Source organism: Butyricicoccus faecihominis, assembly GCF_024462775.1.
GTDB lineage: Bacteria > Bacillota > Clostridia > Oscillospirales > Butyricicoccaceae > Agathobaculum > Agathobaculum faecihominis_A.
In genome coordinates this window covers 114,673-172,343 of sequence record NZ_JANGCE010000001.1, presented here as the reverse complement: position 1 = coordinate 172,343, position 57,671 = coordinate 114,673, and the positions used below count along the sequence as shown (strand labels likewise).

At 47.6% G+C, this 57,671-nt stretch carries 62 protein-coding genes and 1 pseudogene (2 of these 63 only partly in view); 15 read left to right on the top strand and 48 right to left on the bottom strand.

Annotated elements, in window-relative coordinates; all coding sequences use genetic code 11:
* Window positions 1-21: the beginning of a cache domain-containing sensor histidine kinase gene (locus tag NE562_RS00895; RefSeq protein WP_280960501.1), read on the bottom strand. The gene continues 1,767 nt to the left of window position 1, outside the view; 21 of the gene's 1,788 nt are visible here — the first part of the coding sequence; it begins with the start codon at window positions 19-21; its stop codon lies off the left edge, out of view.
* A gap of 252 nt (window positions 22-273) precedes the next feature.
* Between NE562_RS00895 and NE562_RS00890 the strand changes: the two genes are divergently transcribed.
* Window positions 274-489: an alpha/beta-type small acid-soluble spore protein gene (locus NE562_RS00890; RefSeq protein WP_280960500.1), complete on the top strand. Its 216-nt coding sequence runs from the start codon at window positions 274-276 to the stop codon at window positions 487-489.
* Between the two features lie 80 nt (window positions 490-569).
* Here the strand turns inward: NE562_RS00890 and ptsP are convergent, their stop codons facing one another.
* Window positions 570-2,282 (bottom strand): phosphoenolpyruvate--protein phosphotransferase, encoded by a 1,713-nt coding sequence (ptsP, locus tag NE562_RS00885; protein ID WP_280960499.1) that lies wholly within the window; start codon window positions 2,280-2,282, stop codon window positions 570-572.
* 267 nt (window positions 2,283-2,549) lie between these two features.
* On the opposite strand from ptsP, the gene NE562_RS00880 reads away from it, so the two are divergent.
* Window positions 2,550-3,866 carry a DUF1015 domain-containing protein gene (locus NE562_RS00880; RefSeq protein WP_280960498.1) on the top strand — a complete coding sequence of 439 codons (1,317 nt, stop codon included), beginning with the start codon at window positions 2,550-2,552 and terminating at the stop codon, window positions 3,864-3,866.
* A gap of 21 nt (window positions 3,867-3,887) precedes the next feature.
* Here the strand turns inward: NE562_RS00880 and NE562_RS00875 are convergent, their stop codons facing one another.
* From NE562_RS00875 to NE562_RS00850, 6 genes are all read right to left on the bottom strand, one after another.
* Window positions 3,888-4,460, bottom strand: a complete 573-nt coding sequence (locus NE562_RS00875; RefSeq protein WP_280960497.1) for a hypothetical protein — start codon at window positions 4,458-4,460, stop codon at window positions 3,888-3,890.
* Window positions 4,461-4,542: 82 nt separating this feature from the next.
* A complete protein-coding gene (locus tag NE562_RS00870; protein ID WP_280960496.1) occupies window positions 4,543-6,582 on the bottom strand; it encodes a hybrid sensor histidine kinase/response regulator in 2,040 nt (679 codons plus the stop codon).
* A 250-nt stretch (window positions 6,583-6,832) separates the two neighbouring features.
* Window positions 6,833-7,195 (bottom strand): type II toxin-antitoxin system PemK/MazF family toxin, encoded by a 363-nt coding sequence (locus NE562_RS00865; RefSeq protein ID WP_280960495.1) that lies wholly within the window; start codon window positions 7,193-7,195, stop codon window positions 6,833-6,835.
* 187 nt (window positions 7,196-7,382) lie between these two features.
* A complete protein-coding gene (gene alr / locus NE562_RS00860) occupies window positions 7,383-8,501 on the bottom strand; it encodes an alanine racemase (protein ID WP_280960494.1) in 1,119 nt (372 codons plus the stop codon).
* A gap of 17 nt (window positions 8,502-8,518) precedes the next feature.
* Window positions 8,519-9,085, bottom strand: a complete 567-nt coding sequence (locus NE562_RS00855; RefSeq protein ID WP_280960493.1) for a hypothetical protein — start codon at window positions 9,083-9,085, stop codon at window positions 8,519-8,521.
* Between the two features lie 16 nt (window positions 9,086-9,101).
* Entirely contained in the window at window positions 9,102-9,971 is an 870-nt protein-coding gene (locus NE562_RS00850; protein ID WP_280960492.1) for an NAD(P)H-hydrate dehydratase, read from the bottom strand.
* Between the two features lie 188 nt (window positions 9,972-10,159).
* Between NE562_RS00850 and NE562_RS00845 the strand changes: the two genes are divergently transcribed.
* The 3 genes from NE562_RS00845 (at window position 10,160) to NE562_RS00835 (ending at window position 11,295) form a co-directional block, all read left to right on the top strand.
* Window positions 10,160-10,333, top strand: a complete 174-nt coding sequence (locus tag NE562_RS00845) for a DUF6514 family protein (RefSeq protein ID WP_280960491.1) — start codon at window positions 10,160-10,162, stop codon at window positions 10,331-10,333.
* 228 nt (window positions 10,334-10,561) lie between these two features.
* Entirely contained in the window at window positions 10,562-10,735 is a 174-nt protein-coding gene (locus NE562_RS00840; RefSeq protein ID WP_280960490.1) for a DUF6514 family protein, read from the top strand.
* Window positions 10,736-10,881: 146 nt separating this feature from the next.
* On the top strand, window positions 10,882-11,295 hold the full coding sequence (locus NE562_RS00835) for a dipicolinate synthase subunit A N-terminal domain-containing protein (RefSeq protein WP_280960489.1): 414 nt from the start codon (window positions 10,882-10,884) through the stop codon (window positions 11,293-11,295).
* Between the two features lie 104 nt (window positions 11,296-11,399).
* On the opposite strand, the gene NE562_RS00830 is transcribed toward NE562_RS00835, so the two are convergent.
* Window positions 11,400-11,972 carry a recombinase family protein gene (locus NE562_RS00830; protein WP_280960488.1) on the bottom strand — a complete coding sequence of 191 codons (573 nt, stop codon included), beginning with the start codon at window positions 11,970-11,972 and terminating at the stop codon, window positions 11,400-11,402.
* A 76-nt stretch (window positions 11,973-12,048) separates the two neighbouring features.
* Between NE562_RS00830 and NE562_RS00825 the strand changes: the two genes are divergently transcribed.
* Both NE562_RS00825 and NE562_RS00820 read left to right on the top strand, forming a co-directional pair.
* Window positions 12,049-12,348, top strand: coding sequence for a nucleotidyltransferase family protein (locus NE562_RS00825; RefSeq protein WP_280960487.1), 300 nt, complete (start codon window positions 12,049-12,051; stop codon window positions 12,346-12,348).
* Window positions 12,335-12,682: a DUF86 domain-containing protein gene (locus tag NE562_RS00820; protein ID WP_280960486.1), complete on the top strand. Its 348-nt coding sequence runs from the start codon at window positions 12,335-12,337 to the stop codon at window positions 12,680-12,682. Before NE562_RS00825 ends, NE562_RS00820 begins: the two co-directional genes overlap by 14 nt.
* A gap of 98 nt (window positions 12,683-12,780) precedes the next feature.
* On the opposite strand, the gene NE562_RS00815 is transcribed toward NE562_RS00820, so the two are convergent.
* The 5 genes from NE562_RS00815 to NE562_RS00795 form a co-directional block, all read right to left on the bottom strand.
* Window positions 12,781-13,182 (bottom strand): nucleotidyltransferase substrate binding protein, encoded by a 402-nt coding sequence (locus tag NE562_RS00815; RefSeq protein ID WP_280960485.1) that lies wholly within the window; start codon window positions 13,180-13,182, stop codon window positions 12,781-12,783.
* A complete protein-coding gene (locus NE562_RS00810) occupies window positions 13,169-13,465 on the bottom strand; it encodes a nucleotidyltransferase family protein (protein WP_280960484.1) in 297 nt (98 codons plus the stop codon). The genes NE562_RS00815 and NE562_RS00810 overlap by 14 nt, the downstream gene beginning before the upstream one ends.
* A gap of 285 nt (window positions 13,466-13,750) precedes the next feature.
* Window positions 13,751-14,689 carry a class II glutamine amidotransferase gene (locus tag NE562_RS00805; protein WP_280960483.1) on the bottom strand — a complete coding sequence of 313 codons (939 nt, stop codon included), beginning with the start codon at window positions 14,687-14,689 and terminating at the stop codon, window positions 13,751-13,753.
* Window positions 14,690-15,790, bottom strand: coding sequence for an amidoligase family protein (locus tag NE562_RS00800; protein WP_280960482.1), 1,101 nt, complete (start codon window positions 15,788-15,790; stop codon window positions 14,690-14,692).
* Window positions 15,791-15,883: 93 nt separating this feature from the next.
* Window positions 15,884-16,135: an XRE family transcriptional regulator gene (locus NE562_RS00795; RefSeq protein WP_280960346.1), complete on the bottom strand. Its 252-nt coding sequence runs from the start codon at window positions 16,133-16,135 to the stop codon at window positions 15,884-15,886.
* Between the two features lie 140 nt (window positions 16,136-16,275).
* Between NE562_RS00795 and NE562_RS00790 the strand changes: the two genes are divergently transcribed.
* From NE562_RS00790 to NE562_RS00780, 3 genes are all read left to right on the top strand, one after another.
* Complete coding sequence (locus NE562_RS00790; RefSeq protein WP_280960481.1) at window positions 16,276-16,587, top strand: hypothetical protein; 312 nt, start codon at window positions 16,276-16,278, stop codon at window positions 16,585-16,587.
* A gap of 30 nt (window positions 16,588-16,617) precedes the next feature.
* A complete protein-coding gene (locus NE562_RS00785; protein WP_280960480.1) occupies window positions 16,618-17,175 on the top strand; it encodes a hypothetical protein in 558 nt (185 codons plus the stop codon).
* A 192-nt stretch (window positions 17,176-17,367) separates the two neighbouring features.
* Window positions 17,368-18,054 (top strand): S-layer homology domain-containing protein, encoded by a 687-nt coding sequence (locus NE562_RS00780; RefSeq protein WP_280960479.1) that lies wholly within the window; start codon window positions 17,368-17,370, stop codon window positions 18,052-18,054.
* A 173-nt stretch (window positions 18,055-18,227) separates the two neighbouring features.
* Here the strand turns inward: NE562_RS00780 and NE562_RS00775 are convergent, their stop codons facing one another.
* The 28 genes from NE562_RS00775 to NE562_RS00640 form a co-directional block, all read right to left on the bottom strand.
* Window positions 18,228-18,569, bottom strand: coding sequence for a hypothetical protein (locus tag NE562_RS00775; RefSeq protein WP_280960478.1), 342 nt, complete (start codon window positions 18,567-18,569; stop codon window positions 18,228-18,230).
* 28 nt (window positions 18,570-18,597) lie between these two features.
* Complete coding sequence (locus tag NE562_RS00770; RefSeq protein ID WP_280960477.1) at window positions 18,598-18,765, bottom strand: helix-turn-helix domain-containing protein; 168 nt, start codon at window positions 18,763-18,765, stop codon at window positions 18,598-18,600.
* Entirely contained in the window at window positions 18,762-19,022 is a 261-nt protein-coding gene (locus NE562_RS00765) for a hypothetical protein (protein ID WP_280960476.1), read from the bottom strand. The genes NE562_RS00770 and NE562_RS00765 overlap by 4 nt, the downstream gene beginning before the upstream one ends.
* Before the next feature lie 163 nt (window positions 19,023-19,185).
* Window positions 19,186-20,334 carry a hypothetical protein gene (locus NE562_RS00760; protein ID WP_280960475.1) on the bottom strand — a complete coding sequence of 383 codons (1,149 nt, stop codon included), beginning with the start codon at window positions 20,332-20,334 and terminating at the stop codon, window positions 19,186-19,188.
* Between the two features lie 214 nt (window positions 20,335-20,548).
* Window positions 20,549-21,358: a zinc ribbon domain-containing protein gene (locus NE562_RS00755; RefSeq protein ID WP_280960474.1), complete on the bottom strand. Its 810-nt coding sequence runs from the start codon at window positions 21,356-21,358 to the stop codon at window positions 20,549-20,551.
* 15 nt (window positions 21,359-21,373) lie between these two features.
* Entirely contained in the window at window positions 21,374-22,090 is a 717-nt protein-coding gene (locus tag NE562_RS00750) for a recombinase family protein (RefSeq protein WP_280960473.1), read from the bottom strand.
* 23 nt (window positions 22,091-22,113) lie between these two features.
* Window positions 22,114-22,245, bottom strand: a complete 132-nt coding sequence (locus tag NE562_RS00745; RefSeq protein ID WP_280960472.1) for a hypothetical protein — start codon at window positions 22,243-22,245, stop codon at window positions 22,114-22,116.
* 357 nt (window positions 22,246-22,602) lie between these two features.
* A complete protein-coding gene (locus NE562_RS00740; protein ID WP_280960471.1) occupies window positions 22,603-24,210 on the bottom strand; it encodes a hypothetical protein in 1,608 nt (535 codons plus the stop codon).
* Window positions 24,211-24,492: 282 nt separating this feature from the next.
* Window positions 24,493-25,104, bottom strand: a complete 612-nt coding sequence (locus NE562_RS00735; RefSeq protein WP_280960470.1) for an aryl-sulfate sulfotransferase N-terminal domain-containing protein — start codon at window positions 25,102-25,104, stop codon at window positions 24,493-24,495.
* 236 nt (window positions 25,105-25,340) lie between these two features.
* The gene (locus NE562_RS00730) at window positions 25,341-25,928 is read right to left on the bottom strand and encodes a D-sedoheptulose-7-phosphate isomerase (RefSeq protein WP_280960469.1); all 588 of its coding nucleotides are present in this window, start codon (window positions 25,926-25,928) and stop codon (window positions 25,341-25,343) included.
* A 2-nt stretch (window positions 25,929-25,930) separates the two neighbouring features.
* On the bottom strand, window positions 25,931-27,232 hold the full coding sequence (locus tag NE562_RS00725) for an HAD-IIIA family hydrolase (protein WP_280960468.1): 1,302 nt from the start codon (window positions 27,230-27,232) through the stop codon (window positions 25,931-25,933).
* Window positions 27,233-27,234: 2 nt separating this feature from the next.
* Window positions 27,235-28,167, bottom strand: coding sequence for an NAD-dependent epimerase/dehydratase family protein (locus NE562_RS00720; protein ID WP_280960467.1), 933 nt, complete (start codon window positions 28,165-28,167; stop codon window positions 27,235-27,237).
* A gap of 16 nt (window positions 28,168-28,183) precedes the next feature.
* Complete coding sequence (locus tag NE562_RS00715) at window positions 28,184-29,170, bottom strand: GHMP kinase (RefSeq protein WP_280960466.1); 987 nt, start codon at window positions 29,168-29,170, stop codon at window positions 28,184-28,186.
* Between the two features lie 31 nt (window positions 29,171-29,201).
* Complete coding sequence (gene glf / locus NE562_RS00710) at window positions 29,202-30,353, bottom strand: UDP-galactopyranose mutase (protein WP_280960465.1); 1,152 nt, start codon at window positions 30,351-30,353, stop codon at window positions 29,202-29,204.
* Between the two features lie 13 nt (window positions 30,354-30,366).
* Window positions 30,367-31,284, bottom strand: coding sequence for an NAD-dependent epimerase/dehydratase family protein (locus NE562_RS00705; protein ID WP_280960464.1), 918 nt, complete (start codon window positions 31,282-31,284; stop codon window positions 30,367-30,369).
* A 1-nt stretch (window position 31,285) separates the two neighbouring features.
* On the bottom strand, window positions 31,286-32,341 hold the full coding sequence (rfbG, locus tag NE562_RS00700) for a CDP-glucose 4,6-dehydratase (protein ID WP_419195979.1): 1,056 nt from the start codon (window positions 32,339-32,341) through the stop codon (window positions 31,286-31,288).
* Window positions 32,341-33,123 carry a glucose-1-phosphate cytidylyltransferase gene (rfbF, locus tag NE562_RS00695; protein ID WP_280960462.1) on the bottom strand — a complete coding sequence of 261 codons (783 nt, stop codon included), beginning with the start codon at window positions 33,121-33,123 and terminating at the stop codon, window positions 32,341-32,343. Before rfbF ends, rfbG begins: the two co-directional genes overlap by 1 nt.
* Complete coding sequence (locus NE562_RS00690; protein ID WP_280960461.1) at window positions 33,123-36,596, bottom strand: FkbM family methyltransferase; 3,474 nt, start codon at window positions 36,594-36,596, stop codon at window positions 33,123-33,125. The genes rfbF and NE562_RS00690 overlap by 1 nt, the downstream gene beginning before the upstream one ends.
* Complete coding sequence (locus NE562_RS00685) at window positions 36,583-37,734, bottom strand: acyltransferase family protein (RefSeq protein WP_280960460.1); 1,152 nt, start codon at window positions 37,732-37,734, stop codon at window positions 36,583-36,585. Before NE562_RS00685 ends, NE562_RS00690 begins: the two co-directional genes overlap by 14 nt.
* Window positions 37,712-38,752 carry a glycosyltransferase family 2 protein gene (locus NE562_RS00680; protein WP_280960459.1) on the bottom strand — a complete coding sequence of 347 codons (1,041 nt, stop codon included), beginning with the start codon at window positions 38,750-38,752 and terminating at the stop codon, window positions 37,712-37,714. Before NE562_RS00680 ends, NE562_RS00685 begins: the two co-directional genes overlap by 23 nt.
* Window positions 38,752-39,591: a glycosyltransferase gene (locus NE562_RS00675; RefSeq protein ID WP_280960458.1), complete on the bottom strand. Its 840-nt coding sequence runs from the start codon at window positions 39,589-39,591 to the stop codon at window positions 38,752-38,754. Before NE562_RS00675 ends, NE562_RS00680 begins: the two co-directional genes overlap by 1 nt.
* Window positions 39,578-40,261, bottom strand: coding sequence for an ABC transporter ATP-binding protein (locus NE562_RS00670; protein ID WP_419195977.1), 684 nt, complete (start codon window positions 40,259-40,261; stop codon window positions 39,578-39,580). Before NE562_RS00670 ends, NE562_RS00675 begins: the two co-directional genes overlap by 14 nt.
* Before the next feature lie 58 nt (window positions 40,262-40,319).
* Complete coding sequence (locus tag NE562_RS00665) at window positions 40,320-41,789, bottom strand: ABC transporter permease (protein WP_280960456.1); 1,470 nt, start codon at window positions 41,787-41,789, stop codon at window positions 40,320-40,322.
* 209 nt (window positions 41,790-41,998) lie between these two features.
* Window positions 41,999-42,598 (bottom strand): recombinase family protein, encoded by a 600-nt coding sequence (locus NE562_RS00660; protein WP_280960455.1) that lies wholly within the window; start codon window positions 42,596-42,598, stop codon window positions 41,999-42,001.
* A 461-nt stretch (window positions 42,599-43,059) separates the two neighbouring features.
* Complete coding sequence (locus NE562_RS00655) at window positions 43,060-44,571, bottom strand: recombinase family protein (protein WP_280960454.1); 1,512 nt, start codon at window positions 44,569-44,571, stop codon at window positions 43,060-43,062.
* A gap of 93 nt (window positions 44,572-44,664) precedes the next feature.
* Window positions 44,665-44,877, bottom strand: a complete 213-nt coding sequence (locus tag NE562_RS00650) for a hypothetical protein (protein ID WP_280960453.1) — start codon at window positions 44,875-44,877, stop codon at window positions 44,665-44,667.
* Complete coding sequence (mobV, locus tag NE562_RS00645; protein ID WP_280960452.1) at window positions 44,861-45,802, bottom strand: MobV family relaxase; 942 nt, start codon at window positions 45,800-45,802, stop codon at window positions 44,861-44,863. The genes NE562_RS00650 and mobV overlap by 17 nt, the downstream gene beginning before the upstream one ends.
* A 120-nt stretch (window positions 45,803-45,922) precedes the next feature.
* Complete coding sequence (locus NE562_RS00640) at window positions 45,923-46,336, bottom strand: cysteine-rich VLP domain-containing protein (protein ID WP_419195976.1); 414 nt, start codon at window positions 46,334-46,336, stop codon at window positions 45,923-45,925.
* A 343-nt stretch (window positions 46,337-46,679) separates the two neighbouring features.
* Here NE562_RS00640 and NE562_RS00635 point away from each other — a divergent pair, with 343 nt between their 5' ends.
* From NE562_RS00635 to tnpA, 3 genes and pseudogenes are all read left to right on the top strand, one after another.
* On the top strand, window positions 46,680-47,483 hold the full coding sequence (locus tag NE562_RS00635; RefSeq protein ID WP_280960450.1) for a helix-turn-helix domain-containing protein: 804 nt from the start codon (window positions 46,680-46,682) through the stop codon (window positions 47,481-47,483).
* A gap of 64 nt (window positions 47,484-47,547) precedes the next feature.
* Complete coding sequence (locus tag NE562_RS00630) at window positions 47,548-48,510, top strand: hypothetical protein (protein WP_280960449.1); 963 nt, start codon at window positions 47,548-47,550, stop codon at window positions 48,508-48,510.
* 727 nt (window positions 48,511-49,237) lie between these two features.
* Window positions 49,238-49,666 (top strand): annotated as a pseudogene (gene tnpA, locus NE562_RS00625) (IS200/IS605 family transposase); the annotation flags it as partial.
* 154 nt (window positions 49,667-49,820) lie between these two features.
* On the opposite strand, the gene NE562_RS00620 reads toward tnpA, so the two are convergent.
* The 6 genes from NE562_RS00620 to NE562_RS00595 form a co-directional block, all read right to left on the bottom strand.
* On the bottom strand, window positions 49,821-50,900 hold the full coding sequence (locus NE562_RS00620) for a hypothetical protein (RefSeq protein WP_280960448.1): 1,080 nt from the start codon (window positions 50,898-50,900) through the stop codon (window positions 49,821-49,823).
* Window positions 50,897-52,126: a RecQ family ATP-dependent DNA helicase gene (locus NE562_RS00615; RefSeq protein WP_280960447.1), complete on the bottom strand. Its 1,230-nt coding sequence runs from the start codon at window positions 52,124-52,126 to the stop codon at window positions 50,897-50,899. Before NE562_RS00615 ends, NE562_RS00620 begins: the two co-directional genes overlap by 4 nt.
* Window positions 52,127-52,353: 227 nt before the next feature.
* Window positions 52,354-52,713: a DUF4186 domain-containing protein gene (locus NE562_RS00610; RefSeq protein ID WP_280960446.1), complete on the bottom strand. Its 360-nt coding sequence runs from the start codon at window positions 52,711-52,713 to the stop codon at window positions 52,354-52,356.
* Window positions 52,714-52,746: 33 nt separating this feature from the next.
* A complete protein-coding gene (locus NE562_RS00605; protein WP_280960445.1) occupies window positions 52,747-54,579 on the bottom strand; it encodes a hypothetical protein in 1,833 nt (610 codons plus the stop codon).
* 62 nt (window positions 54,580-54,641) lie between these two features.
* Window positions 54,642-56,264, bottom strand: coding sequence for a recombinase family protein (locus tag NE562_RS00600; RefSeq protein ID WP_280960444.1), 1,623 nt, complete (start codon window positions 56,262-56,264; stop codon window positions 54,642-54,644).
* A gap of 17 nt (window positions 56,265-56,281) precedes the next feature.
* Entirely contained in the window at window positions 56,282-56,413 is a 132-nt protein-coding gene (locus NE562_RS00595) for a hypothetical protein (RefSeq protein ID WP_280960443.1), read from the bottom strand.
* A gap of 321 nt (window positions 56,414-56,734) precedes the next feature.
* Between NE562_RS00595 and NE562_RS00590 the strand changes: the two genes are divergently transcribed.
* Window positions 56,735-57,187: an NAD(P)-dependent oxidoreductase gene (locus NE562_RS00590; protein ID WP_280960442.1), complete on the top strand. Its 453-nt coding sequence runs from the start codon at window positions 56,735-56,737 to the stop codon at window positions 57,185-57,187.
* Window positions 57,184-57,671, top strand: the 5' portion of a protein-coding gene (locus NE562_RS00585) for a dipicolinate synthase subunit B (protein ID WP_280960441.1). Its footprint extends 103 nt past the window's final position; only the first 488 of its 591 coding nucleotides appear in the window; its start codon is at window positions 57,184-57,186; its stop codon lies beyond the right edge, outside the window. The genes NE562_RS00590 and NE562_RS00585 overlap by 4 nt, the downstream gene beginning before the upstream one ends.

The window sequence follows — 57,671 nt, the reverse complement described above, 5'->3', positions numbered from 1 at the left end:
CAATTTTGAACGAAAGCTCATCTTCCCCATTTATTCGCCCCGATTTTTAAAAGAATCATCCTATAGTTTAACCACTTTGCAGCCGGCTGTCAATCGCCGTCGGCAGCCGCGCGGCCGTTTTTCATTCATTTTCAAACCAATGTGTTATAAAAACGTATTTGCAGTATGTTTTTGCCACTGGACGCACTAATTTCTTGTCATATCGCAAATTTTCTCGCACACAATACTATCAGCGAAACCCAAACACACAAAAACAAAAGGAGAGAAAAAATTATGGCTAACACGAACAACGGTTCTAATCAGGGTATGGTTCCGGAAGCACGCGCGGCTATGGATCGCTTCAAGATGGAGGCTGCTGCTGAGGTAGGCGTAAACCTGAAGCAGGGTTACAACGGCGACCTGACCTCCCGTCAGGCTGGTTCCGTCGGCGGCCAGATGGTTAAGAAAATGATCGAAGCTTACGAGCAGAAGCTGGCCGGTCAGGGCTGAAACTGATCCCAAATAAGAAAGACGCTGTTTCCGGTCTAAGCTCCGGAAACAGCGTCTTCCCTTTTGTTACAATAAATTTTTTACTTACGCCAGCCCGCAAACAGTTCTTCCGCCGCGGTAGCGCTGGGCGCTGCCAGCAGCTGCTCGGCAAACGCCTGGCACTCGGCAAAGGTGTGATCCGCCAGATCCGCCTTGGCCGCGAGCATCGCGGAGGCGGACATGGACAGGTTTGTGACACCCAGACCGCAAAGGATAGGCGCCATGCCGGGCGTGCCCGCCATTTCGCCGCACACGCCGACCTCGATTCCGTTCTCGTTCGCCGCCTTCGCCGTCATGCGGATCAGACGCAGCACGCCGGGATGCAGCGGGCGGTACAGGTACGAGATCTTTTCATTGATGCGGTCGACCGCGCAGGAATACTGAATCAAATCGTTCGTGCCGATCGAGAAGAAATCCACTTCCTTCGCCAGCGCGTCGGCGCAAATCGCCGCCACCGGGATTTCGATCATGATACCGACCTTGACATTCGCATTAAACGCAACGCCTTCCGCCGTTAGAAGATCCTTGGCCTGTTGCAGCACCTGTTTGGCCGAACGGATTTCTTCCGCGGAGGAGATCATGGGGAACATGATGCGCAGATCGCCGTACTGCGCCGCGCGCAGCAACGCGCGCAGCTGGGTCAAGAACAGATCGGTCTGGTTCAGGCAAATGCGGATCGCTCGGTAGCCAAGGAAGGGATTCTGCTCTTTTTCAAGCGCAAGCGCGGGCACTTCCTTGTCGCCGCCGATATCCAGCGTGCGAATGATCACCGGCTTGCCGGCCATGGCCTCGCAAGCCTTTTTGTATGCTCCAAACTGCTCCTCCTCGCTGGGCAGATCGTCGCGGTCCATAAACAAAAATTCACTGCGGAACAGGCCCACGCCCTCGCCGCCAAGCTCGGCCACGCGCACCGCGTCGTCCGGCTTGCCGATGTTGCCCTCGATCACGACGCGGCGGCCGTCTGCGGTCGCGCCCTCGCGGTCACGGTAGGTGGCAAGAAATTCACGGCGCTTTTCTTCCTCGGCTTTTTTGGTTTTAAAATCTGCGAGTGTTTCCGCGTCCGGCGCGATGACGACCTCGCCGGTCGAACCGTCAAGCAGCAGATCGTCGCCGTCCGCGATATCGTCCGCGCGGTCGCCCGCGCCCGCGATCGCCGGAATGCCCATCGAACGCGCCATGATAGCCGAGTGGCTGGTACGGCCGCCGATGCGCGTGATGAAGCCCATGACCGGCTTGCCGCCGATGCGCGCCGTATCGGACGGCGTCAGGTCGTTCGCGATCAGGATGCACGGCTCGGTCACGGCGTCGATCGCGTTATCGGCAATCCCCTTCAGGTTTTTCAGCACCCGCTTTGAGATATCGCCGATATCGGCCGCGCGGGCCTGCATGTATTCATCGTCCATCGCGCGGAACATCTGCTGGAAATTTTCACAGTTGACAAAGCAGGCGTATTCCGCGCAGACCTTTTCATCCGCGATGATGCCGGTCATGCCCTCGACAAAATCGGGGTCGTCCAGCATTAAAAGATGCGCGTCGAATATTTCCGCTTCGGCGGCGCCGATATTTTTTTCGGCCTCGTCCCGCAGCTGTGCGATCTGTACCTGAGCCTTTTCCACGGCATCGGTCACGCGCTGCTGTTCGGCGGCGACGTCGGTAATCGTGTCCTTTACAACGGTCAGATCCTCTTCTTTAATAATCAGCGCTTTCGCGTGGGCCAAGCCCTCGGATACGCCGATCGCTTTCCATTTAAGCATTCACTATTCCCTCCTGCTCCTTGTTCTTTCTCACCAAAAATACTATTACTATTGTAAGGTATCTTGTTGTTTTCGTCAAGTGCGCACAGACACTTTCAAAAAACATTAAAAAAATTGCCGAATGCACGTGCCGCCCCTTAAAATATCTGGTATAATATTGTCTATCGCTGAAAGCCGCCATGCAAAACAGCGGCTTTCCCCCTTATGCATAACATAGTTTCGCTTACTACAATCATTTTTAAACCTGTTTGAGGAGGAACGACTTTTATGGACAAGCGTTGCACCCGTGTGCCACACATCATCATGCCCAAGAAAGGGACCGATTTATCCAAATGGGCTGTCATAGCCTGTGACCAATACACTTCCGAGCCGGAGTATTGGCAGGAAACCGAACGCGTCGTCGGCACGGCGCCTTCCACCCTTCGCCTGACCCTTCCCGAAGTCTATCTGGAGGAGGCGGACGTATCCGCCCGCATTTCCACCATTCACCAGACCATGCAGCAGTATGTTGCGGACGGCACGCTGTACACCCTGCCCGCCGGTTTTGTTTTGACCGAGCGCCAATCCGGCGGCGCGCACCCGCGCCGCGGCCTTGTGCTGGCCATGGATCTTGAGGATTACGAGTACAAAGCAGGCTCCCAGTCCCTGATCCGTCCGACGGAAAAGACGGTGGAAGAGCGCATTCCGCCCCGTCTGGCCGTGCGCCGTGGCGCAAGTTTGGAACTGCCGCATATCATGATCCTGATCGACGATCCGGAGCGCACCGTGATCGAGCCGCTGTTCGACAAGAAGGATTCCTTCGAGACGCTGTATGACACCGACCTGATGCAGAACGGCGGCCACATCACCGGCTGGTTCATCCCGGAGGGCGACGAGACCGAGGCAATCCAGCAGCATCTGGAAGCGCTGTGCGACCGCGACGCCTTCAACAAGAAGTACGGCTGCACCGACGCGCACGCGCTGCTGCCCTACGCCGTGGGCGACGGCAACCACTCCGTGGCGACCGCCAAGGCCTATTGGGACGAGGTGAAGCAGGAGCTTTCCGAAGCTGAACGCGCCGATCATCCCGCCCGCTTTGTGCTGGTCGAGGTCGTCAATATCCATGACGAAAGCCTGATCATCGAACCGATCCACCGCTTACTGTTCAATGTCGACGTGGACGATCTGCTGGACGCGTCCGTTGCGTATTTTGCAAAGCACGGCTGCTCCGCGGAGCTTGCCGCCGCCGGCACCGGCAAGGCGGACGAGCACACACAGGTGTTCCCCTTTATTTCCGATAAGCGTTGCGGCGATCTGATCGTCAAGAACGCGCCTTACTCGCTGCCGCTGGCTTCGCTGCAAGCGTTTCTGGACGATTATTATGCTTCCCACGCGGACGCTAAGATTGACTATATCCACGGCACCGATGTAATTGAAGCCCGCGGCACACAGCCGGGCAACATGGGCTTTTTCCTGCCCGATATCGCCAAGAACGATTTGTTCCGCGGCGTGATCTTCGACGGCGTGCTGCCCCGCAAGACCTTCTCGATGGGTGAAGCGCATGAAAAGCGCTATTATCTGGAGGCCAAAGCGATCGTCAAGTAATATTGATCCCGCCCTGCGACACTATTCGCCGGGCGGGATCTTTTTTGTCCGGCTCCACCGCAGCGCGGCCCGGCCGGCTTCGACGGAACACAGCACAAAGGCCGGGGCCAGTGCAAACGGCTGATCATGCGCAAACGGACAGCTCACCACCGCGTCCCCCTCCTGCATTTCGCATTGCACCTCGCCTTGCCGGATCAGCGCGTCCAGAAGCGGTTCGCCCGTCGTTAAGAGGGCTCTCTCCGGCTGCTGTGCTGCTTGCAGCGGCTCCGGCGGATCTTCCTGTTTCTGCGGGGGCGCGGGCGCTCTGTCCTCCGGCTGCAAGGCAAGATAAAAATCCTGCGGCATCGTATGCTCGCACCCCGCCGCCTTGAGCGTTTCCCTGCTCAGACGGCGCTCCAAACGCAGGCGGCCCTGCCGCGGCTCGGGCAGGCCGATCAGAAGGGCGCCTCCGTCTGCTGTTTGTCCATAGCAGCGCAGCAGCGCCAGCGGATCCCCGGTCAGTGCACAGTCCAGTGCGACGAGCGCGCCGTATGCGTCGTTCGTCCAATCGAGCGAGCCCACCGGCTCGCCCAAATATCGTACCTCGGCTTTCATACAACGCCGCCCCCCTTCCGCTCGATAAAAGCGCGTACCCTTTTAACAGGATACGCGCTTTTGACACCTTGTATGACTTGTTTTAGAGCCAAGCTTGCAGCACTTCCTGCAAGCGGCTCACTTCGATCGGCTTTGCGATATGATCGTTCATGCCGATATTGCGTGCCTTCGCCACGTCGACCGTAAAGGCATCCGCTGTGAGCGCGATGATCGGGATCGTTTTCGCATCCGGCCGGTCTAAGGCGCGGATCGCGGCCGTTGCATCGTAGCCGTTCATCACCGGCATTTGAATATCCATTAGGATCGCGCCGTATTTCCCCGGCCCGGCGGCCTGAAACGCTTCCAGCGCCTGCTTGCCGTCTTCCACCGCGTCGACACCAATCTGCTGCATATGCAGAAGTTCCACCGCGATCTCGCGGTTCAGCTCGTTATCTTCCGCCAGAAGCACGCGGCGCGCGGCGTAAGCCGCTGCTTTTTGCGCCTCCCGAACCGGTGGACCCGTTGTTTCTCCGCTCGGGAGCTGCGCGTCGCTGCACACCTCCAGCGGTACGGATACGGTGAAGGTAGTGCCCGCCCCCAGCGTGCTTTCCACCTCGATGGTGCCGTTCATCATCCGCACAAGGTTTTCCGTAATGGTCATACCAAGGCCTGTGCCTTGGTTCTTACTGATACGCGGATCCTCAGCCCGCCAAAACGGTTCAAATACCGAGGCAATGGATTCCGCCGGAATACCGATGCCGTTGTCACTGCAAACAAACTCATATTGCCGCTTTCCGGGCGCCGCGGAATACAATTCGCTGATGCGCAGGGTGATCGTTCCGTGTTCCGGCGTGTATTTGATCGCATTGGACAGCAGGTTCATTAGGATTTGCTGCAAGCGGTCTCCGTCCGCGATCACATGTTCATGACAGAGCTTTTCCGCTACGATGCGCAGTTGCTGCCGGTTCTCCCCCGCAAGCGGCTGACACATGTCCTCGATCCCTTGCAGCAGAACGTGCAAACAGACCGGTTCCAACAAAAGATCGATCTTTCCGCTTTCTATTTTGGATACATCCAAAACCTCGTTGATCAGACCCAGTAGGTGCCGGCTGGAGGTATCGATTTTGTCCAGACAGTCAAACACTTTTTCCGGCGAATCACGGTTGGCCCGCGCGATGGTGATCATGCCCATGATCGCGTTCATGGGCGTGCGGATATTATGGGACATGGCGGAAAGAAAATTGGTCTTGGCCGCGTTGGCCACCTTGGCCGCATGATAAGCGTCCTCCAGCACCTCGCGCTGCCGTTGCTGTTCATCCCGGTCCTTTGTGATATCGATGCCGACGCTGTAAAACGACTCGATTCCATCCCAGCTTTCTTCGCTGCTGACATAGCTATATGTCATGGTAAGAATTTTGATCGCGCCGTCTCGGGTGATGATCCGCCCTTCCGCGATCGTGTCCTCGCCGGTCTCCTTGGCGCTTTGCATGACTTTTGCCGCGCGTTCGATATCGTCCGGGTGCACATAGGTGCACTGATCGTGCAGTTCGTTATGGAACTGTTCTTCGGTGTAGCCGATCATCTGCAAGAATCCGCCGCCATACCAGAGGACCGTCCGCATATCTCGGGCGTCCACACGCGCAAAGCCGCCCGGAATGGTGCGGATAATCGCTTCACGCTCCCGTTCCTTCTTTTCCAGCGTATATTCCAAACTGAGGTCGTCGTGCGAAAGCTCCAGACGGGCCCGGTGGCCCTCCCAGTCGATGATGCGGTCCTTCAGGATGTAAGCATGACCCAAATGGGGATTATAATAATCCCATTCGTAAAATGAATCCTCGGAAAGCAAATGGTTGGTGCAGAACGGACAGGGCGAAGACCGGCCTTGGATCACTTCATAGCATTTTCGCCCCAACGTTTCTTCCAGCGACAGGCCTACTGTTTGGCAGGAGGCCTTGTTGAGATACAAAAGCTCATAAGTATCCATATCCGCCACGTAAGCGTTATCGGCATATTCATCCAGCATCCATTTGAAATATTGCGCCCGCTTCTTCCACAGGCGGCACGCTAGGAGCCGGCTGTCCGCGTCGGGTTGCGCCGAAGCTCCGGCGTTCTCCGGATTATGTTCCGTCTTTTGGTTTTCCATCGCTGTTTCTCCTTCATCCGATAGCCCGAGAGCAAGCATGTACTTTAATTTTCATTATATCGGATGAAGTCTGCAAATGCAATTGCTTATACAGGTATGTGAACACATTTTGATGAAGTTGATCGTTTGGATGAGCCGGATCACCTATCACAAAGAAAAACGGATCTGCATCAGCAGACCCGTTTTTCTTTGCGATTCTTATCAGCTTATATCATAGCGGACCGTTTGCATTTCATGCAAAACAGCCCAATCAACCTTGCACGGAACCCAGCCCGAAACTGACGGCGAGCGCCTCGTCGACGTGTCGCATAGCATTCTCGTCAAGCGAACCCATTTTTTCTCGCAGGCGTTTTTTATCCAACGTTCGGACCTGTTCGGCTAAAATAATCGAGTCTTTGGTCAGTCCGAAATTGGGCGCGCCGAGCGTGATATGCGTCGGCATTTTGGCTTTATTGACTTGCGAGGTAATAGCGGCGGCAATGACCGTCGGGCTATACCGATTGCCCACATTATTTTGGACAATAAGTACGGGACGGATACCACCTTGTTCGCTACCGACCACAGGGCTGAGGTCGGCATAGTAAATGTCTCCTCGTTTGATGCTGCTATCCACTTGGTTCACACTCCGATGAAATAGATTTGCACCGCATCTGCGGCTGCAAATCTATTTTCCCCGCGCGGCGGAAAGTTATACTAATCTCACATAAAAAGCACTATTTTTATGAGCCGCGCGAAAAACTGCGTCGGGAGAAATATTGTTCTCCCGTTTCATCTTATGGAAAGGCAGCGCCTTTTGTCAATCAAAAATATATCCGGGGCACGCGGCGGCTGATCGCGCACATCACTTCGTACGAAATAGTGCCCGCGGCTTCAGCGACGTCGTCCGCCGTCAGGCCCGATGGGCCAAAGATCACAGCCTCGTCCCCGCGGCTGACCGGCGCGCCATCCGGTACGCGCGCCATGCACATATCCATACAGATGCGGCCAAGCACCGGTGTAAGCTGGCCTGCGAGCAACACGTGCGCTTTACCCGAACCTGTGCGCAAATATCCGTCCGCATAGCCCATGGCGACGACCGCCATGCGGATTGCCTCCTCCGTTTCAAACGCGCGGCCGTAGCTGACCGACGTGTGCGCGGGGATGTCGCGCACCTGCACGACGCGGGCCTTGACCGTCATGGCGGGCCGCAGCTTGATCGGACGCGGCAGCGCCGGATCGGGCGAGTAGCCATATAGGATAATGCCCGCGCGCGTCATGGTACAGTGTGTTTCCGCGTACTGCTGAATCGCGCCGCTGTTGGCGCAGTGGCGCAGCGGCAGCTCCAAACCGTTTGCGGCAAGGGCCGCGCAAATTTCGTCAAAGCGTTCGTACTGCATGGCGGTATATGCCTGTCCATCCAGCGTATCGGCAACCGCAAAGTGCGTGAATATCCCCTCTGAACGAAGGCCGGGCAGCCGGCTTGCAGCCAGAACGGCCTTCACCGTCTCCTCTTTTTCCCACGCAGGAAACCCCAGACGCGTCATGCCTGTGTCCAGCTTATAATGTACGGTAGCTTCTTCCCCGGCGCTTACCGCGGCGCCGGAAAGCAATTCGGCGGTCTCGCGGTCGTACACGGAAGCGGTGATATGCTGCCGTACCACGGTATCCATATCGTTTTCGTCAATATAGCCCAAATTCAGGATTGGCGTTTCTATGCCGTTCTCCCGCAATTCGACCGCTTCCTGCACGGTCGCCACGGCAAAGTAAGGCGCGCCGCACGACGCAAGAAGCTGTGCGACGCGCACCGCGCCGTGGCCATAAGCATTCGCCTTTACCACGCACAGGACCGGCGATTTCGCCGCCGCGCAGATGGCTTTATAGTTTTCTTCAATGGCGCGCAGGTCGATCTCGGCCCACACGCGGTGTCGGTTTTTCTCCATTCCTCTTCATCCTCGATCTACGTCTTTTCCTGATACTCCATCACTTGAATTGTCAGCACACAGGTGTCGTCCGCATAAAGTTCGGCGCACACGGGCTGGCGGCCGTCCTCGGTCAGCCATACCTGCTTTACGATCTTGCCGTCCGCGCTGTCGCTTTCATATCGCAGCACCAGCAGGGTCTGTCCGGCCACCTCTTCGCTCCACTGCTCGGCGGGTACGTCGCTGCGCAAATCGGAAAGCAGGCAGAACAGACCGTCCGCCGGCGTCAGTCCGGTGCGCTGCGGCATGGCGTCGTCCAGAGCCGCGCCATCGTACTGAAGGGAAAATTGCGCGCTGTCCGTACCGGCAATGGTGCCCGAAATGCCGGAAAGAGATGCGGGCGCGGTCACGGTGAAGGAGTCGCTATCTTCTTTATTATAAACGTAGTCCAGCTCATATTCCAGTACTGATTGCCCTAAATTGGATAAAATTTTTATATGGGCGGTAAAGCCCGGTACTTCGCTAAAATGTGTACGCACGCTTTCATCGTTCGCAACCGCGCCGCCGCAGGCGGTTAGCAATAGAAAAAGTGCGAGCAACGGCAAAAGTTTCCTTTTCAGATCACCACTCCCTTGTATTATAGCGTTTCAGCAGGCGAGGCAGATAGTGCAGCATATCGCTTGGCGTCATACCGTATTCGCTCAGCTCATTGGCGGCCAGATCGCCCGCCTTGCCATGCAGAAAAGCGCCGGTGCAGGCTGCGTCTGCCGCACACAGCCCCTGCCCGCAGAGCGATACGATCATGCCGGCCAAAACATCACCGCTTCCCCCCTTAGCCATGCCCGGATTGCCCGAGGTGTTCTCAAACAGTTGTCCCTCCGGCGTGGCGACCCGTGTGCGATGCCCTTTATAAAGAAGGATACAGCGGTTGTCCACCGCAAAATGAGCGAGCGACGCCTCGTCCGGGTGTCTAATCCCACTGATGCGGGCAAACTCTCCCGCATGCGGCGTCAGTACCACCGGCCGCGCAGCCTGCCGTACTATATCCATATGTCCGTCAAGCGCATTTATGCCATCCGCATCCAATACGATTTGGCATAAAGTTTCGCGCAGCAGCGTACCGACGATTTTTGTCACGTTATCCGACCGGCCCAAACCGCAACCGATCAGCACCGCGTCCGCTTTACCGGCCAGTGATAATAGCTGCGGCAGCGCGTCTTGATGCAGACGGCCCTCGTCGTCCTCCGGCATCGGACATATGACCGGCTCGTGCAGCTTTGCCGCCAGCGCCTGCCAAGCAGCGCGCGGAGACGCCAGCGTCACCACCCCGCTTCCCATGCGGACCGCGCCCATAGCGGCAAAATAAGCGGCGCCGGAATACATAGCGCTGCCGCATATACAAAGAACGCGGCCATAATTGTTTTTATTGGAATCCGCCGCGCGGAGCGGCAGGACGGAATCTGCAAAATCCCAGTCAATAATCTGTTTCATAATTCTTTCCTCCTCGTCAAAGTATATCATAAGTCTCTGCCGTTTTGCATAATCGGTTTTCATTTCCGGACAAATAAACTGTTGAAAATACTATATTTATCAGCCCTCAAAATTTCGACACTATATTCAGCTTGACCGTTGTATGATAGACGAGTCCAAAAAACAACATATTGGGGGAATTACAAATCATGTACACAGTATCTATTTGCAACGATTGGTATGGCATTGCCGGAAACAACGTCTCGGCAGCGGATATCACGACCTCGCGCGAGGAGATCAGTGAGCTTTTGGAGCTGCTCAACCGCAACGAGGTATCCGAGATCCATTTCTTCGATGCGCTTGAAGATTGGTTTGGCCGGTGACCCACGTATGAAAAAAATATTCCCGGGCAAGCACAGAGACCTTGTCGGTCAGATTACCGATTCAAGGTCTCTGTGTTTTTTATGCCTTTTATCCGGTTACTCATGGCGCCCGGTATGAACTATCTTAAATGAGATTGTTTCCATATTATATTTCGACAGGATATTCGCCTTCGCTGTTGTATGATAGACGAGATCGAAAAAAACAACATATAGGGGGATTCACAAAACATGTACACAGTATCTATTTGCAACGATTGGTATGGCATTGCCGGAAACAACGTCTCGGCAGCGGATATCACGACCTCGCGAGAGGAGATCAGCGAACTTTTAGATCTGCTTAACCGCAATGAGGTATCCGAGATTCATTTCTTCGATGCAATCGAAGATTGGTTCGGCCGGTGACCCGCGCATGAAAAAACATACCCAAGCAAGCACAGCGACCTTGATCGGACAAGCAACCGGTTCAAGGTCTCTGTGTTTTTTTATGTCCTTTTGCACTGTCACCCGGCGGCGCGGGAGCATAGACTGGCGCAAAGGAGGTTTTCTCTATGGATCAATCGGCTTCGCTCGCGGTCATCGGCGGGGATGTGAGGCAGGCCTATCTGGCCGAGCTACTCCGCGCAGAAGGACACGAGGTTCGTGTATTCGCACTCGAACGCCATCCGATAAAGGACTGTACATTGATGACTGATCTGCACGCCGAGCTGCCGGGCGTACAGGCGGTAATCCTACCCATGCCCGTGCAGCACGGCGACGCACTGCTCAACGCGCCGCTCGCCAACGCGCCGCATCCCCTTGGCGACGTGCTGGACGCCATACCCGCAGGCACGCTGACGCTTGGCGGCGCGGTGCCTTTTTGGGTGCACGCCCGCGCCGTGCAGAACGAACTGCATTTGCTGGATTACTTATCCCGCGATGAGCTCGCGCTTTTAAACGCGGTCCCTACCGTGTTAGCGGTGTAGCCACTTCCCAAATCCGTCCGCAAAGCGTCAATTTCTTTTGTTTTTCTTATTATATCACACTTTTAGGCGTGTGTAAAATTTACATAAAATTGCATCCCCTGTTCTCAAACCACGTTTCTCTCCCCTTCCCATTCCCGCACCCTTCGGTAAAATGTGTTCGGCTTCATCCCGGTGCGCTTCATCGCTTCCGTTGCCGTGATGGCGCCGCGCCGCCAAAGCGCAACCGCCGCACTAAAATGCTCCGGCAGCGGCAGCGGCTTGCGGCCCGCATATTTGCCCTTTGTTTTCGCTATTGCGATTCCTTCCCGCTGCCGCTGCAAAATGTGCTCACGCTCCAGTTCGGCTACGGCGGCAAACACGGTCAGCATGAACTTCCCGGTCGGTGTGGTTGTGTCAATGGCTTCCTTCTTGGAAACGAACTCGACCCCCTTTCCGGTCAACTGCTCGACGAGGGACAGCAAATCCTTCGTATTGCGCGCAAAGCGGCTGATCGACTCGACGATCACCGTGTCACCCCGGCGGACGTAGACCATCATACGGCGCAGCTCAGGCCGCTCTACGCTCTTTCCGCTGGCCTTGTCGAGAAATACCTCGTCCACATTCAGCTCGCGCAGCAGCGCCTCCTGACGCGCCGTGTTCTGCTCCTCCGTGCTCACGCGGATGTATCCAATTCTCACAATATCCCTTCTTCCTCTGTCTTTTTTTCTGGGGCTATGGTATACTGATTGTAAGAAATACAAGGTGGTGAACCACATGTCATGCCGCTATACGATTGATGAAATACGGCAAATCGTTGCCCAACTCGCCAAACAATACGGAGCGCAGCGCGTCTATTTGTTTGGCTCCTATGCCCGCGGAGATTCGGATGAGAAAAGCGATATCGATCTGCGCATTGACAAAGGCGCTATCCGCGGCTTGGCGTTGGCCGGGCTTTTGGTCGATCTGGAAGATGCGCTTGGCGTTTCGGTTGATCTGATCCCAACGGACAGCCTCGACAGCCGCTTTCTCCACATGATTCACGACGATGAGGTGCTGTTATATGAAGCCTCTTGAACGCGACATCAACATACTAATGCACATTATCTGCTATTGCACGCAAATCGAGCAGACTGTTGAACGCTTCGGCAATGACTATGCTATCTTCAAAGCCGACCCAATCTACCGCAATGCTGTAGCGCTTTGCATTTTGCAGATTGGCGAGTTGGTTGGTAAGTTGAGCGAGGATTTCCGCTTACTGTATGCCGATGTGCCGTGGCGCCAAATCAAAGCGATGCGAAATATCGTTGCGCATAGCTATGGTACGGTGGATGCCGAAACCACGTGGGAAGTAATTCAAGAGGATATTCCAAAACTAAAAGCTTTTTGCCTTTCCGTTACTGCTTTATAAAAGTCTAGATATTGCAATAGAATCAGGCGCAATTTCCTACCATACAAAGAAAACGCTGCGAAAAACGCAGCGTTTTACATTTTGTGATGTTTGTCATATCATCCGTTTTCGTTAAGCCAGTCCTTTTCAATCGAAGCTTGCAATCGGCAAAACAGGGGCAGAAACACCTGCCGCGTTTTCTCGACTAGTTCTAACGCGGTTTGCTGGTTATATGCGTGCGACGCCTGATTACGCGCCTGTAAGGCTTCCAGCCATTCCGCTTCGTCATCGATCATACGCAGATGGTACGCTTCCTTGATGATTGCACGAGGAGAACCTGTGGCAGCCGTGTTAACACCTTCGCTTTCCATCACTTCCTTCATGGCCTTCCACGCCTGCTCAAAGCAGATCTGATAGAGCGAAACGAGACCGGTCAGCACCACATTGTCATAAGGCGGCTGATACTTGTCAATATCCTTCAGGTTGTTCAGCGCCTTGCAGAAATTTTCAAACTTTTTCATAAAGCGTAACGCCCTCTCTTTGAATGTTTTCCAGCAGAGCCGTATCAACCGGCACGTCCAGATTGACCACGTCATACTGTAAAAGCGTATCCGTTTCCTCGTCAACGTCCAGAGAAAAAGCCGCGATGTGTCCGCCACTCACCGCAAGGTCAATATCGCTGCGCTCCCGAAAATCTCCGCGTGCGCGAGAGCCAAACAGGATAACCCGGTTTAAACCATGCTGCTCCGCCAGCGAACGTATCTGTTCCAGCACAATATCACGAATGCCGGTTTTCTTATCCAATGCCGCTCCCGCCCCTCTTTTAGCTTATCCTTATTATAGCAAACGCTTTCCATACAGTAAAGTCGAATCCGCCGATAAACCCGCAACAACACAAATATTGCAATAGGGTCAGCTGGAATTCTGACATATGTCAAAATTCCGAAACCAACCCTATTGCCATACTTTTTGGCTGTGTCAGTTGGGTATAGCCTATTGACACGACTCATCGTCGTCCAGCAGCTCGCTCAAAAGCATACCGGCCGCCATCAGAATGGTTCCCCAGTCCATTTTCCCACCTCCTTTCCGTCAGTACGCATACAGCAGCTCTGCCGTCAGCTCATGCAGCAGCGCCGGATCGTATAGCAATTCCTCAATTTCCGATGCTGAACAGCCATAATCGAAAAGTGCCTGCACCTCGTCCGGACTGATGCCCAGTGACTTGGCGACATCGAACAAGCCGTCGATTTCAGCCATTTGCGTTTTTCCCAACCGATACGATTCGTAATACGGGCGGTACCGCCACCAATGTTCGTAGCTCTGCCGCGGCGTGAAGCTGCCCATTGTAACACGGCCCGTGCTGTCGATCCGCAAGATATCCCCCTCCTTCGGCTCTATAACCTCGCACGGTGGGCCAAGACGAAGCCGCTTTGCAGTTTTCCGCAGGATCTCTTCCGTGGAAGCGTACAGCAGAAAGCCCTTGTAACGATACAGCGTAAACGGATTATCACCTTTTACCACCCAGACCGTATTCTCCGGGTCCAACACCGTGAACACAAAAGAACCCTCGACTGTTTCCGCCATGCTTTTCAGGCTGGCGAAGTCGAGGGCGTTTTGCTTTTCTAGCAGCTGCACAGCAACGTAGCTGTCCGTCTGGATGTTGGTTTTCGGCAGGTTGGCCTGCAGATCCCGGTCGTTCCATAGGACGCCGTTGTGCGCCAGCGCAAAGGTTTTTCCATTCGCATTTCCTATAAACGGGTGGTTATTGTAATTGCATTTTTCGCTGCCTTGCGTGGTCATCCGGGTGTGTCCCATGACGACATGGACGCCGTTCGGAAGGCGCAGCTTCATCTGATGCGCTGCCAGCGGGCGCTTGTATATCCGCATCCGGCCGCCAAAGTTGTAAGCAATGCCGGTCGCATCCGTACCACGGCATTCACATTCGCGTGCAAGCGCGTTCAAAATGTGGTTCTTCTGCTTGGTTGACAACACGTTTTGATGGTCGATCAGGCCGAATAGACTGCACATTTAATCATCCTCCTCTGTATGTACCGGTTCGTTGACGTAGAGACAGCGCTCTTTCAAATAGGCGATCAGCTCCGGCTCCTTGATCCGGTTTAGGAAGTCGTACCAGCTCATGTCCTGCAAGCTCTCATCGGACAGCAAAACGGCCACATCGCAAAGGTGATTTACCAGTTGCAATGTGGCCAGAAGTGTATTCAGTTTGAGCGTGCCCCGAAAGATGCGGATCTCTATCGTCTCGCTGTTCGTCAGATTGACCGCCGTATACCGGCCCGCGTCGGAGTTTTTCGCGTGGACGATTTGTTCCTGTGGGCAGAGCTTCATGCCATAACGCGCCGCCCAGCGGTTGAGCTGACCCTGCGTTCTGCGGCTGAACCGCAGCAACTCGGGCCAAAATTTTTCGACGAAGTAGAGCAGCCGGGCAATCGCTTGTTCCTGCTGGTCGTAAGTACAGCCAAACGCCAGCCGTGAAATATGGATGTGCAGGCCGCAGGTCGTTGCCCGATGGCTTAAATATCCCAACGAGCGGGCCCTGTCCAGTATTTCGGACCAAGACATTTCATTTAAATGGTAATCAAGCGTCATCGGATGTGTCACAAGCTCCAGACCGTCGTCCAGACTGCCGTCCGATTTGATGTACAGGTTTTCCGCTTCGCCATTTGCGACCTTGAGCAGTTCTTCCGCCTTGCTGTTGCTTCGTCCCCCACCGTCGATCTCCAGCTCGACGCCAAAGTGGCGCAGACCTTTGCCGTGAAAGACAAGGTCAGGCACGTAATTGTATTCATGGATCACGCCGGAGTTTTCCAGCTCATCATAGCATTCCTCACAGAGCGCATCCTCGTTCCAATCCCGATAACGGACGCATTCATTCCTGATCACCCGCCCACAGTGATCACAGCGCGTGAAATACCGGTCATAGCATACCTGACAGAGCACGTGCCGCGCATCGCCCTGATCGTCGTCTCGATAGATACGGGTCCGGCACTCGTCGCACAGGAGCGTCATCGCTTCCGCACAACTCCGGCAAAGCTCATCCTCCCCCACCCGAAAGCGCTCCGATGCCGCGTTACGCTGCCCACAGCGGTCACAGATAAATGTGTTTTCCATATCGATTCCTCCAATAAAATAAAATGAACCCGGAGAAGGCGATTCTCCGGGTTCACTTTTATAATATATAGATGAAATCAGGACTTGTACAGCTTATATCTGCCCAAGCAGCCATCGCACATCAACGTTCAGAATCTCTGACAGTGCTTTCAGCTCAATATCTGACACCGGGCGCTTCTGTCCTTCGAGCAGCGAAAGCGCAGGCAGGCTAATGTCCACGCCGGCCACCTGCATGCGCGCGAGCAGGTCTTTCTGCAAAATCCCCTGCTCTGTTCGCGCCTGCGTGACCCGCGCGCCGACGATATTCCGATCTCCCAGCGCCAGCTTCCTCTTGTTCAACTCCATCACCTACCGGTATTTTTACCAGTATATCTAATTTTGGGGTTGATAATTTTGGTATTACCAATTATAATAAAAGAAGTAAATGATCAAATATCCGTCTTTCTGTTTATCGCGGTCGAATCACATCGCATTGGGAGGTTATTATGGGAAAAGCTGGCTTAGGGAAAAGCATTACTGTGCGCACGCGAAAAGAATTAACAGACGCCATCAAAGACAAATATGATCACATTACTGTGGAAGGGGATTTTGCTGTCAGTTTGAGAAAAGAACTTAATAAAAAGCTCACCGGCCGGAAAGCGGGGCGAATCGCTTCATGGCTTGGTGTCGCACTCAGTCTGATTGCTTGGCCCTGCATTTTGATTGGCATAGTCGGCCTTGCTGTCACAGAAGATGATTTGGAACCCTATACTATCTCCTGCGCAGAGACTACTATCACGCTTAAAAGGAGAAAATAGAAAAAATCAAAAGACATTGGGAGTAATGATATGAGCTTTGCAGATGAATTAAAAAAAGAACCGGAGTTGAAGAAAAAAGAGGACGAAGCGCTGTTAAATATGGAAAAGAGTCGAAGGTCTAACGCATGGAACAAAATGCTCGATGAATATTTGGAGTACATAAAAACATGTTGCAGAGAGCGCGCTCGTAATGAGTGTACACAATGCAAAATTGCTTTCGAATCTTTTGTTACTTACTGTGATCGAGAATACTCACAAGAAGACTGGTGGAAAACTGTACAGTATCGAATCAGGGATGATTTGTCAGAATGCGGGAAACAGATGATTTGTATGTCTTTGCAAGATGTAGAATCTGTTGAACAGTTTACGACCTCAAACTTGGAGAACGAAGGGCTTAGTGTCTGTTTTAAAAGACATGAATATCAAAAGAGACATAGCGAGTCACACTATGTGCCATATTCATCTGCAGCAACAAAGCTCTTGCTTCGCATGAGCATAAACTACATTACAGATGATAATGGTTACTATAAAACTGTATGGGTCGAAGACGAGATTAAATATACCTTTTTTGCACAAATTACTTGGTGAAGTCGTAGGATCGCTATGTAAACAGCAGTATATTCAAGTAAAGAGACAGACAGCAAAATCAAAAAGCGACTAAACAGTCCCGAGAGGATGAGGTTGCAGGAGTATGCCCGGAAGACAAAATTTTATATGATTACAAGCTCAGCTCATGAATAAAGTATCACCCTATTGTAGTGAATGAGGAGTTGTAAAATAATGAAAAAATCCTATTTAAAATGTTTGCTGATGGTCATCATGACCATTGCCCTGACGCTTTGCTCCGCAGGTGCTTTTTACTCAGATGTATCGTCGTCTTCGTGGTATTACGACACAGTAAAAGAAGCAACAGATGCAGGACTAATGAATGGTGACGGAGATGGTACTTTTCGCCCAGACGATTATGTCTCGCGAGCAGAAGCAGCTACTGTATTGTCGCGGTTACCCGTAACCGGGTGGAACTATTATGAAACCTATTTTGTCGATGTACCTGAAGGTGCTTGGTATAGCCAAACGGCATCTTCTTATGGAAATTTATTAGGAGGGAACTCTCGTATTGAAGATTCATCTCAACCTTTAGGGTATATGGCGCACTTTTATCCTGTTTCCAATGTCGAAAGAGAGGATTTTGCGGTAGGTCTCTATAATCTTTTTGATCTAAGCTCCATACGTTGGAGGGCTCACTTCGAAGATTTAAACCAAGTCACCAAAACTGATTCCTATGGTTATAATTATGAGCAAGCAGTTTGCGCCATGCGTAACTTATACATTATGGTGGGTTCCGGATCTGGTGATGGATATTTTAAGCCAAAGCAAGCACTTACTCGTGCCGAACTTGCACAAGTCTTATGCAATCTGAAAAATACGGATGAACCGCTCTTAATAGAAAAGATGAGCCGTCGTTGACTTTTAAACAACCCTTCTCCCGCGCTGCTTTCTCATTATTTATAAGAGGTATAAAGATGTAGCAGGAATCTTCAACGCGTTTCCTTGCATAAAATCACGAAGATATTCCAAGGTTATCCTCCACTCCCGGCCGACTTTCACGGCCGGGAGTTCTCTGTTTGTGATTATTTTCCTTACGATATATCAGTTTGGAAAGACCATTTTTCAGAATCCATTTGAAAACAGTCTTTACAGAAAATCTGCTCATCCGCCTCCCTTAATACGGCGTCCTGCGATTTGACCACAGCACCGCAACGGCGACAAGAGACATAAGATTCATCATAGCACTTTTCACAGAGCGTCTTATCGAAATCGCCATAATCTTCTTCTTCATGTATGCGAACACCGCACTCACCGCAGCAAACTGTGAACTCTTTCGCACAGATGGAGCATAACAAATCGTTGCCGCACCGTACCGCTCCATTATGCGCAAATCTTTCACCGCATTCAGCACATTTAAAGGTTTTCTTTATCATCGTTTTTTCTCCTGTCAGTTTATATTTATTAGCGTAAATTTCCTTGCATAAAATCACAAAGATATTCCAATGGGATCCTCCACTCCCGGCCGACTTTCACGGCCGGGAGTTCTCCGTTTGCAATCATCTTCCGCACCTGCTGGTGGGTGGTCTTGAGCAGATGGGCGACCTCCTTGACGGTCAATATCTCGCTCATGACCACGGGTTATTGCTCTGATCAGATGAACGCTGATCGTCCGGCTGATTGTCGTTTTTCTGCTCCTTATAGATAAAATTGTGTAGCTTGCGAACGAGAATTTTCCGAAATCCCCAGTTACCGTACTGATCTTCCTGCGGCTGAATATCATACTGATTGCAATAATGCTTCAACGCTGCCTTGTCCATCTCGAACAGACGGATGACCTCGTCGATCGTGTAAAAATCCTTCATGTAGTTATAATCAATGTACTTCATAGTGATTTGTCTCTCTTTAAAATAAATTAGGTTTTAGGAAAATAGCGGAGAAAGATCGAATGTACTTCACCCTATTTCACTACACCTTATTATAATGTTAGTAAATTCACTTTAAAAGCAGCTGGTTTTTACATGTTTTACGCTTGCAATCGACCTTTATCGACTATTTCCACTTCCAATATTCGAGTTCCATTTCGACTGCATGGTCTTCGACCGTTCGAAGGATCTCGGGAAGGCTGGGCATTCGCTTTGCAGCACAGCCTTTTCGCAGTGGAATCGGATTCAAGCCGAGCTTTGTAAACTTGACGAGGAGATCATCCGTCGTGATATTACGCGCACGCATCCATTTGAACGCGGCATCGACGGTTTGTTTGCGCTGCATTTGCCCCAGCAAAGTCTGCATTCTTTCTCGGCTCGACTGTTGAAACGCAGACTGCTGGATACGCGAAACGCCTTCTTCAAAGCTGCGATAGCAAAGATCAGGGTAGCATTTTCCCACCAGAGACAGGATGCGGCGCTTGCTCTCTCGTATCAGCAGCCAGAGTATCTCGAGCGGGTTCTCGTTTTGCAAATCTTTTTCCGTTTTTTTGATTTGACTGCGGTCATAGTGTACCTCAACGCGCAGAATGCCCTCCGGCAGATTTTCATAGGCGACAATCGCTCCGTTGTCGTTGAGCTGGTAGGTCTTATCATACACCACCAGCTCCTGCGAACCGCAGCACAGGCGGATATAGTGCTTGTTGTAACGGTTCGCTTTCTTCTTGTCCTGATGCCGGTATTGTTTGCGTTCGTACTTTTTAGGCGTAGCCGTTTTGCGCAGCAGGCGGATCAACTCGCGAAACACTTTACGGTTGGCACATCGGATGTTTGTACACAAATCTACGCGGGACAGGTAATAATCCCGGATATCGCATCCAATCGGCGTGCCCTCAAATAGTTTATGAAACGCACGCTCCAGCCGGTCAATGCTCTTTTTCTTAGGCGTCAGGATGCCGAGGTAATCACTGTTTGGATCGATCAGCCGTCTGGGGTTGATGATCATCCGCACATGATACAGCGTTGGCCCGCTTTTTGACTCGCGATGCTCCAACCGAAGACGTACACCGAACTTCGCATACCGAGTACAGACATGATCGTCCCCCAAGCTTTTATCCGGATAGATTTCGCCCTTGCACTGTCGATACAGCTCGTCTTTCGTTCGCTGCCACTCAAACGATGTCAGCTTTCTGGATAGCTCAAATGTATGGATGGAATATCCATCCGGTTCCAATGTGATCTTAACTGTTTTATGCTTGCATACTTTCTCACTCATCAAAAAAATCTCCTAACAAAATAGCTTTAATCTTTTGTTAAAAGACTTGTAAAAAAATACCCCCTAACTTCGTCTTAACATATCAATAATGATAGTTGAAACCATTAAGGGAGTGCTTTTTCGATATAGTTGTCGGTTATTCAATAGGGACTCTGCAAGCTTCAGGACGCTTTAATCGCTGCGTTCCATACCTTGCAGGCAGGGCGCGCAGGGTTCATTCCCCGCGCGCCAGTGTCTCTTCCATTTGAAATCCTGCAGACAAGCGAAGCCGGACGGCAATGTGGTCATCATATACCGCCACTCGGTCGACATAGGTATTCACGACCGCGCGGCAGCTTTCCAGCGTGCCCTGCTCCAGCATGGCTTTCGCCCGGTGGAACGCATCCGCGAGCCGCTGTCCCTCCAGCGCCTGTTCACGCCGATGAGATTCGATCTCACTTAGGGTATGCTCTATCTGTGCGCACTGCTGCTCCAGTTCATGTAGTTTACCGGTCAAAGCCGCGGACCCGGTCTGTGCAATTACGCCGACAATATTACCGATCTGACGGTTAATTTCTTTATGACGGTTTTGCAGCTGCTCGTATTCCTCCGCGTCCGCGCTACTCTGCTTACACAGGAATGCCGCGTATTCTTTCTCCAAACGCGGCAACAATTTGTCATCAAACAGCTGCTCCGACAGCACGCGAAGCACTGCCCGCTCGATATCCTCCTTGCGAATTTCTTTACTGTCGCAGTGAATCGCGTTGTTTTTTCTGCCACACCGATAGGATATATAACCGATATGCCCTGCATACGCCTTGCGCCTGTTACCCACATAAGCAGAGCCGCACTTGCCGCAGACAATTTTGCCTGTCAGTAAGTACGGCTCTTTTGCTTTGTACTGTGCACCTTTATGCTTACGGGTGTGAAATATATCCTGCACACACCGAAAGGTATTCTTGTCGATGATCTGCGGCACAGCGCCTTCCAAGCGAATAATCTCGCTCTCGTCTTTCTGCGCATGGCGATTGAACTTGCCGTCCACCGATTTTGCCGCTGATCAATTATAGGTATAAACACCAGTATATTTTTCATTTCGAAGGATCTCATGCAGCGAGTTTTTTCCGAAAGGCTGTCCGTGCTTGGTCGTATAGCCGCGGCTGTTTAGCTTGTCTCGCATTTTGGTATAACCGTGTCCTTCAAGAAACATTGAGAAGATCAGCCGCACGGCTTCCGCTTCCCGTTCGTTGATCACCAGCTTCCGTGTCAGTGGGTCAACGTCGTACCCGAGCGGCGGAATACCGCCTACGTGAATGCCCTTACGCGCGTTTTCCTTTTTGCCCTTCTCCACTTCACGCGCCAGATTTCGGGAATAATATTCGTTGAAGCCCTCAATCACGGATTCGAGGATCACGCTTTCGGGACTACCGTCTAAGTTTTCCAGCACCGAATGCAGAGCGACACCCGCCAGCCGGAGCTTGCGCTTATAAAACGCGCTGTCATACCGGTCGCGTGAAAAGCGATCGAGCTTGTGAACAACCACCACCTCAAATTGTCCTCGTTGCGCGTCGGCGATCATACGCTGAAATTCCGGACGCTGATCGGTCGTTGCAGATTTCGCACGGTCGATATAGCTGCCGCAGAGCAGCAGATGGTTCGCTTTCGTATAGGCCTCGATTGCATGCAACTGCGCGTCGATCGACTCTTCGCGCTGCATCTCTGAGCTGAAGCGGGCGTACGCGACGGCCCGCAACGATTTCTCCTTACGGGCTGCCATATTGTGCCCCTCCTTATATTCTGTTATGCGGTTTTCTCTGTCTCGTGGATTGCCTGTGCCTCAAACACTGTTTTGCACAAAAGCTCCCAATCCAGTTTGACCTGTGTCACGCTTTGCGTCAGTTCAATCTGTGCACACCGTTCCGTGCTTGTCATATGTTTCACCATCCTCAAAAGTATATTATATATTCGCGGACGCCGCGATTCCGTTTATCTCCTTGTTGGATGGTCTGTAAAAAGGTACACGATTTTGCTTGGCGTACACCACAATGGTCATTTTAGGGCTGTCGGAGAGGGGGAACGCTGATTATATACCGCAGCCGATATGCTGCATGATTGTCGTCCATAGCATGCGTTGTTCCCCAGCTAAACATATCGTTCTGCCTTAGTCCGGCAGTTATTTAGCGGATGTTTTCTCGTTTAGAACACCGTAACATTGGAACATTCCTAATTTTGAACTTTTTCGCAAAAAAGAGACCTGCCGAAGCAGGTCTCTTATCATCAGTTTTTCTCTTATTTGAACGGTTTCAGCAGCCGCTCCCGCAGGTCATCGGGCAGAAAATCCAGTTCATCTAAGATCAGAATAACGGAATCCTTCGTACGGTTATCATCCAGTGCGCGCGGAATACGCGCTTTCCTTGCTCCCTTTTTCTGCGGCGCAAAATATGTCGGAGCCGCATTGTTCTCGCAATATAGCAGAACCGCTTTCGCATCACAAGCACAGGGAGAGCATTGTTCGAACCATAACAGGAACTCTTCCCGAACAAAGAAAATCGCTGGTTTGCGCTCTTTCCTTTTCGATTCGAACCATCGCCGGTATCCATAGTACTGAAACTCCGGATTGTCTTCAGCGCATGACGGACAAATTGTTTTCTCTTCGCTTCGAGGGATGTACGGGACGCGCTTTTCATCCTCCATCATCTTGCACACCGTTTTGCGGAGTACCTCAAGATAATCCGCCTCGGAAATCTCCTTGCGCTCCTCCAATGGCACGTCTGTTTCCACCATCGGGCAGCAACCCAGCAAAACAAGATTGCGCCACAGCGGCTGGCATGTTTGCTTTAGATCATGCGGAGATACGGCACTCCCGTCGGGACAAACAAGTTTATCAAAGGCGCCTAAGATAAACACGACGAGCATATCAGCCGACAGCAAGCAAAGCTTCTGCCAGAAGCGATCACGTGAACTGACATTGGCGCGTTTTACACACGGCTCAAGTTCACGCCACATTGCCTTGATCTGATTCCGATACTTCCGGTGTTTTTTCTTGCCGTCCGTTGTAACGCGGCAGATGTCTTGAAGCCACTGTTCAAAGGCTCGCATAACCAACCGCATGGCTTTGGTTTTTTTCTTGCCAAGCGGGAACCCCACCTCGCTTAACTGCAGTGGTAGGATACCACTCCGTTCAACCTTTTGATTTTTCTTCGCAATAAGCAGAACAGACGCCCACGGGTTTACATCAAGGAACCGCTCCGCTTCTTTCTTTTTCAGCATACGCTGGTCAATGATCACAGCCGTGTCCCGATATTGCATGGGCAGACGAGTGTGCCTCATTTTGAAATAAGCCGAGGATTCCAAACAATCTCTATTATAGTCCTTCGGGAAGAAGGTCGGGCTTTCCGACCGGTCAGCGCCGGTGACAATAGGATTAGGGGCAAGCATACGCGCAAAGCGTTCCAACTCATCGCGCACAAAGCCGTCCTCATCCGCCTCGATGCGATAGACCGGCGCCCTATTTCGAGAAGACGAATGGGATTCCAGACCCAAATCCGCAACCATACGGGCAATATATCCGGCACTCAAACTGATCAGTATGGATCGCCAGTCTCCCTCTGTGGCTACAGGTGGTTCTGTCATGATACGGTAAAAGCGACGCTGGGTCTTACTGTCTAACTGCGGTTGAGGTGTCTCGGATTCGCCGGCAATATCCCCAAAGCCGCCGCTGCTGCAAGATGGACGAAACTGCTTCCACTTCCCACCATGCGCCTTGACATACTCTTTGGCCTCGCTCTTGGTCGAGAATCTCTTGGATTGCCCCTGTTTGCTTACCAAATACACCACGCCATTGTCATAACAAACCGCAGTGCATTTCCCCTGTCTGTTTGTGTTTTGCTCTTTCATTGTTTTCTCCTCCATTTGGTTTTATTATTTCAAATGGATTTTTCATCAAAAGCATAAAAATCCACAGAAATTTAAAAAAATGCATGCTCCGCCCTCAAAGAAACGAAATTGAATTCAAAATTTGTTTCAATTAAGATCGACATCAATAAAAAGCATCAATTTTCTAATTTCTGTGGTAAAAATTTTTCGACTTTTGTAAGCACTCATTTTAGATTCAACTTTAGGCTTTCGCTTCACTTCCTTTCTGTGCTGCCTTTAGCATAACGCTGCCGGTACATCTTGTCAAGAAAAAACACAATACCCCCGCAGTCTTACGACCGCGAGGGTTTGTTTGGCGGAGAAGGAGGTGTACCAGCGCACTTCGCCCGTTGTATCAACCAACATGCGATAGAACCCTGCAATATATGTGTACCCTGTTGTCAGGACTGATGGCTCCGCAGCAGTATTAAAAGTAGCCATATCGGATGGCAATGCTGAAGTTTGAAGCATAAAAGTCTTAGCTTGCTTTTTAGTTGCAATGGTAACTTTATTTGCATATGCGGGGCATAGCCCAACAATTGGTATTTCATGATGTTTCTCTGGTGCTGATAATTGATATGAAAAGTCTTCAGCATGATCTTTACCTTGGATGGTAACTGTGATACCGGTTTCATCATCAGTTTCAAATAGAGCAAGTGCACTTAATGGCGCTGTGTTATACGGATCTAGAACTATATACGCATCTTCCAGAGTGCTCTGTCCATTAGCTGCATAGGATGATAGGAGATATTGTTCTATCTCTGATTGCCGCTCGACAATATTGGGCGAAATGGGTATCTTAGCATCTCCTAACTTATACGGTTCAGATTTCACCAAATCGCTGGAAGCTATCCATCCTTGTGCATAGTCTTTCATGTAATGCTCTGGAATTTTAAAACATATCGTTCCCCTTTGTGAAATCAGTAGTTCTGCATCATACGGGAATATTTCATACCCATGGTCAGTAAGAAATGAATCATTTATTTCATGTGTAAAACTATCCCCATTTATTTGAATGTAGGAACCATTCCTGTTGGTTGGTCGTACGAGCGCCAGAGAAGAGTCGTATCATTGTGCACTATCCAAGTGGAATACGGAGCCAAATCAACAGCTTATTCCTTTAAATGACTAATCCCACACAAATGCTTATAAAACATACTCATCATCAAATGGTCGAAAATCATATGTACGTCCTCGGAAACCTGCATACTGTTCACCGGCACATGCAGCGAGATATCGCTTAATTTCTTAAGCTTACCTCCGTCATACCCTGTAATTCCAATAATCTTGTTCCCGCAGGATTTTGCATACTCCACCGCGTTAATTACATTTTTCGAGTTGCCGCTGCCTGAAATGGCAATCACCAAATCTCCCGGCTCAATGCGGTCTGTCAACTGATAGCGGAATACCTCTTCAAAGCCCATATCGTTTGCTACCGCCATCAGCGTAGCCACATTGTCATTCAGGCAGCGAAAACGAAACTTTGTCTTTAAAGGCTCGGATACGCCCTTATTAAAATCATTTTCAAAGTGAGACGCCGTAGACGAACTGCCACCGTTTCCAAAAATATATACCCAATGGTGACCATGGTATGCTTCCAGCAGTAGATTCAGCGCATCGTTAATAGCATTGATGTCTAAGCGCTGCAACGTATCAATTTCGCAGTCCAGATATTCCTGTATATCCTGTTTAAAATCCATCCCTATTCTCCTATAATCTGTTCGACTGCCGCAAACAGGTCACGGCAAATCAAGTCGGGTTTGTCCTCATATTTCTTATCCTTGCCAGCGTCCCCAGTCAAAACCAACGCGGTTTTCGTGCCGGCATTCTTTCCTGTACAGATATCAACTGTTGTGTCGCCGATAAACCAGCTTTCTGCCAAATCGATATGATATCGCTCTGCACAGTCCTCAATCATACCAATATCCGGCTTGCGGCAGTGGCAAAAAATCTTATATTCTGGGTTCTCCTCCGGGTATCCTTTATCCGGATGGTGCGGACAGTAATAAACATCATCCAGAAAAACACCCTGCTGTCCCAACAGCGTTTTCATCTTATTATGAATCCGTTCCACATCATCGATAGTGCAGAGACCACGTGCAACGACAGGCTGATTTGTAATGACTATTGCCAGATAGCCAGAATGATTGATTTTGCGTATTGCCTCTACCGCGCAGTCTTCCAGTACAAACTGTTCCTCCGTATACACCAGACCATTTTTCCGGTTGATTGTACCATCCCGATCAAGAAATATAGCTCGCTGTGGTCGGCGCAAATTGCGTGCCGAAATGAATCCGCTGGACAACTCCTTTGCCGCGTTCTCAATTCGCTCCACCGTGCCGACGTCCTTGATGTACTCCGGCGAATGATAGGCAAAAATAGACTCTCCTGCCGCCGCCATATCAGCCAGCAGCGTCTTTTCCAAATCGGTTTTAATCGGCTGTGACACACGCTCACAAATAGAAGACTCGAATAGATAAAAGCCGGCGTTCACACAGTTGTCATACCAATAGTTGCGTATGTTATGTTTGGAATCAAAGCTACCAATGCGGCCCTTCTTATCCGCAATCACCAAATCAGAATCAAACGGATGTGCATTCGGATGTACAAAAAGTGTTGCAAGGGCCTTTTTTTCCTTATGAAAGCGCATCATGCGCTCCATATCAATATCAAAAAGCACATCTCCAAAGACTAGAAAAAACGTATCCTCATTCAGCAGTGGCCTTAAATAATAAAAAGCTCCCGCCGTCCCCAACGGCTGCTTTTCTTCTATATATCGAATGCGAACACCAAAGGACGAACCATCACCAAAATAGTCGGTAATCTTATCACCTAGATGTCCGATAATCATGATGACATCCAAAACGCCGTTTTCTTTAAGCCTCTCAATTTGCCAATGCAAAATAGGTTTTCCGCAGACCAGCGCCATTGGTTTCGGTATCTCGTCCTTTGTAATCGATACCAAACGTGTTCCCTTACCGCCCGCCATAATCACAGCCTGCATGCTTATATCACCTGCTCAACCGTATGTGCAACTGTCTCATCTGAGGTATAGGTCGCGCGCCAGCCGGCCGTATGAATCTTGCTTAAATCGTAAGCAAATACCGGAACGTCACCCTTCCAGCCGCCGCGGCCGCCAGTGTATTCAAACGGGATACCGGAAAGCCCCATTTTTTCGCATACAATTTCAGCAATCCGCGTAACCGAGGTTTGCGTTTCCACGCCAATGTTGTACAGCGTAACTCCCTTGGGGACGTCTTTGAAGCGCATGATTCCATTAACCAAATCAAATACATGCATATAAGGTTTAGACTGGGTGCCATCTCCCAGGATTCGCAGATGAGACGGATCGTCCTTCAATCGTTTCACAAAATCGAAAATAACACCATGCGTCAGCCGAGGGCCAATCACATTGGGGAAGCGGAATACGAGCACGCTCATGTCGTTCATATAGCTGTAAGCCGAGATGAGTCCTTCCGAGCCAAGCTTTGCCGCGCCATAGTATGAAATTGGCTCCAGCGGCGTCGTTGCTTCGCCAACCTCTGTCCCCATTTTCTCTCCATACACCGCTGATGTGGATGCAAAAAACAACTTTTTTACGTTGTTACGCCGCATGCATTCCACAATATTGAACGTCGTGCTGTAGGTATTTTGGTATTCGATAATGGGGTTGTTAGCACTTGCCTGAATATCAGAATTTGCCGTCAGGTGAAAGACATATTCAATGGTTTCCTTTTCAAAAATGCGGTTTACCGCTTCCAAATCGCAAAGATCCTGCTCATAAAAAGTAAACCGCTCATTCCCGGTGAGATGCACGATATTCTGCTTCGTTCCGATAAAGAAATTATCGACGCATACCACATCATGCCCTTCTTCCAAAAGCGCATCAATTAAATGGCTGCCAATGAACCCGGCTCCGCCTGCCACCAAAACTTTCATGCAAATTCCTCCCAATTTAACCCCAATACTTGTCCCCGATATACACGACAGAAGAGCCATCCCGTTCAAACGCGAAGTCGAACTGCCGCAACCCCAGTGCAAGGCGTACACATTCCTGCTTGTCCGGCTCACAGTAAAACAGCAGGAATCCGCCTCCACCTGCGCCAAGCAGCTTACCACCCAGAGCACCGTTTTGCATTGCCAGTTCATAAGTCCGGTCAATTTCCGGATTGGATATGCCCGAAGCCAGTGTTCTTTTCAGCGTCCAGCCGTCATTCAGCAATTCACCAAACGAAGAAAGGTCGTTTTGCTCAAGTGCCTCCTTCATCTGCTCCGCCAATCGGCACATCTGTATCAGGTTCTTTGCCTTCGCTTCGTCATCAATATTCTTTTTCTGCTCACTCAAAATACTGTTTGCCTGCCTTGTGCTGCCGGTATAAAACATCATTAGGTTTTGTTCCAACCTTTTATATGTACCCGGCTGCATGACTATAGGCGCGACAGAGGTAGAGCCATCCTGATTGAAACGAATAAAGTTCAACCCACCATAGGCTGCCGCATACTGATCCTGTTTCCCTATCGGGCTGCCTAGCTTTTCAATTTCAACCTCGCATGCCTTCTCCGCCAATTTTCCTTTTGAAATAAACTTTCCCTGATAGCAGGACAGCGTGTTGAGTAATCCCACAGTAAAGGTACTGGAAGACCCCAGCCCAGTTCCTCCAGGCACATCTGCCGTTGAACTGATTTCCACACCGCTCACGCCATATTCATTGAGCACGCTGTTGAAAATTCGATGCTTAATTTTCGCAATATCATCCACCAACTCATTTTCCGAATACTTTAGCAGAGTATAGTGGGAGTCGAAATACGGATGAATAGATAAATAGCAATACTTATTGATTGAAGTGCTTAGCACGCAGCCGCCATGTTTCTCATAAAAGTTCGCCATGTCGCTGCCACCGCCAGCAAAACTTACGCGAAAGGGCGTTTTTGTAATAATCATATACCTTTCTAGTCTCCCTAATAGCTATACATCATAGTGTATCGTTCCCCAAAATGTATTTGCTGATTTCCAACGCTCTTGACAAAGCTTGATCCATATTATAGTATTGAAAATCTGCTTGCCGCCCACAGCAAATAAGATTGGGCAACTGTAAGGCTAGTCGCCTATATTGCTCATATTGATACTTGCTTTCTTCGGTTAAAACTGGATAATATGGCTCTAGCGTCTCGTCTTTTTTATAAGGCATTGGAAATTCCAAAGCATAACTTGTTCCTTTTCTTTTTTGAATTGGTAATTTTTTAAATTCTGTTATACGTGTATATCCTTCCGCCTGTGGATACGCAACCACCGGTGCATCCTGTAGACTGTCTTTTTCTTCATATCTCCACTCGAAGCGCAACGATCGATAAGGAAGTCGGCCATAGCAGCACTCGAAAAGTTCGTCTATTGCGCCGGTATAGATTACCGGAATATCAATTGGGGAACCGTCAAAAAACAGCTGTTTCTCCTTTATCCTCAGGTAATTTAACGCTTCTATATTTAATTTCAACGTAATATTTGGATGAGCTAGCAAGTTTTTAAAAAAACATGTATATGAATGAACAGGCATAGCTTCATATGGATCATCAAAGTAACCCTCGCTGTATGAAAAACGCAATGGAACGCGTTTAAGAACACTCGGATCTATCTCACTCGGTGATACCCCCCACTGCTTAGCTGTATATGGAGCGTAATCATTTAAAAACAGATATTGCGCATAATTGCGAATATCACAATCTGGATGCTTAAGAACCTCTAAAACAGAAGCTGTTGAACGGCCATCAAAAGCCGCGTTCAGCTTTCTCTTCAGAAATGTTGCATAATCAGGTGGATAAAACGTGTCAATTGTCGTATAGTTGAATGGGGTTGGCGTATATTTATTATCCCATTTCGCACCACAAATCAATTTGAAATCCTGCCACTTTTCAAAACGACACATAAAATTATAAAGCGACTCATTCTTTGTGTGAAATATATGAGGACCATATTTCTGGACAAGAAATCCGTGGTTATCCACATAGTCATACATATTTCCGCCGATATGACTCCTTCGCTCCAAAATCGTGACCTGCTTATTCCGCTCAGCTAAATTTCGTGCAATTACTGATCCGGTAAGGCCACAGCCGATAACCAGATAATCCATATCGGTTTCTCCTTTATCTCTCGTTTAAGATTTTCTCAATTACGCGACGTATTCCCACTTCGAATGGAACAGTTGGTTCGAACCCTGTGTCTTCCTGAAGCGACCGTAAATCCACGCAGGAGCTTGGGCAAATATTATTTGGATAAGGAATTCCTCCAATATTAAGTGACAGCGATGGATCAATAATATCCCTTATAATATAAATATAGTTAGAAAGCGCCCAATTATCGCCATGTCCAATAGTATAAAATGCATCAGGCTTTCCCTTTTTAATTATTAAATATAACGCAAGTACTACATCATCTATATAGACATAATCCCACAGTTGCTCAAGTTTTGTAAAACTGGGACACCTTTTTTGTAATAATTGGTCAATAGCATAATAGATGACGTTATTATCTTTTCTGTCTGCTGAATATATTCCTGTAATTACAGCATAAATAAAAGGAATACCTAATTCTTTGCATTGTTCCGTGCACAAATACCGCACTGAAATCTTTGTAGCGCCATAGGCACTCTGGGGGGATGGGCAGGCCGATCGGTTAATCTTCTGTCCGCATTCAGAGTATTCTGCAGTAGAGCCAGGTAAAATAAACCGTTGTGCATGTATGGCTGCAGCTAGGCGAACCGCATTCATTGATAAGTCAATATTTGTAGTCTGCAGTTTGATGGAATGTCGATCTTTTGGAGAAACACCAGTCCAAGCAAGATGTACGAATGCTACTGGATTATGCGGTAAAAATGTAGCAATATTTTCCCAGTCGGAAATATCACACTCAACTATTTGCGTGTTCGGAATATCAGCAATTCTTCCCTTAACAGGGCTGCGTAAAGGTACCAATGCACAGACAGCTACGCCCTGTTTAGACAAATAATGTACTAGATGATTTCCAATAAATCCATCTGCACCTGTTATGACAACCGTATCCATTTTACGCTCCCATATAAAGTTCTATCTGCCTGTTCATCTCACTAGAAACATTCAAACCATTAAAATATACTTTTGTCCACTCGCAGATTTTTTGGATTGCGTCTTCAATGTGCCAAAGCGGTTTCCAACCAATTGTGGTTTTTATTTTTGTGCTATCAAGTTTTAGGTAATTGGCTTCATGTGGTGCGTTTCTCTCCGCCTGATTTTCCCATCGAGCATTTTCACCCCAATAACGGCAAAAGAGGTTGACTAGTTCACCAGTTGTAACGCAATCACAATCATCCGGTCCTATATTATAAAATCCAGCGAACTGTGGATCTTCATATTGCTTTTGAACAATCATTAAGTATGCGGCCAAGGGATCTAAAACATGCTGATATGGTCTCGTAGAATCGGGATTACGCACGACGATTACTCGATTATCTCTCATAGCACGCACACAATCAGGGATAATTCTATTTTCGGCAAAATCCCCTCCACCTATTACATTACCGGCACGCGCCGTACTAATTGCCACACTGTTGTCGCAAAAGAAGCTATTAATATAACTATGAGTCACTAATTCAGAACAACTTTTACTATTTGAATATGGGTCAAAACCATCCAGTTTGTCGCTTTCGCGATATCCCCAGCACCATTCATGGTTTAGATAGACCTTATCTGTCGTCACATTTAACACACTTTTGACTGTGTGACACTGCCGCACACACTCTAAAAGATTTACTGTACCCATAACATTTACATCATAGGTATTGCGCGGATTCTTGTAGCCTTCACGGACAAGTGGTTGAGCCGCCATATGAATCACAATTTCCGGACTCGCCATATTAAACGTGCATTGTAGTTTGTCAAAATCTCGAACATCTCCTATAACGCTAGTAATTTTATTTTGTAACCCTGCTATTTGAAATAAGTTGTGCGTTGTAGGTGGTGCTAAGCTATATCCAGTCACAATAGCACCTGCATTCGCGAGTATTTGGCACATCCAGGCGCCTTTAAATCCAGTGTGCCCCGTTAGAAACACTCGCTTCTTATTATAAAAATCTAAATTTAACATTAGTCTACCCATACCTTCCATGGTGCTTGTCCGCTTGCCCATAGTTTTTCTAGAGCTTCTTTTTCACGAACAGTATCCATACACTGCCAAAACCCTTCATGCTTATATGCCATTAGCTGTCCTAATTTTGCCACGGTTTCAAGCGGCGCTTTTTCTAGAATGGTGTCATCATTTTCGATAAAATCAATAAAACTAGGCTGGCAAATCATGAATCCTATATTAATCATATTGCCATCACCCTTAGTCTTTTCTCTAAACTCATTTATTTGTCCATCTTTGTCAATATCAAGTACGCCAAATCGCTGTCCTGCATTATAAGCGGATATCGTAACTATTTTTTCATGCGATTGATGGAAGTTTAGCAACTCCGCAATATTGACATCAGCAACACCATCACCATAGGTTAACATGAAAGGTTCGTCACCTATGTATTTCTTAATTCGTTTAACACGTCCGCCAGTCATTGTATTCAGTCCTGTATCAACTACTGTAACACGCCAAGGTTCAGAATTTGTGCAGTGTATTATTATTTCGTTCTTTCCATTTGTGAAGTCGTAGGTTACATCGGAAGTATGTAAAAAATAGTCAGCAAAATATTCCTTAATGACATGCTGCCTATAGCCAGCACAAATGATAAATTCATTATATCCATATGTAGAATACAACTTCATTATATGCCATATTATAGGTCTCTCACCCAGCTCCACCATCGGTTTCGGTTTGAACTGGCTTTCTTCGCTAATTCGAGTTCCAAATCCACCTGCTAAAATCACAACTTTCATTATTCAAATCCTCCGTCAGGATACCCAAGTAGCACTACTTCAGTCACCAGATCATGGTACACAAGTTTGCGTATTAGAAAATGATATCCCAAATTCATTTTTTCAATAAACGGCTTGATTTCAAAGAAATCCTGAGGATGATGGTAAATCGCAATATCTAAAATAGGTCTAAATTTTTTAATAGTTTCTTCAGCACCATAGATTGCTGCAAGTTCGTTGCCTTCTATGTCAAGCTTTATGAGCCCAACATTAAGAGCATGCTCTTTTACGTATGAATCAATAGTGAATATATTCGCGTCATTGACTATCTCTTTGTCGTCACAAGCGCTTGGTGTAATATTCATTAAATTCGAACCACTCATCATGCCATTAGTATATAGTGGCCTGACTTCTTGCCTGACACCTAGTCCCCCGCAAATAGCAACAACATCATTTTCCAGTCGATTATCTATGATTGTTTTGTTAAGCTTCAAAAATGTTTCTGGTTGCGGCTCAAAAGCGTAGATTTTCTCAGGCTTATATTCATGTAAAACCAGTGCACTATCCCCCCAGTATGCTCCGCCGTCAATAATATCACGTCCTTCTATTCTTTTAATAACTGATTCCGGTAAAAACGGTATGCCGCAATTAAATGCGAATACCGGAATCTCCAAATATTCATCCTCTGGAATAATATATTTTTCTCTAAAATATTCTTCATCCAGTGCATTTTCCGCACCGGATAATTCTTCAGCTGTGTAAATATTCCTATGGTCATACAAAAATAACTTTGAATCAGCCTGTTTGGGTAAAAGTTCAAAATTGCGATAGCATAATCTATCAATTAAAGCACAACTAGTATCATCAAGTCCTTCTTTTAATAAATTCGTTTTTTGAGGTATGCTTTTAAAATTTTCGTAGTAATACTGCTTCCAAATATCGACCCATCCTGTTGTCCACACCGCATAGTAGAATCCACCTGCCATTTTTTCATAGCTACTAAGCGCTTGACGCAAATTTTCACTTTTTAATTGCAATTCTTTGTTGCTTTCCTGCAGATGGCTACTGGCTGTACGTAGTTCACTGTTTACGGCCTGTAACTCATCATTACTTTCCTGAAGTTGCTTGTTCGATACACAAAGCTGCGTATTAATAGCCTGCAATTCATCATTATGCTCTTCCAGTTTATTATTAACTTTCTTTATCTCGTTGCTATCTTTCTCTAACTGTGCATTCATTGTTTGTAGGTTGGCATGAGCTACCGTCAACTTTTCATTTGCTCTTTCAAGTCGCCTATTGTCCCCCTGCAGTTGAGCATTACATACCTTTAGATCATCGTGAGCAGCTTGCAGAAGACTTATTTGATCCTCAAAGTCTCTGGATCTTTTCTCAAGCCAATCAACCGTTTGTGAACAATACGACCGATTTAGTTGTTTGAAGCGCAACGGGCCAATTTTAAATGATCTATAAATTCCTTCTCGCTTAATGTCAAAAGTTTTTTTAAAAAGGGCTTTTATGCTTCTCCGTGCACGAAGAAGCACCTTACCAAAATAGTAAACTGCACATGATCTCGACACAATAACATAGTAAAACAAACGTCTTTTAGGATAAAGCGTAAATAGCCGATGCAAGTAGTGTCGTTCTTTAAACTTAAACAGACAACCTACATGATGAAAAAAATATGGTCGATCTTTCTTGTCCAACTTCGAAAGCATCCATTCAGCAAACAAGCATTTAAACTCCTCAATATACGAACGGAGCATCCAGTCATCAGAGCCATGTCGCTTCAGTATTTCGCCTTGCAGTTTAGCACCGCTTATGAACTCGTCTATGTATCGCTTTGTCATAAGATTTGACAGATTACCGGTTGTGCGCTGCCGATAATAATATAATGCCTCTTGTACAGTGGCAATGCGGTCAGTTTGTGTAAATGCGCTCGTCATGGCGGGCACATCCTCCCAAGAAACCACATCTGGCCGAAATTCAAAATAATCAAGACTCTGAATATATTTTGTACGAAAAAGCTTACACCAGGCTGCAGGTTCCATCAGTTGTTGCGGTCGTTGAGCGAGTGGAAGCAACTTATCACTATCCGCAAACCACTCCAGTTGGCGATGCAAATACTTGTTATCCATGGTATCATAGAATCCCCAGACACTACATGTAGTAATATCTGCATCAAGTTTCTTCGCTTTTTGATACAACTTTTCAAACATTGTTACATCGCAGATATCATCACTATCCACAAAGGCAAAATATTCACCTTTAATAAACTGCATCGCAATATTCCTAGCGCGAGACATACCGCCTCGCTGCTTGTTTTCAATAATAACTATGCGACAGTCTCTTTGGTAATACTCCACCAGAATATTTAAACTATTATCCTGACTATCATCATAAACAAATATAAATTCCATGTCTTCAAGAGTCTGGTTAATCAGGCTCTCAATGCATGGGCGCAGAAATTGCCCTACGTTGTAGACTGGCAAAAGCACAGATACTGCAGGCTTATAATTATTGCGTGAATCATGTACAAGCATTTCTGTTGAATTAAGTCTATCCTCCCCACGCTTAAAAAAAAATTCCATGTTTCTTTTGGACTGTTGAACTGCCCTTTTGTATTCATTAATACCGTATTTTTTAATGTAAGATAACCTATCCGCTTGAGTAAGATAGCCCGTTACACGCTCTGTCTCTCGAATTTTAATGTTGTTCACCTGTTTTTGATAGTCAATCCACACATTAAATAGACGCTCTCCCAAAAAACCTAAAACACGTTTCTGATTGACATTGATTCCTGTATATTGGGAGCTCTCAACATGTAGAATGTCTTTCAATGGAAAAATTATACTAAATAGCCAAGTAGCATAGTCAAAAAATTTTTGACGCGTCATAATAAACATATTGCAAAAGTGACCAGAAGATGCAGCGCAAGATCTCTGTACAGACTCTTTGTATTGGGGATGAGTCTTGCACACAAGCTCTATAGCACGGTCAAAATCAGCTGGATAATGAGAGTTTTTATAATGTGTTTCAAGTGACACGCTTGTTTTCCAGTCTTTTGGATTAAGAATCTCCTCACGGTATGGTAGGATTAGATCATAACCTAAGCAAAACTGTTCAATTCCTTCCCGGTTCCACTTAAAGCGATCACATGTTTCTTGATCTAAGTCAAAGAATGCACATTTCCACAAATCCGCTTCACCAATTGGCTCGGAAAAATTAAAAAACCGTCTATAGTGAAATAATCCAAGGAAATCCGGATTACCTAATACATCATAGTTTTTCCAAGCCCAGTAAATAGCACTTAGTTCTGCGCAATACGGTTGTAATTCTGAAATGTTATCCCCCATGTTATCCCACAAATCATTTTGAAAAGCTCTCTTCGTAGCATCTCCAGCATAAGCAGAACCCAGCAAAATTGGAGTAAAAATGGAGTCCTTTATATAAGGCGTCTCCTTATGACAACAAACCAATATTTTATATTTGTCCATTATTTAATCTCCCAATAAGAATTTTTGACATCTTCACGCAAGGTGTATCAATCCATTTGTTTTGTATATAACTCGCCCCAATCGTCAAGATCATGCTTACTGTTATAGTTGTATAGCACACAACCTTAATGGCTCCTCCGCTTAGCTGAGGAGCCATTTTGATACCTTTAGTATCAAAATGGGTTAGTAGACTCAAAACGATGGAAAATATCGGCATATGATGTACATATATACCATAACTATAGTCTGAGATTTTCTTTACAATCTTGCTGTTTGGCAACAAATCTTCAGCAAGTATAAACACCAAGAAAAGCAATAATGCATACATAGCAGAAACACCGAATGAATTTCCAGTTTCAGCGCGTTCTGGATTAAATATGTTTATATTATAATAAATTATTCCAAACCATGATATAGAAAACTGGAATAGGAATGCCAAGAACGAGCTTTTATTTATCAGCAGATTATGCACAGACATACCAATTGTTATATAAAATATATAACTACATGTGTTCCCTAAATCAAACGGTAACAGTATCTGTTTTGATAATGAACAAATTGTAATTAACACTATTTGAAAAATTAGCAATCCACCAAATAAACTCTTCTTAAAAAGTGGAATGCAACATGAGAAAATAATGTAATAGCATACCAACACGCGAATATACCATAGCGGCCCTATTGTCCAATACGCAGAAAAGTCAATTTTGACATCGAAACCAAGAATTTTAGAAAGATATAAAAGTAAATAATATAACACATATCCAAATGCAATAGCCGGTCCCAATCTAAATGTTCGTTTAATTAAAAAACTAATAACTCCAGTATTTGTCAAGTATAGAACCGTTAAAAATCCTGTGATAAGGAAAAACAAGTCTACACCTAATGCACCAAAGTAATTTGTAATTGCTAGCGGCCAAATGATATATTTCTCTATAATACTAGGTGTCGGCTGTACTCCGATACCATAGTACGCTCCCGGCACCAAATGATCCCATAAAATTAAAACCATTGCTAGAACACGTACATACTGTATAGATTTAAATTTTGATACACATACACTCTTTTGTCCTATGCATTCCTTAATCATATTTACTATCCCAATCTTATAACTATTAACTAGCTTTAAAAAAAGCAATAAACCACTTTAATCTTAAAAGTTGCGCTTTTAATTTATCATATTGTGGCAAGGAGATATGAAATATGTTTAATAAATAAAGCGCCCTGACTTTTCGTCTAACATATACCCAGAATTCCGGTGCTTCAGATTGCAAAAACGTCTTCCATTGTTTAGCACACATTCGGCCTTTTTTTCTTTCCTTAATATATATATATAACGTTGTAAAATGATCCCCGACACCGAGATTAATTCGGGCTTTGCAGTAGGCAATTGCTTGTGGCTTCACATTATTTCTTTGAGCGATATAATATTCTGAGATTAATCTACGCAGAACTTTTTCCCGATGTAAATAGAGTTTCGCACGATTCATGGGCGACATACTCTGTTGTGGATTTGCCACTTGATATCGATAGATATCATATGGAAAATAGAGTATCGTTTTGACGTGCAGAAATGGTAATACAACATACTCCTCATCTGTGTAGAAAATCCCATTTTGCATAAAAAAGCGGTTTTCTTTCAACAGAGCTGTACGATATGTAGTGGTATGAATGCTTGGTAAGGTTTTTTGTGGTGCCTCTAGTGTCGTATAAGTACGGTAGTATTCGATTCCCTTATCACCTGCATAGACAGGTTGCATCGCACCTGTCCGCATGTTGACTAACTGGTAGTCTGTTAATACAGCATCAACTTCGCAGGCTTCAAGCTTATCAACCTGCTTAATTAGCTCATTAGTATCCACCCAGTCATCAGAATCAACAATACGAAAATAGGTTCCACTTGCGAAACTAATTGCATCATTAATAGCTGCCCCATAATCATCAATTTCTCGGTCAATAAGATGAAATATCTCAGGCGTTTCTAGGCAAAATTTCGTTACTATGGATTTTGAACTATCGACAGATGCATTATTTACACAAATTACTTCAAGCCGGTTATAAAGCTTTTTATCTCGATATGTCTCAAGATTTTTTTCTAGCCAGCGCTCCATATTGTATATAGGCACAGCTATTGTCAGTACGGGATTATCGCTCACTAAATATCTCCTTTATACTCGCCGTCATGTCTCTTTTTAACCATACGTAGGATTTGAGCCGGCATAAGACCGACTAGTAATGGCTTAAAGACATATGGCCATGCTTTAGGCAACAGGTGCAGTAATCGGAAGTGTCTAAATCTTGTTACCGTCTCGTTCCAGCGTGCTGACATTCTTCTTTTTCCCTTTACAGTGGTAGGAACAGAATAGTCAAATATAATTTCCTGAATATTTGCACCATGATATCCATTTTCGTATATGCGTAGTAGCAAGTCATAATCTTCGCATAGCGCACAATATTTATTCTCAGAGTATCCATCTACCATTTCTAATATCTCACGACGAAAAATCAGCGTTGGATGAATATATGGTTGAACAAATAAAAAATCGTATACAGTGGGATATTCCGGAAGTTTTCGCTTCCCAACGATTTTCCCAGCGCAATATAAGTTAACATTGCAACCTACAAACCCAACATTGTTGTTTTCGGATAGAAACTGCATTTGCTTTTCAAAACGATCGACATGTGAATAATCATCATCATCCATACGTGCAATATATATACCTTTTGCTTCCTGCAAGCAGGCATTAAGCTTTGCTGGCAGTCCTATAAGGTTTCCACATCGAATCAAACGTATTCTTCGGTCTGCTTTCGCCAATTCTGACAAAAGTTCTTGTGCTGCTTTAGATGATCCATCATCACAAATGAGCAACTCAAATTCTCGATATGTTTGTAAAAGAATGGAGGTTACACTTCGTCGTAATTTTGCTACATCATCACTTTGATAATATACACCCATAATTACTGAAAGATTGGGGATTAATTCAACCTGCAGCATAGGCATTGCACACCTCAGCGGTATTTCCAATCATTTGTATCTTACCGTGCTCCAACCATATGGTTTGACTACACATTTCACGAATCTGATCTAAATTGTGTGACACAAATAAAACCGTTGTACCCCCACCCATTAGCTCCAACATGCGCCTACGACTTTTCTCTTGAAACGATGCGTCACCAACAGATAAAATCTCATCCACTATTAATATCTCTGGATTAACCACTGAAGCAACAGAAAATGCCAGTCGTGCCATCATTCCAGATGAATAATTGCGTATCGGTGAATCAATGAATGCTCCTAGCTCTGAAAAATCTACAATTTCATCGTATTTGGTTTCCAAAAACAACTTACTATAGCCCAAAATCGCGCCATTAAGATAAATATTTTCTCTACCTGTCAAATCCATATCAAATCCAGACCCTAATTCAAGCAAGGGCACAATATTTCCGTTGCTCTTTACATAGCCCTCTGTTGGTTTCAAAATTCCTGATATAACTTTTAGCACGGTGCTTTTTCCCGCTCCGTTGTGTCCAACCAAGCCCAACGTTTCTCCTTTTTTCACTTTAAAGGACACGTTATCAAGCGCAATAAACTCTTGATATTTTAGTTTACCTCTAAACGCTGTCATTACAAATTCCTTTAGTGACATGATTCGGTCTGCATTCATTCGAAACCGCATTGTTACATTATTTAATTCTATCATTGTGATCCCCTATAGTAGCCTCTCATAAATACAACACAAATTTATTTTGCGTTTTACTAAACACAATTGCACCTATGCAAAACATTACTAGTGCGACAACAAAACATTGTATAAATGATATGGGTTCTGGCGAAATACCTTCTAAAATGCAAATACGAGCATTTCTTAAAATTTGGCACAAAGGGTTTAAGTCCCATATAAATTTGAACCGCTCTGGAATAATACTTTCCGGATAAAAGATAGGTGTTGCATACATCCAAATCATGCTTAAAACACCCCACAAAAATTGCATATCACGAAAAAATACCATAGCTGCTGACAGAAGCATACCAAGACCCAGACTAAAAATAATCAAGCATACCCAGAAGAACAACGCCAATACTGCAGCCTTCTTAAACTGTACTCCTGTGGCCATCGAAACAATCAACAACGGAATCAACGAAATAACCAAATTAATTGCAGATGACATCAAGCGTGTAAGCGGATAGATATATTTGGGCATATATACCTTTGTTATAAGCGATGCATTCCCGACAATAGATGTCAAACACATACCACACGCTTCAGAAAAAAAATTAAAAGATATAATACCCACTAGTAAATAAGTTGGGTAGTTTGGAATATCACTTTTGAATAGCGTAGAAAAAACAATATATTGAACAATCATTGTCAGTAAAGGATTCAGAAAACTCCAAAACATACCTAATACAGATCGTTTATATTTTGTTTTAAAATCTCGCGCAACCAATTGATCAATCAAGAACCGATACTTTTTTATTGCAACAATACCGTTAACAACGTAACTGTGCTTTCCAGCTGCGTGACGTTTCCATATAGTCGCAAGAGACAATACTATTAAAATACCTAATCCAACAATGAACTTCCAATAGTGTATACCAATCCAAATATAGTCTGTTCCAGAAACAGAAAAGCACAAGCGACCTCCGATTATATTACCATTCATATACAAATGCTCGTCACTTTGTGAAACTGCAGAAGATACCATTGGAGCAACTCCCGCACCAATTGGAGAATTAGAAAATAAACGAAGCATTAAAGGAATATTGTATAATCCTTCGATTGGTTCATTAGAACGAATGGTGACATATTGACCCTCAGCAATTTCATTGGCAGAAAAACTTCCATTCATTAGTACTGTTTCATCTTTGGGGTTATACAATTCAATAGTAATCGTACCACTATTTTCACGGTAGAAAGTACCCAACTGAACCGTAACAGACTGCAGTCGTTGTATTGGAGCGGAAAAATTTTGCTCCACAATAATCCCTTCACGCAACTCAACAGGGCAAGAATCGGCGGTCTCTATGCTAATATTTCCACGGGAAATTCGATATTTTAATTGATCTCCTGTCAAAAAGAAAAAAGCTACTGACAAAGTAAAATAAATTAGTAAAATCCAAAATATCAGTCTGCCAAACCGTATATTTTGCTTAAAATTATTATTTTTGTCTTTTTTTGTTTCACACTCCATTTATTAAATACCTCTCAAGTTAATTTTTTATGATTTAGATGAAATATGTATGCATAACCTATATGCTAAAGTAAACACCATCAACAACCAATTTAAGTTTCAGAAAATTGTATATGGGCATAAACTAACAATAAAATTTTATATTCTATCCAATTTTAGTCTTACAAACTAATTAAACCATTGGATTTTTGCATTTTCAGTCTAATCTTTCAGGCCCCTTTAACCCACTTCCAAAACGTCTGATGCGACACACCCAGTATCCGCGCCGCCTCCCTCGTCGAAATCTCCTTGGAAAGCCAACGCTTCTTGAGCTTATAGAACTCTTCTTCCTTTTCCAGCGGCGGGCGTCCGAAGCGGACGCCTTTAGCTTTTGCGGCGTCAATACCCTCGCGCTGGCGCTGACGGTGTTCGGCGTATTCGTGTACTACAGTGGAATCAAACGCTTCGATCAATATATTATTCATCAGTTCTACAGCCCACTGCTGGTCTTCAGATAACTCGATCATCGTCGTTGGCATATCCACCACTTTCAGGCGAATGCCGTTCTCTTTCAGCCATTGCAGTTCCTGTTTGATATCCGCTTTGCAGCGGCTTAATCGGTCGAGGGACTGGATAATCAGCGTATCCCCTTCGCGCAGTGCAGCGTTTTTTAGCAGCTGATAGCTGTTCTGATCAGTATTTCTCTCCGATTCCTGATCAATGAATATTTCATACTCCTGCGCACCGAGCTGGCGAAAAGCTTCCAGCTGCACATCCAGATTCTTCTCATCGTCTGATACGCGGGCATAATAAAAGGTTTTGTGTTGCATACTCCCACCTCTTCTTCCTGCATTTCTTCGATGATTTCTTTCTTTTTTATTGTAAAGACAATCAAAAGGTGTGCCTTTTGACAGCTTTTTTGCCTAATCAAGTATATCGCAAAAGTGCTTAAAAAGCAATAGTTAATTAGCACATCGTTTCCAGTTACCGATAGTGATGTATGATGACTGGAAATTTTCACTGGAAATCAAATAGTACACCTTTTGACAGCTTTTATATTAGTGCTTTAGCGGTGGCGTATTTGCAGAGCAAATACGGTAAGAACCGCCCGCAATGCGGGTGGGATTCAAGTTTAAACAAAAAAGGACTTCCAAACTGAAAAAATGGTGAGTGTTCAAGCCACCAAAGAAACAGAAAGGAAGACCTTTATGACAAACAGTTTAGCACATACAAAAGTACAGTTTACAAGGGACTACACAGGGTAACGGTCTGGCGGGAGGTATGCCGCCCGTCAGATTTTCCATGTAATGTTTAAGCTGTCGCTTGTGGCGGCTATGGTGGTAATCATCAAATCCACCACCCGCCGCTTGTCGTCAAAGGATACGCTGTCCCAAGTGTCGAGGTAGCCGGAAATCTGGCTGACCTGTTCCGGGCTGATGGCTTCCACGGTCAAGTCCGCTATCCGCTTCACAAGTTCCTGCTTACGCCCGTCCAGTTCCGCTATCTTCACATTCACATAGGAGAGCAGGACATTGTTCGCCCCTGTCAGGCTGTCCACCAGTTTTTCAATCTCGCCGTCCACATGGGCAAGTTCCACTTGCAGGGCGGCGATTTTGGGATTGGCCTTTTCCGCTTTCTTCCTGCCCGTCAGCGTCTTGTGGCTTTCCAGTTTCTTCACCATCTGCTGATAGACCACCGTTTCCAGTTCAGCGGTGTAAATCTTGCCGCACCCGACACAGCTTTTGTTATCCAGCCGCTTTGTGCAGCGGAGATATTGACGGCCTACCCGGTTGACGATACTCATAAGGGCATAACCGCAATTCCCGCACTTGATTTTCCCCGCCAGCCATGTGTGGGTGGCTTTCCGGGCGGACTGGATTTTCATGTTGTTCATCAGCTTCTTGCGGCAGGCCAGCCATGTTTCCGATGGGACAATTCCCTCATGGGGCGCAAGCACCAGCATTTGGTCTTTGAGATTGTGCAGCTTGTCCGGCTTCACGTCCCGCCCCTGATACAGATAGCACCCGTTCATGCCCGTAAAGTCGGTGGCATCACCCGCGAGCACCGTCCCCTGACTTTTGAAAAACTCGTACACGTCAAGGTCTGCCTGCACATAGACGGGGTTGCGTAACATTTGCGCCAGCGTGGGGCGTATCAGTTCCTTACCGTAGAACAAAATGCCCTGTTCCGCAAAGTACCGGGTGATGTCCCCGTAGGAGGTTGCCGGGTCTGCGTACATCTCGAACATCAGCCGGATATTGGCCGCTTCCTCCGGGTTTACCACCAGCTTCTTTGTGTTGATACCCTCCATCTTGATAGGCTCCGTATGGAAACCGTAGGGGGCTTTCCCGCCCATCTTGAAGCCCCGCTGACTGCGGGAGTAGTAAGCGTCCGTCACCCGCTTCTGTATCGTTTCCCGTTCAAGCTGGGCGAAAACGATACAGATATTCAGCATGGCCCGCCCCATCGGGGTGGAGGTATCAAACTTTTCCGTGGAGGACACAAACTCCACGTTGTACTGCTGGAACAGTTCCATCATGTTGGCAAAGTCCAGAATGGAACGGCTGATACGGTCTAGCTTGTAAACAACGACCTTTGCAATCAAGCCCCGCTTAATATCCCGCACCAACTCTTGAAATTTCGGGCGGTCTGTGTTCTTGCCGCTGTACCCCTTGTCTGTGTATTCCTTGCAGTTACCGCCTTTCAATTCATATTTGCAAAACTCAATCTGGCTTTCAATGGAAATGCTGTCCTTCTTGTCTACCGATTGTCTTGCATAGATTGCGTCTATCCGATTGTCCATTTGTCGCTCCTTTTCTTCAAAAAGAAACGGAGCTTCTGACAGTTTTATTATACCGCCAGCAGCCCCGCAAATCAATGTTGCCTTTGGAAAACCTTACGCCCCGGCTTCCTCCGCCTGCCGCTTGTCGGCGTACTTGCGGAACACGTCATAAAGCTGCTGCTCCAATTCCCGGCGTTTCGCCGCTTCCTGTTCCGGGGTGAATACCGGGGAGAGATTTTCCAGCGTGATTTCCTTTCCCTGAAAAGTCACAACCTCTGTTTCTTTTCTGTACCTGATACCGCTTATAAAATCACCTATCCTTTCCATACTGCTGTTGTTGTTTCAGTTCCGCCAGCACATCGGGCGGGATACGGTCAAGTACCCGCTGGATATTATGTAATTCGCTTTCCAGCTTCGCCCGTTCCATCGTGTCTTTCAATTTGCCTTTTTCGCTGGCCTTTGCCCTTGCTTCCAGCTTTTTGTTTTCTTCCAGCAGGTCGGCAATCGTGACCTTGTATTTCTTCAACTGCCCGGAGAAATTCTCCATCTGGGGAAACCACTTTTTCAGCATGGAGAGGGCTTCCTCTTTCTTCCTCCCGGCGTTTAGCGGGTTAATGCCGTCCAGCGCAGCTTCAATGGCCCTTGCCTGTTTTGAGAGGTTGACCGCCTGTTTGAAAAGCCGGGTGGGGATATGTTTGCGGCCCGTCCTGCTGGCGCTTTCGCCACGCTCCAAGTCCGGGTATTTCTCCACCATGTAGGCGTGAAAATCGTCCTGCCACTTCGTAAGGCTTGCCCGGTTGCCCAAAATCTCTTTGGCGCACAGGCGGTTATCCTTTGTTAACGGCACGAAAGTCAAATGCAAGTGGGGCGTTTTCTCGTCCATGTGAACCACCGCCGACACGATATTTTCACGGCCTACCCGCTGGATAAGAAAATCAGCCGCCCGCTGGAAAAAGGCTTGTACCTCCTTTGGGGGCTTGCCCTTGAAAAACTCCGGGCTGGCGGTTATCAGCGTGTCCACAAACCGGGTGCTGTCCTTGCGTGTCCTGCATCCTGCCTGTTCAATGCGGCGCTGAATGAAATGGAAATAGCGGCCCTCCGGCTTGACGATATGGAAATTGTACTTGCTCTTTGCCGTGTCAATATCCGGGTTGCTGGCGTACTTTTCTTTCTGCCGTTCGTGATGGGCTTCCAGCGGCCTTGCCGGGTTGCCCTTGTGCTTTGCAAATCGCAAAATTGCGTATTGCGGCAATCTATCAATCCTCCCTCCTGCGGACAGTTCGGGGGCTGTTTTGGGGGAGGGGCATACAAACATACAGCCCCGCCCCGGTCAGCCCCTAAAAGTCCTTGATTTATGGGCTTTTGTCAGCCCCTATTTGTCCGTTTCCCTGCGCCGCTTCCTGTCGCTGGCGTTCTTCTGCCGCCGATGTACCCGTTCGGCGCAGGCTTCACAGTATTTCGCCCGGTTGGAACGGGGGACGAAAGTTGCCCCGCATTCGGCGCACCGCTTCACGCTGGCGCTGCGGAAAATCTCCGCTTCCAGCGCCTTGTCCTGTGGCAGCACCGCCCAGCGGAACCACTTGCAGCAGACGGAATAGGAGATAGTCTGGGGGCAGACGCATTCCTCCCCATCGTCCAGCAGCAGGCAGTTGCCGTTCTCATAGTTGCAGCAGGTTTTCCGAATAAGGGCATTTGCCCGTCTGCGCTGCGCCGGGGCCATGCGGGGCAATCCGCCGCCCGGTGTGCGCTCTATCTCTGGTAGTTTTTTGCTCATGCGTTCCTCCATTTTCGCTTTACTGCCGTTCTCCCGAAAGCCGTTCCTACCCCACTCCTGCGGCGTGTTCCGGCGTTGGTACGCTGGCCTGCTTCGGGCCAAGTTGACCCGAAGTGACTTCTGGACATTTTGTCCAGAAGTGGCGGCGTTATGGCGTGCTTCCCCAGCCGGTAATATCTCTTTCGGACGGTCATTCACTTGTGCTTGTCCATCGATGAACTAACACAAGTCTACACTTTTTTGACCGCCCGTCCCGTATATCCGAAAGGTTGGAAATCCCGCTGGAAAACGCACTATTTCCATGCTCTCGGAATTGTGGTAAAATAATAGCAGCCAAGAAAAGGGGAGGGATAGCATGGCTTTAACCATACAAGAGCGCCTGAAAGACCTGCGCGTGGAGCGTGGGTTGACACTGGAACAGCTTGCGGAACAGACACAACTTTCCAAGTCTGCGCTGGGCAGCTATGAAGCGGACGACTTCAAGGACATCAGCCACTATGCCCTTATCAAGCTGGCGAAGTTTTACGGTGTGACCGCCGATTATCTGCTGGGGCTGACCGAAACAAGAAATCACCCAAACGCCGATCTTTCAGACCTGCGTTTGAGTGACGAGATGATAGACCTGCTGAAAAGCGGACGGATTGATACCGCCCTGCTTTGTGAACTGGCGGCGCACCCGGATTTTGTGAAGCTGCTGGCCGATATACAGATTTATGTGGAGGGTATCGCCGCCACACAGATACAGAACTTGAACGCATGGGTAGATGTGGCGAGGGCTGAAATCGTGGAGAAGTACCAGCCGGGGGAGCATGACAAAACCGCCGGCGTACTGCAAGCCGCCCATGTGCGGGAGGGCGACTATTTCAGCAGCCGGGTACATCACGACATAGACGCTATCATGGAGGACATACGGGAAGCCCACAAGGGCAGAAGCGACAGCGCCCCGGAGAATACCATCGTGGACGAACTCAAGCGGGATTTGGAGGAAGTGGCGGGCTTCAAGGGCAGCCGGGCGGAACAACTGCTGATGGTGTTCTGCAAGCAGACAAAGCTGCGTTATACCAAGCTGACAGAGGAAGAAAAACAATGGCTGACCCGGATTGTCCAAAAATCCGAACTGGCGAAAAGCTATTTGCCGCAGAGGGGCAAGAGAAAATGACGAGTGTGCCTTTGGCGGAAAAGGCGAACTATTAGGTTGTTTATATTTGTTTAGGAGGGTGGCTATGAATGATTTGCAGTTTATTTTGGAAAACGGTGAATCTTGGCTGCAATATGCTGTAAAGGTGAATGTTTTAGGCGAAAGCAAGAATAGTTTGAAAGAGTTAAGAAAGCAAGCATTATCTAACCCCAAAATCAAGGCATATCTTACTGATGTTTCAAATTTTCATAACTGCCTTGTGACCAATCATAAAAATCCTGATTTGTCTATGCACAAATTATTATTTTTACTTGAGCTTGGATTTGATACAGATATTCCGGAGATACAAGCCGGTATAAATAAAATTTTAGAACATATAGATGAAAATGGTATTTATCAATCGCCAACAAATATTCCGAAGCATTACGGCGGCATTGGCGAGGACACCTTTGGTTGGTGCTTGTGCGATGCGCCATTGTTGCTCCTTTTACTGCATAAAGCAAACGTTGATTATGATAAACATATTCATCGTGGTGTAGAGTACCTTTTAAGCTTTTATAAAGATGAGGGATTTCCTTGCACCGTTTCTAAAGAGCACGGAAAATTCAGAGGCCCCGGGCGCAAGGACGATTGCTGCCCTTATGCCACATTGCTGATGTTAAAGCTGCTTTCTGATATAGAAAACTATAAGCAAAGTGAAATTGCGGAGAAAATAGCGCAAAATTTACTTTCTCTATGGGAGCACAGCTTGGATAAGCACCCCTATATGTTCTATATGGGAACTGATTTTAGAAAGCTGAAAGCACCTGCAATGTGGTACGATATTGTAAGTGTTGCCGATGTTTTAAGCCGTTTTGACTCCATAAAAAAGGACAAGCGATTTCTTGAAATGGCTATGATTTTAAAATCAAAGCAAGACGAGAATGGTTTGTTTACACCCGAAGCTGTATATCAAAAGTTTAAGGGCTGGGATTTCGGGCAAAAGAAACAGCCATCTCCCTATCTAACCTATGTTTGCAGCCAAATTTTACTGCGGACAGAATTATGAGCATTTTACGTAGTACGCCTTATTGGTATAAGCCGCAATCGCATAACCGGGGAGATAGCAAAGCCAGCCAAGCCAGTCAACGGTCAAGATGAACGGCGCTTACAGCGCCGCCGTTGACAGTCTCGCCCGTCTTTGCTGATGGGCAATCAAGGCGGGAAAGCCCCAAAATGGCTTTCCCGCCCATTTCAATTTTGAGAGGACGAACAGCCCCGCAATAGTTTGACAGCGGACAAGCACAGTATGGGATTGTCCGCCTTGTCTACCCGTTAGCGGGACGGGCGGCGGCGGTCAAGGCCGGGCGAAAGCCCGTTCATTTCAGCCTTGACGGTTGCCGTCCGTTCTGCTATTTTTGCCGAGTGTATATACAACATCGGGCCAAGTTGACCCTAAATTCAGACGGAGGACGAGGGACAGGGGCTTCATATACGCCCCGTCTGCTGACGAAACCAGCTCTGCGCTTGCGGCTTCCCGCCCCGCAAGCACAGCCTGTTTTCCCGCCGCTTCAAATGCCCTTGCCCTCCCCGGCGGCAACGGCATTTTCACGACAACGCCGACAGAGCGTATAACACACTACACTTTGCTACGCAAAGTTGTGTGCCAAAAGGGGCTTTGCCCCCTTTGGATTCCCCCACAACAGAACGGCGCTATGCCCCTGCCGGGAGCATAGCGCCGTTTGTTGTCAGCAGCCCGTTTCACGGTCTGCGTGTAGTCTCTTGTAAACTGACCTAAATGGGTATGCAAGTATCACATCGTATTCACACCGAAATATCGAAGGAAAATAATCTATAAGCAGCTGCGAAAAGATATACAGCAAATTATAAAGGATTTGTGCAAGTGGAAGGGTGTGGAAATCATCGAAGGGCATATGATGCCTGACCATATTCATTTACTCGTAAGCGTGCCGCCGAAATACAGTATCTCGCAGTTTATGGGATATTTAAAAGGGAAAAGTGCGATGATGATATTCGAGCGGCATGGGAATTTAAAATATAAATTCGGCAGTCGTAATTTCTGGGCGACTAGATATTATGTGAGCACGGTAGGAATCAATACGGCCACGATTCAAAAATATATCAGGGAGCAAGATAAGCAGGATCAAATCGAAGATAGCTTAAGTAAGAAAGAATATGTTGACCCTTTCAAGGGTAGTAAGTAGTCTTACCATCAGGGCTTGAACGAAGTGAAAGCCAGCGTCTTTTAGGCGCTGGCTTTTTTTATGCCCTTATAGGGCTTGTTCATGCCACCCCGCTTTGGGGTGGTCATGACTTGTTTTTCTGTCTATACTATTAAATCGTACAATGTTACTGCCTTCAGAAGCATTCTTTTATCAGTCGTATCAACGACTTCAACCGCCCATTTTTCGAAGTATTGGGCAGCGTTATCGGGCTGATATCCAGCTTTCGCAGCTTTATCAGCAATCGTTCCATCTGTCCGGCAGAAAGTTCATATTTCTGCTTTGTCTTCTCGATCGCCGCGTTTAGCGACCGGCTGTCGCTCACCTTGCGCAGCAAATATGTGATCTGTCTCTGTGTTTTCTCTTTCCAATTGCTCTGTTCCACCATAATGGCAGCGTCCTCAAATCGTAGATGTTCTCCATCCGCATTTTTGAAGATCCGTTTTAGATACCACTCAGCCACCTTCTTTGCCTGCCGCCCGCCTTCCTTTAAATAATGATAATTATCCGGCTGCTCGCCAAGCCGCTTTTTCAGCGCTGCCCTTTTTAGCTCCGCTTCCAGCCGCAAAATATACTGTCCCTTTCGCTCAAGTGAGTCTCGACCGACCATCTTCAGCTGCGCCGATTTGTTATATACAAAAAAGCTAGCTGATTTACACGTTTGACGGCATGACCCCCTATTGGCTTCCTCCGCATTTTTTGTCTTGTGCTCCGCATCGCGGAACCGTTCCTGCTTATAGTGTGGCAGCACCATTCCCTTTTGACAGGCCCGAACATATTGCCTGACCGGCTCCTCTGTCTGAAAATATAGGTCAACGGTCATATCCTCCCGGCAGATCTTCATATCGTCTATTGAGCGTGGTACTTTGATCTTTTTCAACATCCGATCCGCTGTTTTGACCAGTTGTTGATAGGACTTTCTGTTCGGTTGGTACAACGCTAACGGGCTTGAGCTGCCCAGTACCCGGCATGGCTCAATCCGGACTTTCAGCCGATATAGTTGATGACCTCCGCTTTTAAAACGGGATAAGTAGAGCACGATCCCTTGCTCGTAAAAGCCATGACAGGTACAGCGTTTTCCCCCAGTCCAGTAGTTTTCCTCTGTCCTAAGAGCGGATAAATGCGCATCGATATCGTAAAACTCCTCCTTCGTCAATGTCATCGCGACTGAATAGGTATGCACGCCTGATTCCATGTCAATAAACTGTCCGTTCATCCTCTTCTCGCTTTCTGACAGTTGGTGCAGCGGTTGCAGCGCTTCTTCTGTTCCTGTCCAAACGAACGCAGCAGCATTCCGGTCTGGCAATGCGCCGTATCGTCGCAATAGTCTTTCATCTCATCCAGCCGATCCAATGCACGCTTTTTGGCTGAATCATCCTGAATACTGCTCAAAATCACCCGGTCAATGTAGTAATCGTCATCGCTGTACAGCAGCACACAATGCGCCTTTTGTCCTTGCCGTCCCGCTCGTCCAGCCTGCTGCACGTAATCGGTTACAGACAGCGGCATATTGAAATGAATGACCAAATCGACCTCTCCCATGTCAACGCCCATGCCAAACGCCGAGGTTGCCACCATGATCTGCTTTTCTCCTTTTAGAAACTGCAGCTCATGAGAAGCCCTTTTTGCCGCGCCCATATTCGAATGACACTTGCAAACTTTCCCCGGATATCGCTTCTCCAGTAATTCATGTACCGCGTCCACCGCCTTCTTCGTATTACAGTATACAATGCTGCACCCGGTATGATATTTTTTCAAATACTGACGAAGCTGCATCTGTTTCGCTTTCCGATCATCCGCGTATTTCTTGATGAAAATCAGATTTTTCCGATACAAATCGTTCTCAAATATCGCGGGCTTCTTCATGTGCAGCAGCGAGCATATCTGTTTGATATCTTCTTTTGAAGCGGTCGCCGTTAGCGCGGTGATCACAGGACGTTCCGACAACGAATCAATCGCTTCCCCAATTTGCAGATAATCGCTGCGAAAGGAGCCTCCCCAATCCAACACACAATGACATTCATCCACCACGAGCATAAACAACTTCATTCCCCGTAATATACATAAAAAAGACTCCGAAACAAACCGTTCCGGAGTGATATACAGAATATTCACTTTCCCTTCCTGAAACCGCTTCAAGCTATCTGTACGCTCACTCTTTGTCATAGCAGAATCCATATATTCCGCCGCAATGCCAAGCGCCCGCAACTTACGCGTCTGGTCATGCATCAATGCAAGTGTGGGTTCCAGTACCACCGTTATTTGGTTTTCATGCAACAGTGCGGGAATCTGATAAATGGCCGATTTGCCCGAAGATGTCGGCGCCAATACAAACGTATCCCGCGCGGAACAGATCGAACTGATCGGTTTCAATTGATGTCGGCGCAGCTTGTCGATGCCCAGCTGATCCATTGCCTGCTTTATGTCTCTTTTTACATCCATGAGAATAATCCTCCCAGCATTATGATTATTCTCATGTCGCATCATGTGTAAAAAGATAATATCGTTTGGTGCACGATTTCATCTGTTTCACTCAATTTCAGATACAATGAGCATAGAACGCTAAGCAGCCTTCCCGGGGGTATTGCGCGATGTTTCAGCTCAAGTTGTTCTATAAAAGTGTACAACAGGTGATATGTATTAGGCTGAAGAAGCATCTTTCACGCAGCTTATCCTTCCTGCATCTCCCGCTTGATCCACGCCATCAGCAAGGCGACAATGCGATGCTGCATCTCCGCGTCCAGCGCGATCCCTTTCGGCACCCGATACCACTTGTTCAGGCAGTTTCGGCAGCAGCAGGCGCAAGCGTGCTGAGCGATGAAAACCGGGTGCCCGCGCATCGGCGTCTGCTTCCCATCGTTCGGAATTACGGCTGGAGCCAGCCGAGTCCGCACAAAATCCTCCGCATGCCTTTCCACCGTGTCTATTCTGTGCTCCCGCACATAGGCCTTGTCCTTTTCCGTCAAATGAAAGCCCGCTCGAAAAGTGGAGCGCTGCAATTTTTCCAAAGCTTGTCTAATTGTTTGCATACGCCCTCCATTTGAGCCGGTCTTGAGAATCGATTACAACTCTTCTATTTCATCGAATACGCTCGTTTCATCTGCCGCTTCCTCGTTTTGTACAGAATCTGGCTGCTCTATACCCGCTTCGCTTGCGTTCACCCATGCCGCTTTATCCTCCATTCCGAGAAATCGATTATGCAAATATTTTTTGCCTTCTTTTGATAAAAAGTCAAATTTTCCGATGTCGAATGTCAGTGCAGTAGCAGTCTTTTTCGCGGCGCGTTCCATTTCGTCGATTGGCATAGATTCCGGGCGAATGAAGCATAAATAGGGGGGCATTTTCTTTTTCAACTGCTGTATGAGTTCTTCCCAATCGCATCTTGAAGGAAATAGTTGATTCCCTATTTCCTCCATTTGATCCTTTCGAATCTGAAGTGCAAAATAGGAAGGCTTACGGTATCGATCAAAATGCTGCCGCAAATATCCCCAGTACTTTGTCCCACCATCCTCCGGATCGACCAAATCGAACAATCCTTTTGGCGGGACAAAGTACAGGTGGGCAGAAAACTCCGGGGAAATCAATTTTTTCAGTATTTCCTGCACAATATCATCCGCGTCGCGCGCTATATCTAACGTTCGCTCCCCCAAAGGTACATTACATTGTGGTGCTTCGCAGCTGTATGGCAATAACAGACTTATCAGCTCAGTTTCCCACCACTCGGAAATCTTTTCGTGATCTGAAACACACATATTCGTAAACATTTTCTTTAAAAAGTCAGTAAACAAGAGCAATGTTGTTGTCATCAAGTACATCCAAGTCGCTTGCTGTCCTATTATTTTTTGCGAACCACGTACGCTATTATGAACAGAAACCAGTTTCTTTGCTCGTTTCCAAAAGTCCACTAATCGAAACTGCGTAATATCCAACCAATGCTCACTAAAATCTACAACAAAATTCTGTATTAGTGCTTTGATGGACTCTTGACTCCAGTCTAAATCACTGGTATGCAACCTTTTAAAGTCAATTCTGACTGGATCTATAAGAACAGATTTACTTGAAGAACCGTATACCACAATTGTTGCCCAGCGATTCCGCTGGATAAAAGAAACCAATTGACCAAAAACATGCTTTCGATAAATCAACACCATAGTATCTCTGTACTGAATGGGAAGATTGAGCTTTTCGGTAGCTGTTCTTTCATCCGGAAATATAGTATCAGTAACCTCATATGTAAACTCAACTGATGAAAAATCATCCATATGTTCACGTCGGTTGGGATTGCATAGAATGTGTGACCCTATCATTTGAAGTGTTGGAGGTTTTTCTGACTTCTTAGATTCAGATCCAACCAGCAAAGACTCCACAATTTTTCTTAAAGTATCCCATCTTCCCTCATGGTTGCCTATTATGAGTATCGGTGCACGCAGCTCAGTCATTCTGATTTCTTCATCAGCAACACATGATGAAATGCCGCGTGCCACATAACCAGTTAAGAGAGCAGTGGTCAATTTTAGTACGTCACCGGCACTTTTCCGATCTTTCCCACAACTAAAAAGCATTTTTTGCAAATTCATCAACGATTCGCGCAGTTCTGATTCATCCATATAATAACTTTTTATTCCGCGATAATCAGGGTATCCTATTTTGCTTTTCAGGTCGCAATATTTTCGTTTTTTAACTGAAAGCTGCTTTGCATTAAGCTTTCCTTCTACAACTTTCGCAACCGTATCGGACGAAGATAGCATACTTGTTATCGCATCAGGGATGTGTTTTCCCCAGATAATCAGTGCTTGCGAACCGTCATCATATTCATAATTTCCAACGAATATCGCGTGCACCCCTTGATCAAAAGGATCCTTTTTTCGTGAATATACTTTATTGCTTTTCTTCACCGTATACGCCTCCCATCCTCCCTCCATTATACCGTTCCACATCACAAAAAACAACCGTCCCGTCACACCCGACAGGACGGTTGTTCTTCCGTCACGATCTCGCATTCCGTAATTTCCGTCCGATATTCCTCGGCCAGTCCGCTCGTTTCGTACCGGAGCCAAAACACGACCGGCAGCCCGTTCAGCCTGACCGTTACATTATCCTCCTGTACGGTCATCTTATCCAGCAGCTCCCCAAACAGCGCTTCGGATTGCAAGCCGCGTTTTTTCAAAAAGCCACGCAGCTCCTCCAGATCGTGCCGGCTCTTCGCCTCGTCCTCCGCCAAACGATTCAACGTCGACAGCCGCTTTTCTGCTCGCTCTAGTTCTGTATCGTACTTCGCGCGCAAACGCTCCATCTCGTCCTTCGTTATCGTCCCTTCAAAATAGGCGTCCAGAACTGCATCCTTCTTCTCCAACAGCCGCTTTTGCTGCTCCAGCAGGCCGTCCAGCTCTTCCGCGCCTTGTTCTGCCTCCGTGCCATGCACCAATCCTATGACTTCGTCGATCACCCGGTCAAAGTCCATCCGCAGCAGGCCCACCAGATATTCCATACACGCGCAGACTGTCCGGTCGTTGACCGAGCGCATATTGCAGCCCACGACCTTGCCCTGAGCATCCAGCTTGCGGTTGCCGAAATGCCCCTTCGCGTGGCAAACCCAGACCCGGTAGACAAATCCGCCCGGCCGTTCCCGGTTTTTGGGCACGAAGCGCGCACCGCAGCATCCGCAGAATATCTTGCCCGAACACCAGTACCGGTTCGAGTACCGACCCTTTTGCTTGTCGGTGGGCGCGCGCCGCTTCAGCTCTTCCTGCACTCGCTCAAACATCTCGCGCGGCACGATGGCTTCGTGGTGATCCCTTAAATATACCTGCCCTTCCTTGCCATCGTTTAATACCTTCCGGTGATCCAGATAATTGGGCGTATAGCTTTTCTTCTGCCGCAGGTCGCCGCAGTATTTCTCATTTCGCAGGATACGCAGAATCATCACGGCAGACCACGGTTTGTCCTTGGCCTTGGGCGGCGCGATACCCGCTTCGTACAGCTCTCGCGCGATAACGTGCGTTCCCTTTCCCTCATTCAGGAATTTATGAAAGATGAGCCGTACCACCTCGTCCTCGCCCCTCCTCACGAAGAGCTTGCCGTTTTTCAGTTCATACCCGTACATATTATTGCAGCCGAAAACGACTCCGTTTTCCATCGAGCGCTTCTGCCCCCACTTGACGCGCTCTGACGTTTTCCTGCTTTCCTCCTGCGCCACGCTGGCCATGATGGTCAGTCGGAATTCTCCATCGTTCTGCCGCGTATCAATATTATCATTGATAAACACAACACCCACACCGCGTTTGGAAAGTTCCCGGGTGTGGGCGAGCGTATCCACCGTATTGCGCGCAAAGCGCGAAACCTCCTTGGTCAGAATGAGGTCGATTTCTCCTGCTCTCGCTGCAGCCATCATTTGCTGGAAGGCCGGCCGGTTTTGGGATGAGGTACCCGAAAGTCCCTCATCCGCGAAAACCGCGTAAAGCTTCCAGTCTGTCTGCCGGTTTATGTATTCTTCAAAATACCGCTTCTGGTTTTGCAGGGAATTGAGCTGATCATCCTGATCGGTCGAAACGCGGCAATATGCCGCTACGCGCAAAGCCATACTGCCGCACTCCCTTCTCACGGCCGCGCCGCATCCATCGCCTGATTGAACTGCGATTCGCTGATTTTCCGTGCGTCCCGCAGCGCCTTTAACAGGCCCACTTTAACATGCTCGGTCAATGCCAAACGCTCTTTTTCGCTGAGGTTCATACCGGTTTCCTCCTTTGATATACAGCATATGCTGCTTGGTTTTATCGGTATGTCGGCGCCGCATTCATTTTCTACTTGATTCGATTTTTCAAAAGCCGTTTTGATTTTTCCTATGATGCGGTACGAAAATCCCCCTAATTATCTAGCTCTAATATAGTTTTGAAAATAAATATGAAATATTGAAATATCAAAATATCTATATTTTTATAACTTATTTTGTGTTTTTGTATTCCCCCGTCTTTCCTCTTTATATTTCCAGTTTATAGGAAGCGCTACACCGCTAACACCGTCCCTACCTGCGAGGGTGCGATCCAGCTGGCGATGGAGCAAACGGCGTTCACTCTGCAGGGAGCGCGCTGCTTGGTGATCGGCAACGGCCGGATCGGCAGCTTGCTGGCGCACAAATTGCAGGTGCTTGGCGCGGCAGTGACCGTTTCCGCGCGTTCCGCGCGGGATTTCGCAAAAATAGCAACCGCAGGGCTGTCCGCGCTGGATACCAGACAGTTAGCTGGCGGGCTGGCGGAATTTGACCTGATCTTCAATACCGTACCCGCGCCGGTTCTAGGCGCTGCCGAGCTGGCGGGTCTGACGCCGCCCTGTCTCGTGATCGATCTGGCATCTTTGCCCGGCGGCGTGGCGGCGGACGCCCCCCTACCGCAAGGCTGCCGGGTGCTGCACGCGCTTTCTCTGCCCGGGCGGGTCGCTCCGCTATCCGCCGCGCGCGCCGTGCGCGATACCGTACTGACCATGCTCAAGGAGGAAGGCATTTTATGATCGCTCCCATCCGCATCGGTTTCGCGCTGACCGGTTCCTTTTGCACCTTTCGCCGCGTATACAGCGTCATAGAAGAGCTGTGTGCCGCAGGGCACGAAGTGACGCCCATTTTGTCCTTTAACGCCGCTCAACTCGATACACGATTTGGCACGGCTGAGGAATGGCGCAAGCGGCTCATGCAAGCCACGGGCAAACCGATCATCGATACGATAACTTTGGCAGAGCCGATCGGCCCCAAAGCGATGTTTGACGTGCTCGTTGTGGCCCCCTGTACCGGAAACACGCTTGCCAAGTTGGCTCACGGCGTGACCGACACCCCAGTCACCATGGCGGTGAAAAGCCATCTGCGCGGCGCAAAGCCGGTTATTCTCGCCCTTTCCACAAACGACGCGCTTTCCGGCAGCGCCGCCAATCTTGGCGCGTTGCTCAACCGCAAGCATTACTATTTCGTTCCCCTCCGCCAGGATGCGCCGGTTGCCAAGCC

Coding starts and splice junctions, on each gene's coding strand:
- NE562_RS00890 (WP_280960500.1), top strand. CDS start 274: ATGGCTAACACGAACAACGGTTCTAATCAGGGTATGGTTCCGGAAGCA.
- ptsP (WP_280960499.1), bottom strand. CDS start 2,282: ATGCTTAAATGGAAAGCGATCGGCGTATCCGAGGGCTTGGCCCACGCG.
- NE562_RS00880 (WP_280960498.1), top strand. CDS start 2,550: ATGGACAAGCGTTGCACCCGTGTGCCACACATCATCATGCCCAAGAAA.
- NE562_RS00875 (WP_280960497.1), bottom strand. CDS start 4,460: ATGAAAGCCGAGGTACGATATTTGGGCGAGCCGGTGGGCTCGCTCGAT.
- NE562_RS00870 (WP_280960496.1), bottom strand. CDS start 6,582: ATGGAAAACCAAAAGACGGAACATAATCCGGAGAACGCCGGAGCTTCG.
- alr (WP_280960494.1), bottom strand. CDS start 8,501: ATGGAGAAAAACCGACACCGCGTGTGGGCCGAGATCGACCTGCGCGCC.
- NE562_RS00850 (WP_280960492.1), bottom strand. CDS start 9,971: ATGAAACAGATTATTGACTGGGATTTTGCAGATTCCGTCCTGCCGCTC.
- NE562_RS00845 (WP_280960491.1), top strand. CDS start 10,160: ATGTACACAGTATCTATTTGCAACGATTGGTATGGCATTGCCGGAAAC.
- NE562_RS00840 (WP_280960490.1), top strand. CDS start 10,562: ATGTACACAGTATCTATTTGCAACGATTGGTATGGCATTGCCGGAAAC.
- NE562_RS00835 (WP_280960489.1), top strand. CDS start 10,882: ATGGATCAATCGGCTTCGCTCGCGGTCATCGGCGGGGATGTGAGGCAG.
- NE562_RS00825 (WP_280960487.1), top strand. CDS start 12,049: ATGTCATGCCGCTATACGATTGATGAAATACGGCAAATCGTTGCCCAA.
- NE562_RS00820 (WP_280960486.1), top strand. CDS start 12,335: ATGAAGCCTCTTGAACGCGACATCAACATACTAATGCACATTATCTGC.
- NE562_RS00815 (WP_280960485.1), bottom strand. CDS start 13,182: ATGAAAAAGTTTGAAAATTTCTGCAAGGCGCTGAACAACCTGAAGGAT.
- NE562_RS00805 (WP_280960483.1), bottom strand. CDS start 14,689: ATGTGCAGTCTATTCGGCCTGATCGACCATCAAAACGTGTTGTCAACC.
- NE562_RS00800 (WP_280960482.1), bottom strand. CDS start 15,790: ATGGAAAACACATTTATCTGTGACCGCTGTGGGCAGCGTAACGCGGCA.
- NE562_RS00795 (WP_280960346.1), bottom strand. CDS start 16,135: ATGGAGTTGAACAAGAGGAAGCTGGCGCTGGGAGATCGGAATATCGTC.
- NE562_RS00790 (WP_280960481.1), top strand. CDS start 16,276: ATGGGAAAAGCTGGCTTAGGGAAAAGCATTACTGTGCGCACGCGAAAA.
- NE562_RS00785 (WP_280960480.1), top strand. CDS start 16,618: ATGAGCTTTGCAGATGAATTAAAAAAAGAACCGGAGTTGAAGAAAAAA.
- NE562_RS00780 (WP_280960479.1), top strand. CDS start 17,368: ATGAAAAAATCCTATTTAAAATGTTTGCTGATGGTCATCATGACCATT.
- NE562_RS00775 (WP_280960478.1), bottom strand. CDS start 18,569: ATGATAAAGAAAACCTTTAAATGTGCTGAATGCGGTGAAAGATTTGCG.
- NE562_RS00770 (WP_280960477.1), bottom strand. CDS start 18,765: ATGAGCGAGATATTGACCGTCAAGGAGGTCGCCCATCTGCTCAAGACC.
- NE562_RS00765 (WP_280960476.1), bottom strand. CDS start 19,022: ATGAAGTACATTGATTATAACTACATGAAGGATTTTTACACGATCGAC.
- NE562_RS00760 (WP_280960475.1), bottom strand. CDS start 20,334: ATGAGTGAGAAAGTATGCAAGCATAAAACAGTTAAGATCACATTGGAA.
- NE562_RS00750 (WP_280960473.1), bottom strand. CDS start 22,090: ATGGCAGCCCGTAAGGAGAAATCGTTGCGGGCCGTCGCGTACGCCCGC.
- NE562_RS00745 (WP_280960472.1), bottom strand. CDS start 22,245: ATGACAAGCACGGAACGGTGTGCACAGATTGAACTGACGCAAAGCGTG.
- NE562_RS00740 (WP_280960471.1), bottom strand. CDS start 24,210: ATGAAAGAGCAAAACACAAACAGACAGGGGAAATGCACTGCGGTTTGT.
- NE562_RS00735 (WP_280960470.1), bottom strand. CDS start 25,104: ATGAAAGACTATGCACAAGGATGGATAGCTTCCAGCGATTTGGTGAAA.
- NE562_RS00730 (WP_280960469.1), bottom strand. CDS start 25,928: ATGGATTTTAAACAGGATATACAGGAATATCTGGACTGCGAAATTGAT.
- NE562_RS00725 (WP_280960468.1), bottom strand. CDS start 27,232: ATGCAGGCTGTGATTATGGCGGGCGGTAAGGGAACACGTTTGGTATCG.
- NE562_RS00720 (WP_280960467.1), bottom strand. CDS start 28,167: ATGAAAGTTTTGGTGGCAGGCGGAGCCGGGTTCATTGGCAGCCATTTA.
- NE562_RS00715 (WP_280960466.1), bottom strand. CDS start 29,170: ATGATTATTACAAAAACGCCCTTTCGCGTAAGTTTTGCTGGCGGTGGC.
- glf (WP_280960465.1), bottom strand. CDS start 30,353: ATGGATTATCTGGTTATCGGCTGTGGCCTTACCGGATCAGTAATTGCA.
- NE562_RS00705 (WP_280960464.1), bottom strand. CDS start 31,284: ATGGATACGGTTGTCATAACAGGTGCAGATGGATTTATTGGAAATCAT.
- rfbG (WP_419195979.1), bottom strand. CDS start 32,341: ATGTTAAATTTAGATTTTTATAATAAGAAGCGAGTGTTTCTAACGGGG.
- rfbF (WP_280960462.1), bottom strand. CDS start 33,123: ATGAAAGTTGTGATTTTAGCAGGTGGATTTGGAACTCGAATTAGCGAA.
- NE562_RS00690 (WP_280960461.1), bottom strand. CDS start 36,596: ATGGACAAATATAAAATATTGGTTTGTTGTCATAAGGAGACGCCTTAT.
- NE562_RS00675 (WP_280960458.1), bottom strand. CDS start 39,591: ATGCTGCAGGTTGAATTAATCCCCAATCTTTCAGTAATTATGGGTGTA.
- NE562_RS00670 (WP_419195977.1), bottom strand. CDS start 40,261: ATGAATGCAGACCGAATCATGTCACTAAAGGAATTTGTAATGACAGCG.
- NE562_RS00665 (WP_280960456.1), bottom strand. CDS start 41,789: ATGGAGTGTGAAACAAAAAAAGACAAAAATAATAATTTTAAGCAAAAT.
- NE562_RS00660 (WP_280960455.1), bottom strand. CDS start 42,598: ATGCAACACAAAACCTTTTATTATGCCCGCGTATCAGACGATGAGAAG.
- NE562_RS00655 (WP_280960454.1), bottom strand. CDS start 44,571: ATGGACAATCGGATAGACGCAATCTATGCAAGACAATCGGTAGACAAG.
- NE562_RS00650 (WP_280960453.1), bottom strand. CDS start 44,877: ATGGAAAGGATAGGTGATTTTATAAGCGGTATCAGGTACAGAAAAGAA.
- NE562_RS00640 (WP_419195976.1), bottom strand. CDS start 46,336: ATGGAGGAACGCATGAGCAAAAAACTACCAGAGATAGAGCGCACACCG.
- NE562_RS00635 (WP_280960450.1), top strand. CDS start 46,680: ATGGCTTTAACCATACAAGAGCGCCTGAAAGACCTGCGCGTGGAGCGT.
- NE562_RS00630 (WP_280960449.1), top strand. CDS start 47,548: ATGAATGATTTGCAGTTTATTTTGGAAAACGGTGAATCTTGGCTGCAA.
- NE562_RS00620 (WP_280960448.1), bottom strand. CDS start 50,900: ATGAACGGACAGTTTATTGACATGGAATCAGGCGTGCATACCTATTCA.
- NE562_RS00615 (WP_280960447.1), bottom strand. CDS start 52,126: ATGGATGTAAAAAGAGACATAAAGCAGGCAATGGATCAGCTGGGCATC.
- NE562_RS00610 (WP_280960446.1), bottom strand. CDS start 52,713: ATGCAAACAATTAGACAAGCTTTGGAAAAATTGCAGCGCTCCACTTTT.
- NE562_RS00600 (WP_280960444.1), bottom strand. CDS start 56,264: ATGGCTTTGCGCGTAGCGGCATATTGCCGCGTTTCGACCGATCAGGAT.
- NE562_RS00595 (WP_280960443.1), bottom strand. CDS start 56,413: ATGAACCTCAGCGAAAAAGAGCGTTTGGCATTGACCGAGCATGTTAAA.
- NE562_RS00590 (WP_280960442.1), top strand. CDS start 56,735: ATGGAGCAAACGGCGTTCACTCTGCAGGGAGCGCGCTGCTTGGTGATC.